Origin of the sequence: Nocardia niigatensis NBRC 100131 (genome assembly GCF_000308655.1) — a bacterium.
GTDB classification, from domain to species: Bacteria; Actinomycetota; Actinomycetes; order Mycobacteriales; family Mycobacteriaceae; genus Nocardia; species Nocardia niigatensis.
Window position 1 is genome coordinate 57,299 of record NZ_BAGC01000109.1, and the last position, 57,671, is coordinate 114,969.

Sequence of the window (57,671 nt, forward strand, 5' to 3'; positions counted from 1 at the left end):
TGACAGCCGTGGAGCTGTCGCTGTACAGCGGGCCGATGGTGGAGCCGGTCACCGAGAAGATCGAGCCGTGCACGAACTGCGGGTGGTAACCATCGGTTTCGTTCTCCGCCAGCAGCTTCCAGTTGGCGTGCGTGCGGTGCTTGAGCCAGCCGTTGTCCAGACGCACCTTGCCGGTGGGCGAGAGCCGGACCAGCCGGTCGATCTCACCCGCGGCGGCGCCGAGATGCTCCAGCAGCGGCGGCACGTCGGCATTGAAGCTGCCGAATACGAAGCCGTGGTAGCTCTCCACCCGCGGCACCACGCCGAGGCCGAGGTTCAGCTTGCCCTTGCCGCCATACCCCTTGTTGTAGGGGTAGCCGAGCATGTCACCGGTGTTGCTGTAGGTCCAGCCGTGATACGGGCACCGGAACGAGCTGGAATTGCCCCGCTGTTCGTCGCACACCAGGTTGCCACGGTGCGCGCACCGGTTGGTGACCAGATGCACCTCGCCGGCGCGGTCGCGGGTCATGATGATGTCCTGCGGACCGATATTCTTGCGCACATAGTCGTTCGGTTCGGGCACTTCGGACTCATGCCCGACGAAAACCCAGCCGCCGTACCAGATCCGCTCGAGCTCGTCGGCGAACACGGCCGGATCGGTGTACAAGGACCCGTGCACCCGCTGCGGGTGGATGAGCCTCGAATAGTCCACTCGCGGTGCCTGATTCGCGACCGGTCCGGTCTCGCAGGCCGCGTCGGGGTCGCAGATCGAATGGTCGCCCGGCTCGCGCACGGCATCCGGAGGGGTCGTGACCGTCATTTCTGTTGCTCCAATCGTGCTTTGGCGTAATTCACCAGGCGGAATTTCTGCACCTTTCCCGTGGGAGTGGTGGGCAGTTCGTCTGCCGTGAGGAATACGACGTGTTTGGGAACTTTGAACCGAGCGAGATTCGCCTTGCAGATCTCGATGACCTCCTCGGCGGAAATCTCCGCATCGGGGGCGCGCACGATGCACGCGCATCCCGCGTCACCCCATCGCTCGTCGGGGACGCCGATCAGGTAGGCCTGACTGATCTCCGGCCGGGCGGTGAGCAGTTCCTCGATCTCCTTGGGCATCACCAGTTCGCCGCCGCTCTTGTAGAGCTCCTTGCTGCGGCCGGTGATCTCGAGATAGCCGTCGGGCCGCACCCGTCCGAGATCGCCGGAGAAGACCCACCCGTCCCGCAGACCCTTGGCGGTTTCCTCCGGCTTTCCCCAGAATCCGAGCATGCTCGTCGGGCCGCGGGAAACCAGTTCGCCTTCTTCACCGTCCGGCAGCGGCGCGGCGGTGACCGGGTCGACGGTGCGGTAGACCACGAGCGCCCCGTCGTCGATTCCGGCCGCCCCAGCGGATTTCGGCCGACCGGCGGTGGTCGCGGTGAGCTCCAAGGAGTCCTCGGGCCGGGTCAGGGTCATCGCTCCGCCGCATTCGGTCATACCGTAGCCGGTGACGATCTCCGAGGCACCCAGCTCTTCGCGGACCCGCTCCCACAGCCAGACGGGCGCGGGCGCGGCTCCGGACAGCACCGCCGACAGCGACGACAGGTCGTAGCGAAGCCGATCCGAATGTTCCAGCAGCGCAACGGTCATGGTGGGGACACACAGGATGTCGTCCGCGCGATGCCGCTCGATTCCCGCGAGGTACTTCCCGGCGTCGAAGGCGGGCAACATGATTACCGCGCCGCCCACCATCGTGGCTGCGATCAAGCCCTCGACATAGCCGAACATGTGGTAGCACGGCAGGGAGAACAGGATCCGGCGGCCGTCGGCGAAGGCCCGGGTGAGCGCGGACGCATATCCGGTCCGCAGGACGGCGTCATGGGTGATGAGCACGCCCTTGGGTGAGCCGGTTGTTCCGGAGGTGTAGAGGATGTCGCCCACCTCGGCCGGGTTCACCTGGATCCCGGCCGTCGCCCCCGAGTACCGGGCCCCGACCAGAGCGAGCTCATCCACGGTAAGCACTCCGGCACGCTCCCGGCCATCCGTCGACAACTGAATCACGGTGTGCAGCTCAGGAAGTCGCGACTTGTCCCGGCCGACCTCTTCCCATTTCGGAGCAATCTCATCGAGCATCGCCAGGTAGTCGAGCCCGGCGAAACCGGTCATAGTGATGAGAACCCTGCACTCGGACTGATCGAGCACGTAGGCGAGTTCGTCGGTGCGGTACAGGAAGTTCAGCGGAACAGCGACCGCGCCGGCGAGAGCCACGGCGAACTTCACCGGCACAAAATCCGGGTAGTTCGCCATGAGCACGCCGACGTGGTCTCCGGGACGCACCCCCAGCGCGACCAGGCCGTCGGCGAGCCGAGTCGCCAGCTCCGCGGTCTCTCGGTAGGTCAGCGTACGTTCGTCGGTGATGACCAGCGGCCGATCACCGAATTCGTCGGCGCACGCGAGCAGCCACTCCCCCAGCGACCGTGGCCGCCACATCGGGAACCGTTCGCCGAGGCGATTTCTCCGAATGTCGAAGTCGTTGTTACTCATGATGTTTCACTTGACCTCGTCGATATCGCCGTCGAGGATCGCCTCGCGCAGCCGGAATTTCTGGACCTTGCCCGACGGGGTGACGGGGAGAGTGTCGGCGACGAACCAGCGGCGCGGTGTCTTGAACGGCGCCAGCGTCGTGCTGAGCCGGTTCTTCACCGAGGCTACGAGATCGTCCGGACGTTCGCCACGCACCACCAGCACAGCGGCCACGGTCTCACCCCACTTCTCGTGTGGGAGGCCGACCACCGCCGCCTGCTGAACCGAATCATGTTCGATCAGTCGCGATTCCACCTCGGCAGGAGCGATGTTCTCGCCACCGCTGATGATCATGTCCTTGAGCCGACCGGTCACAGTGACGTAGCCACGGCTGTCCATCGAGCCGAGATCGCCCGTGTGCACCCAGCCCTCGGCGTCCACAGCCGCCTCGGTCGCCGTCTGATCGCGGTAGTACTCGATCATCTGCTGATACCCACGGGCGCAGATCTCGCCGATAACACCCAACGGAGCGACTCCGGAGCCGTTCGAGCCGGCAATCTTCACCTCGACCTGCGGAATCGGGCGACCCACGGTGCCGAGTTGATCGACGAGCGTGTCGCTTCTGCGGGTGAGGGTGATCACCGGGGCGAGTTCGGTCTGACCGAACAGGTTGTGCACCACCGCACCGAAGACGCGTGCCGCTCCTTCGATCAGCACCTGCGGCACGTTGGCCGCGCCGCCGACGATGCTGGCGAACCTCGGTGCGGCGAATTCGTCTCCGCGCGTGGCCTCGAGCAGCGCTCCGAGGATCGTAGGAACGAAGAACAGCACGTCCGCGTCCTCAGCCGAGGCCCACGCGAGAACCTCATCCGGAATGAAGGTCTCAACCAGTAGGACCGTGCCCGCCGTCCACGCCGGGCCGAGCGTAGCGATCACACAGGCGGCGGTGTGGAACATCGGCAGTGGATTGACGAAGACCGCTCCCTCGGGGATATCGGCGGCCGCCATGGTCATCCTCGCGACGTTCACCAGCGACCGATGCCGCAGCAGAACACCTTTCGGGTTGCCAGTGGTGCCCGAGGTGTACTGCAACATCGCCGGACCGTCCGGATCGACTTCCGGCAGATCGCCGTCCGAAGTGCTCGCTTGCCAAAGCCCGGTTTCCGACAGGCTGATCCGCCTCCGCACGCCAGGAACCTTGTCCAACGCCGCGACCGCGACCGCGGCCATGTCATAGCCTCGATGCTCGTCGGCGTGGATGAGCACGGCAGCACCAGAATGCTCGAGCGTGTAAACCAATTCGCCCTCGCGGAAGGCGGGATTCAACGCCACCAGCACACGTCCTGCGAGTGCAGCACCATATTCGATGATGGGCCACTCGATGACATTCGGCGCCCATAGCGCCACGAACTCGCCGGGTTGAGTGAGCTCGGTCAACGCGATCGCTACGCGCCGTGCCGCGTCGTAGAGTTCCGCATAGGTAAGGCGGCATCGCTCCGATCCCCCGTGTGGGGTGCCGACCAATGCCGTTGTTCCGGAGTGATTTTCGGCGAGCTCGGCCAGGAGCGAGCCGACAGTGTGGTCCGAGAGCGGCAGGCTGTCGTCCGCCGCCCAATAGGACTCACTGAGGTTGCGATCAGCCACGGCTGTCATAGGCATGCGCTTCCGCTATTTCCCGCGAAATACGGGAGTCCTTTTCTCATGGAATGCCGAGACGCCCTCGGCGAAGTCTTCGGAGTCGAACAGTTCGACCTGGTTGTCGACTTCGTTGTCCAGCACCGTCATCGGATCGCGCGGCCAGCGCGCGAACATCTGCTTCAGGGCGGCGACCGCCAGCGGCGGCGCGATGGCCATGCGCTCGGCGTCCGCGAGCGCGGACTCCAATGCCGTGCCCGGAGCAACGACCGCGTCGGCCAGGTGGATCTCGGCCGCCTCGACTCCGGTCAGCCGTGCCGGCAGCAGCATGAGTTCACGCGCCTTGGCCATACCGACCCGGGCCGGGAGCGAGGCGAAAATTCCCATATCCCCAGCCAGACCGACGCCGGTGAACGCGGTGCTGAACACCGCATCGGCAGCGGCGACGACGCGATCACACGCCAGAGCCAGGGACACACCGGCCCCGTATGCCGCACCCTCGACTGCCGCGATGACGGGCTTGCCACCCTGCCAGATGGCGCGGACCACACGCTGCGCGGCCTCGGCGCGCGGCCGTGCTTCCGATTCGTCCATACGCCGCATGGTCGAGATGTCGCCGCCCGCACAGAATCCCGCGCCCGCGCCGGTCAGCACGATCACCCGCACGTTCGCATCGGCCATGGCCTCCTCGAGCCGTTCAGCCAGCGCGTAACGCAGAGGCAAATCGATGGCATTGCGACGCTGCGGCCGATTCAAGGTGACAATCCGAATAGGACCACGGTCTTCGATCAGAACTGGTGATTCATTGGCGGACAAAGTTATTCACCTCGGAACTTCGGCTCACGACGCTCGAGGACTGCGGCCAGACCCTCGCGGGAGTCGGCAGTGCCCGACAGTTCGGAGACCGTGCGCGCCTCTTCCGGCAATCGGTCGGCGAGGGTCGCGCCGACCCCACCCCACAGCAGACGCTTGGTGGCCCCGATCGCCATCGGAGCAGTCGAGGTGAATTGGCGTGCGTAGGCCAGCGATTCGGCTGCAAGGTCGGCGGCGGGCACCACCTTGGTCAGCAAGCCGATGTCGAGCGCCTGCGCGGCGTCGAGGACCGGATTGGTCAACAGAATGTGCATAGCCTTGCGCAGACCGACGAGCTGGGTGAGGGTTACTGAGACGCCCGCGTCGGGCGCCATGCCCACGCGCACCGCACCGGACATGAACTTCGCCGTGTCGGCGGCGATCACAAAATCGGCGGTGCACACCAGCCCGAAACCACCACCACCCGCCGCGAACCCGTGCACCGAGGCGATGACCGGCACGTTCAACTGGGTCAGCGCGGCGACGGTGATCTGCAGCCAGGACGTGGCCTCACGCAGATAGTCGGGCAGCTGTTCGCCCTTGGAGGCGAAGACCTTCACATTGCCGCCGGCGCAGAAGTTCTTGCCCGCGCCGGACAACAGAACCGCACGGATGCTCGGGTCGCCATGGATGCGCATGATCGCCGCGTGCAGTGCCTGCAGGAAGGGCACGTCCAGACCGTTGGATGTCTCCGGGCTGTTGAGTAGTAGGTGGGCGATGCCGTCGTCGTCGACGTCGACACGAACCAGGTCGGTCATCGGTTGCTCCCGGTGGTGAACGATCCGATCCCATCCGCGGCGGATGGGCTGGTCAGGTGGTCGAGAACCGCCTCGAATTCCAGGCTCAGTCCTGCCCCAAGCGGCAGGCCGAGCCCCTGGTTGACGAGCCGCTTGCTCGTGGCCAGTGCGGCGGAATCCTTCGCCGCCAGCTGGGCCGCGAAAGTCCGCACCCCGGACGCGAAGTCGGCGGCGCGATACTTTCGGTACGCCAGCCCCCAGGCGAGTGCGTCATCAGCGTTGAGCCGGTCCCCGGTGAGGATGTGCGCCAGTGCGCGCTGCCGTCCGACCAGGCGCGGCAGCCGCTGCGTGCTGCCGCCACCGGGCACCTGCCCGTATCGCGAGTGGATGTCGGCAAGCACAGCATTCTCGTGCACGAGCACGATGTCGGCGGCCTGCGCGAGTTCGAAACCACCGGCGGTGGCATAGCCTTCGACCGCACAGATCACAGGAACCGGAAGCTCGGCGATGGCATCGCAGGCCGCTCGGAAGTTGCCGAACAACGGCGCCATCGCATCCCGGCCTTCCGCCCGGAGTCGTTCGAGTTCGTGGAAATCGCCGCCCGCGCAGAAATTCCCGCCGCTGCCTCGGATGAGGAGGACATTCGCTTGTGCGGCCGTCTCGATGAGCGCACGACATAAGCGGGAGCCCAGTTCAACAGTGATGGCGTTCATCCGCTCGGGCCGATTCAGGGTAATGATGCCTACGCCGTCGATTACCTCGGCCAGCACAACCTCCGATGACGTCACATCAACCGCCCTCCCCCGACCTCGAGTACGGTCCCGGTCATATAGCTGGACAGGTCTGAGGCCAGGAACAGCGCAACGCCGGCCACTTCACTAGGCTCACCGGCCCGCTTCATCGGAATGGCCGCCTCGCGCTCGGCGAAGACCTCCGACGGCATGGCCTCGGTCATGGGGGTGCGGATGAGACCGGGTTGAATAGCGTTGACACGAACGTTCTTGTGCGCCAGTTCCTTCGCGCCCGCCTTGGTCATACCGACGATGCCGGCCTTGGCGGCACTGTAGTTGGTCTGGCCCGGGTTTCCAGATTTGCCCGACAGCGAGGACATATTGATGATCGAGCCGTGTCCTGCGTCGCGCATGACCGCGGAGGCGGCCCGCAATCCGAGCCACGTCCCGCGCAGATGCACGGCGATCACGGTGTCGAAGTCGGCCACGGTCATCTTGCGCAGCGATGCGTCCCGGGTGACGCCAGCGTTGTTGACGAATACGTCGAGCCCACCGGCCCAGCTCATGGTCTCTTCCACTAGTGTCTGCACCGAATCCTCGTCGGTTACGTTGCAGCCGAGGCCGATCGCGCGTTCGCCCAGCGATTCGGCGGCGGTCCGGGCACCACTTTCGTTCAGATCGGCGAGCACGACCGACGCGCCGTGCGCGTAGAACAGCTCCGCGATGGCCAATCCGATACCCCCCGCGGCGCCGGTAACCACAGCGGTCTTTCCATCCAGAAGGGCGCTGGTCATGCGATGAACCGCGCGATCGACTCGGCGACGCAGACCGGTTTGGCCGAGCCCTCCACCTCGATGGTGGTGATCATCTTCGCCTGGATGCCGCCTGCTACCTCGTCAACGGAGTCGAGGGTGGTGGTGGCCCGTACTCGCGAGTTCACCGGCACCGGCGAAATGAAGCGCACCTTGTCGAAGCCGTAATTGACCGCCATGGCGAGTTTTTCGATCGTGTAGAGCTGGTGGTTGAGCACCGGCAACAGCGACAGGGTCAGCAGCCCGTGTGCGATGGTGCCCTTGAACGGTCCCGCGGCAGCCCGCTCCGCATCGACATGGATCCACTGGTGGTCACCGGTCGCATCGGCGAAGGTGTCGATCCGCTTCTGGTCGACCTCGAGCCATTCGGTGGTTCCCAGGGATGTCCCAGCAGCGGCCGCAAACTCCTCGATGGTGGCGAAAACTCGCACGTCAGCACTCCTCACTAGACTTTGAATTTAATATAGATTTGAATGTTCGATAGGTCAATCCTTCGCTACCCAGCCCCGGCCGTGGCCGAACCGGCCGCAAGCGAAGATCGGAGGCACCGACATGGCACAACCGGTCACCGACGAGAACGCGGAATCGAAGTCCGCCCGGACCCGCAAACGCATACTCGACGCGGCGGCATACATACTCGGCCGCAAAGGCTATGCGGGCACGCGACTGTCCGAGGTCGCCGAACGCGCCCAGCTACAAGCGCCCGCGATCTACTACTACTTCCCCTCGCGCGATGACTTGGTCGAAGAGGTCATGTGGTCGGGCATCGCCGACATGCGCGAGCACGTTTCGGCGATCCTCGACGCACTACCGACGCCGACGCCGGCCATCGAGCGGATCATGGTCGCCGTCGAAGCCCACCTGCGCCACGAACTCGAGATCTCCGACTACACCACCGCGTCCATCCGGAATGCCGCACAGGTACCGGACAGCATTCGCGCCCGACAGCAGGCTGAGGAGACCGCCTACGGCAGGGTCTGGAAAGAGCTGTTCCAAGACGCCGCAGACGCCGGTGAATTGCCCGGTCATCTGGATCTACGCACCGCACGCATGCTGATTCTCGGAGCCCTGAACTGGGCCGCGGAGTGGTGGACGCCCGAAGCAGGCCCGCTGGACACCGTGGTCCAGACTGCGCAGATCATCGTCCGTTGCGGACTCGGAGCTGGAAGCGCCGACTCCGCCCTAGATGTTTAATTGAACGTAAATTAGACTTTGGTTGGTCATAGACGAAGGAGTTGGACCGCATGGATCTGCAGCTGCGCAACGCCCGTGTTCTCGTCACCGGTGGCGGCTCCAATATCGGGCGTGGCATCGTGCACGGCTTCGCCCGCGAGGGTGCCCGCATCGTCATCAGCGACATCGACGCCGAACAAGCGGAGAAGGTCCGCGGCGAAGCACTCGAACTCGGCGCTGCCGCGGTCGAAGTCGCAGCTGGGGACCTCACCGCCGAGGGTGTCGCGCAAGATGCGGTAGATAGGGCCGTCCAGGGTTGGAACGGGCTCGATGTGCTCGTGAACAACGCCGGGTGGAGCGTGCCCGGGTTCATCGCCGAGGACACCGATCGCGCCAAATGGCAGCGCACCGTGGAGGTCAACCTCTACACAGCGATCGCGGCCACCCAGGCCGCTCTTCCGGCGATGCAGGGAGCCGGCAGCGGCTCGATCGTCTTCATCTCCAGTGACGCCGCCTTCGGACAGATCCGGCAAGGCGTCTACGGGGCCACGAAGGCGGCACTCATCGCGTTGGCACGCACCACCGCCCGCGAGCACGGCCGCCACGGCATCCGCTCGAATGTCGTCTGCCCCGGACTGGTCATCCCCGAAGGGCCCGACGCCGTCGGGAAAGACAGCCTCTGGGCCGCAGGTGAGGACTCGGTGTTCAACGAGAAGCAGATCGAGTTCCTCCGCAAGGACATTCCGCTGCGACGCCTGACCAAGGCCGAGGACATCGCCAATGCCGTGGTGTGGGTGTCCTCCGATGCCGCCGCCCGCCAGGTCACCGGCCAGGTGTTCTCGGTCAGCGGCGGCTACACCATGCCCTGACTCCGGCCACACCCCACCCGATCACACCACCACGAGCGGACCTTATATGGATACAACAGCTTTCGACCTGTCCCCCGCCCAAGCCGACATCCAGGCCCGCGCCCGCGCCTTCGGCGAGAAATGGGCGCCGCTGGCCACACAGATCGACCGCGAGGACTGCGCGCCGATCACCGATATGGTGCGCGACACGGTCGACATGGGACTGGCCGGCATCACGATTCCCGTCGAGTACGGCGGTAAGGGCTTGTCCGCCATCGAATTCGCACTCGCGATCGAATCCGCCTGCCGCGCGATGAAGTCCTGGATGGCCGGCGACATCCTCTTCGCCACCACCTGCACCGGACCGTCGGTGATCATGATGTCGGACAACGAGACCGCCCACGCCAAGTATCTCCCGCGTATCGCCACGGGCGAGCTGACCGCTTCGATCGCGCTATCGGAGCCCGCACACGGCTCTGCGGTCACCGACATCGAGACGACCGCGGTGATAGACGGCGACGAGATCGTCATCAACGGCAGCAAGCGATTCATCACCGGAGCACCGGATTACGACCTGTACATCACCTTCGTTCGGTGGAATGACACACCGGGCATGAAGGGCATCGGCGCCGTGATCGTCGAAAAGGGCACGCCCGGCTTCGTCCTCGGCAACGGACCGGAGTACATGGGTTCACGCGGCTCCAAACACGGTGACCTGACCTTCACCGACTGCCGCATCCCCAAAGAGAACCTCCTCATGGGCGAGGGCTCCTTCCCCACCCTCATGCAGGCGTTCAACATGGAACGTCTCTACATCTCCGCGCTGTGTCTGGGCCTCGCCGAAGGCGCGTTCGACGAGGCCGTGGCCTACTCGAACGAGCGGACCCAGTTCGGCCGCCCGGTCAACGAGTTCCAGGCCATCTACCATCTGATCGCCGAGATGTGGACCCAGATCGAGTCGGTCCGCTATCTCACCTACAAGGCCGCAATGACCGCCGAAAAAGGCAAATTCCCGAAGCCCTTGGACGTCTCGGTCGCCAAACTCCACGCCGCGGATATGGCCCGCGACGTCTGCTGGAAAGCGATGCAGATTCTCGGCGGCAACGGCTTGGTCACCGGCTTCCCACCGGAGCGATGCTTCCGCGACGTCATCGTCTCCTCCATCGCGGGAGGCACGATGCAGGTTCTGAAGAACACGATCGCCGCACAGGTCCTGGGAAAGAAGCTCGACCAGCGTCGGTAACGGCCGACGACGAAACATATGGTGCGACATGGGAACATACAATCGTAGGCATTCATGCGGGAGTGCCCATGAAACTGCGCCGGGCGCAGCAGAAGGACGAGCTGCCGGCCGCTGTGACGGCGCTCCTCGCCGACCAAGCTCCACGGGACTAACTTGATACTGCGACGACACCTATGTGAGTCGGTGCTGGTAGATCGGTTGTGTGGCGTTGGATCGTGTTGTGGCCGAGTTGGATTCGTTGATGTCGCGGATCGGGGCCGGTTCGCGCGGTCGGAGCCGCGGGTCCGGGCGCGGGAGTACGTGTCGGGACTGTTGGCGGGTTTGGAACGTAAGAACGGGTGGACCCTGGCCGAGCGGGCCGGCGAGGCGGGTCCGCAGGGGATGCAGCGACTGCCGCGTGCTGCGGACTGGGATATCGACGGGGTTCGTGCGATGTGCGTGACTACGTGATCGAACACCTCGGCGACCCCGATGCCGTGCTGGCCGGGGACGAGACCGGTTTTCTGAAGAAGGGCGTGAAATCGGCTGGCGTGCAACGCCAATGCTCCGGCACGGCCGGGAGTACCGAGAACTGCCAGATCGGAGTGTTCCTGGCGTATGCGTCCCGGCACGGGCACGCCCTGATCGACCGGGAACTCTATGTTCGGCAGTCGTGGACCAGCGATCGGGACCGCTGCCGCGACGCCGGGATCCCCGACGAGGTCGAGTTCGCGACCAAGCCGCGGCGGATGATCGCCATGCTCGAACGCGCGGTCACCGCGCGGGTGCCGTTTCGATGGTTCACCGCCGACGAAGCCTGCGGACAAGCCGGTTACCTGCGGGACTGGTGCGAACACCGGGACGTGTTCTCCGTGCCGACCACCAGCTGCGACCAGCAGGTGCACACCCGCGCCGACCGGATCGCCCGCGCCGACGAACTGGTCGGCGAGTTCGCCGACCGCACCTGGCAGCGACTCTCGGTCGGTGCCGGCGCGCACGGACCCCGCGAATACGACTGGGCACGCCGCCTGGTTTCGACTCCCAACGCACTCGGCTCCTACGCACCGTGCCATGCCAAGCCCTCCCGTTGTGGTCCGCTCCCTTGTGGTCTCCCTTCCTTGTGGTCCTCCCCTCTCCCCTCTCTTCTTGATCTTCTTCTCAACTGTTTGGTGGTGGTTTGTCTCCCGCTCGATCCCCACTATCTTCAGCGAAGCGGGAGATAGTGGGGGTCGAGCGGGAGGCGGGCCGCTGCCAAACACCCCGGGTCAAGGCGATTTCGTATCGCACTTTGATCGCACAACTTGTGTGCATTCATTGTGCATCCAGTGTGCATCCATTCCGCATTCGTTCCGAATCGAAAACCGGTGCCAAGCGCCGTAAAAGGCCCGCCCAGCTCATTGCTGGACGGGCGAGAGAACGTCGAAAGCGTGGCTGTCGTTCGCGGCCGTCAGGGCTGCTGGCCACCCTTGGCGGAACTCTTTGTCTTCCGGGCGGCCTTCCTTCGATCAAGCCGTGCGGGCCCTTGGAGTCTGTTCCGGTCTCGATGATCTGCCCGCCGAATGTGAGGCGGTCGACGATCGCGGCGCAGAGACGTGGTTCGGGAAACGTGTTCGACCAGCCGGAAAACGCTTCGTTCGAGGCGATAGCGTCAGAGTTCTTTACCGATGTCGCGCCCTGCGTTGAGGACCGGGCCGACCGCGGTTTCAGTGCCGGGGTGGGGTCTCGAATCGGTCGTGGCGGGCGATGTAATCGGGCCGTGGCGACTCTCCCGCCGATCATCCGGGAGCGCACGATATTTCGACCGTGCTACGCACCACCGAGCGATATGGACGTCACCGTGCGCGTCGAGCAACCGTCCGGCGCGGCCTGCCCCGCCAAACGCTCGTCGACCCAACGCAGGGCCGCGGGAGTCGCACTGATCGCGAGGCTGACGTGCTCGCTGGTCTGGTCCCGCGTATAGGTGATCCGCGCGCCCGACGCGCACCAATCCGCCACCGCCCGGTCGGTCCTTGCGACGATGACGATCTCGTCGTTCGCGGCGTGATAGATGAACAGCGGCGCGGTCGGCACGGTGCTGAAGTCCAATTCGCCCAACGACGGCTGTATCTGCTCGAACAGTTGCGAGAAGGGGATCGTCAGGTAGTCGTCCATGTTCACGAACGCGTGCTGAGCCACGTTCGGCGTCACGCATTTGCTGTCACCCGCGGCCATCAGAGCGCGCCCGGCGGGCGTCAGATACGTGTCGAAAGCCGCCGCCACCCGCGAATCGCCGCGCGTCATGCCCGGCAGGATCGAGGGCAGGAACCCGGAGAACGGACCGGCGTTCAGCGACTGTAGGTAGGGGCCCCCGGGTGATGTCCAACCGCCGAGGGTGACAGCGACCAGTCGTATTTCGGGGGCGTAGGTCGGTTGGACCTGCGCGGCCCAACTGGTACTGATCGACCCGCCGGAGTAGCCCATCGCGGCAACCGGAGTATCGGTTCCGGGCAGGCCCAGCGGCGCGAAAGCCTCGGCCGCGCGCACTCCGTCGAGCGCGGCGTAACCCGGCTGTTTCGGGGTGAACAGAACCCCCTTCGGGCCCTCCCAGTCGGGGATGGAAATCGCGTGACCGGAGGACAGCATCTGGTCGATCTGAATCAAATCCAGTGAGGCGTCGTATTTGTCCGGCGCTCCTTGCTGGAGCACGTACGAGGGAGCGCACTGGGGGGCCGAGGCGTCCTCGGCAACCTGATAGCTGATCAAACCTTTGACCTGCCCGGTTCGCGGGCGCAGCACCGTCGTCACGGTCACCATGGGCTGGCCGTTGGTATCGGTCGTCCGATACAGCAACTGCCAGGCGTCGGCGTCCTGCGCCTGTGGCGTCATCGAGGCCACCTCGACGGGTCGCGAATTCAGGATCGTGCCCGGCGCTTTCGAAGCCCAGCCCGACGGCGGGGTATAGAACGGGTCGTTCTGCGGAGTCACCAGCGGATCCGCACTACCGACCGCCACGGAACTACCGGTAAAGCACGCCATCGCCGAAACCGCGATCAGAACCGAGCGCAATTGACTGCGCTTGACCACTGAACCCGTTGAACCACAGGCTGATACGACACTACCCATTACTCGGACTTCCCTCCCTGGAGGGGATCGACTCCCGCGAATCCCCCTGAGCGCCGTCAGAATACATTCCTCGATCGGGATGGATGCCCGAATCGGACAATCAAGATCACGCCGATCGATCGTCGTCCCATCGTGTCGGCCGCCGTTGCTGGATTCGACGCGTGAGTGAACATCAGCGAGATGTGACCGAGATCGATACGGCCACAGCGCGATTCCTCCGTTTCCACCATCGGCCGAACGAATATTCCGAGCGGATCCTGAACCTGGTCGACGGTCGCCGGCTGCTCGAGGCGATCCCGCGGCTCGTGGGCGCGAATTTCGGATCGTGGTCGCGCGCGGATATCGACCGGATTCTCGACGGGACAGGTTGGCCTATCCACGAGGATCGGCACGGGATCAAGGCCGTCATGGAAAGGGATTCCCACTGGTCGTATGTCAGTGCGTCGACGACACCCGGCTACATGGATGCCGAACGCTGGGGATTCGGTGAATTCCATGACCTGTCCATGACACAGTATGTCGCTCCGGCACAGTTGGATCGGGCCTACGCGGCGGCACTGGAGGCGTGCATTCGGCCGCTCGGCGCACCGCCACTGGTAGGTGGACCCGACGCGTTCGCGACGTGGTACCGAAATCCACCTCGGCTTCGGCCCCCGGCCGGTGGGTCTGTGGGATAAACACCTGCGGCGGTTCACGACCGGCTTCGATCCTGATCTGCGGCTTGCGGCGATCAACGTAATCACGGACTGTCTGATAGGCGATATTGGTCATGCCGTGCTCGTCGATCAGCCGCTCGAAGATCCTGCGGCGAGCGCCAGCGGGGACGACCACCACCGCTTGCGGGCGATCCTGAACACGCATGGTCACCGGCACGCCGATGTGATCATCAGCGGGCTGTACTTGGTGGCGTTCGAACCCAGCCGCCAGACAGCGTGCTCGACGCCGTGGTCCACGGACTTGCACCGGGTGGCGTCTTCACCCACATTCGCTTACACCTCGACGCAGTGGACGCGCCCGCCCGCAGTCACGGCAATGCTTCATCGGTCATTTCGAGGAAGTCGTGCCCTGCCGGACCATGTGGGCGAATCTGCGTCCGGCATTCGTCTACTTCTGTCGTCGCCCAACTGTCGATCAGCAGGACACCGCGCCGACGACCGCCTTCGAACACAGCGAGCGCTACGCCGCAGGGTTCGGGCGATGACCAGCCGGGGTGTCGCGGCTCGGAGCCGCGCCGAACATCCGGCGGTATTCGCGGCTGAACTGGGACGGACTGTCGTAGCCCACCTGGTGGGCGATAGCGGTGATGTCGTGGGCCTGCGACATCAGCAGCAGCCGCGCTTGCTGGAGCCGTATCTGCTTCTGGAACTGGATAGGGCTCTGCGCGGTAACGATCTGAAAGTGCCGGTGAAACGCCGTCAATCTCTGGTTTCCACCCGCCGCAGCCGCGAGGCATAGACAGCGGCCTCGGTGCGGGTGTGCAGATCGAGCTTGGCCAATATGTTGGAGACGTAATTCTTGACGGTCTTCTCGGCCAGGTACATGCGCTCGCCGATCTGCCTGTTGGTAAGCCCCTCGGTCAGCAGGGCGAGCATCGTGCGTTCCTGAGCCGACAGACCCGACAGTTCGTCGCTGTCCTCGGCACGCACCCGGAGCCGGCGCATCAGTACAGCCGCAGCCCGGTTGTCGAGCAGGGAGCCGCCCGCGCCGACCGTCTTGATCGCCTCGACCAGCGCCAGGCCCTTGATGTCTTTGAGGACATAGCCGCTCGCACCGGCCAGCACCGCACCGAGTATCGCCTGTTCGTCGGTGAACGAGGTCAGCATCAGGCACCGAAGGCCATCGACTCTGGCGAGCAGGTCACGACACAGTTCGATGCCGTTGCCGTCGGGCAGGCTGATGTCGAGCACCGCGACATCGGGGGCGAGAGCGGGAATGCGGGCCAGCGCCTGGGAACAGTTGGCGGCCTCGCCGACAATGGTGAGGTCGGGATCAGTCCCTAGCAGGTCTATCAGTCCGCGGCGGACCATCTCGTGGTCGTCGACCATGAACACCTTGGTCATCGGAACTTCCCCTTACCCATTCGATCCGGGGGCGGTTACCCATCCTCACGATATCCACTCACCGGATCATTCGCGTGATGGGCTGACCACATCCCTGCACGAAGATCCGCGGCCCGCAGTTCAGCCATCTAGGGCCTGAACTGCGAAAAATGCTGGCCGCGAAGATGTCTCGAACAAGCCAATGCCGTGCGCGCCCGCGCCGCCGACGGCGAGCCGAAAGCCAAGCTGGCCAAGAAATTCGACGAGGATCGCTGAGAAGAACAGTGTGACGAGCCCGAGCGGCGGCATCCACCACCGCACGCGGGTCTCCTTGCGCAGGCTCTTCGGCAGGACACCGGAAAAGCACGCAGGGCGCGGATCTCACGCAGGGTCCGTACCTGCCCAGGCGTGCGTGTACCGGAACGGCCCTGGCCCGGCCGCGGCTGGTTCGGTCGCGGCAAGCCCCAGCGATTGCGCGCGACCCAACCACCGCGCTCTGAGAGTGCGGTGGTTAGGTCGGCGCGTTGGACTTGACCACCGGCCAGATTCACTACCGGATCCGAGATCGCAAGCGGTGGAACGAGTTCCTGGCGTTCCTGAAATCGCTGCGAACCCGGTGGCCGGGCGACAGGCTGTACGTAGTCCTGGACAACTTCTCACCGCACCAACGCGCCGAGGTCCGCGACTGGTGCGCCACCAACGACGTCGAGCTGGTGTTCCTGCCGACCTACTCCTCGTGGTCGAACTGGATCGAGTGCGAGTTCGCCGCGCTGCGCTACTTCGCCCTCAACGGCACCGACCACCGCAGCCATGACGAGCAGGACAACGCGATCGGCACCCACATCCGCTGTGGCGCAACCAGCACGCCGAACCCACAACCGAGTTCGCCGTGAACTCCAAGATCCGACTACCCGATTACCTACCCGACGTCGCCTGACACGGCACCAGGCGCTTCCCGATCGGCGGCGAGGACCTGCTCGAGGTACGGCGGATGAACCCAACACCGCTGTCCAAGCAACTCCACCTTATGCCAGAACAGACCAGCTGCCGGCTCGAAGCGGGTTGATCGCGGCATCACGCCGAGCAGCCGGATCGGTCGTGCACCACCCGACGCCCGCGTTCCCTCCATGACATAGATCGCGTCATCGGTCACGGCAACGCACCGGAACCTCACCTTGACGAACACGCCGAACAGATACGCGGGGAGGAAATAGGCGAAATGCGGCGCGGTCTGAGAGACGAACACCTGCCTGATCTCACTGCCTGGAGGGAGGAACGCAATCGCACGGTCGGCGATGTACGCGGGCGGGGTGACACTGGGAGCCATGCTCGATTCCCCCTCAATACCTAGTGCGCGAGTCGCCTTTGTTGCGTACCGCAATGGGTTTACCAGCGTTGATCGGCTTGACCGCTGCATGGGTACGTGACGACCGGTGCCGGATCAGGGTTCGCCCCCTGAATATCGAGACAGAAACCATTCATTCCACTGCGGATCTGCAGGCTGTCAGCCGACGCCGTAGCCGCTACGGCCAATGCGGCAATAGCAATCAGCAATAGAATGACAGATCTACGAATGCCTTTCAGCACGCCCTTCCCCTCCAACTACAGCCCCGCTGGCGGCAGCTCTGGATGGAGAGCTAGCACAGCCACCCCGTGCCGTCTCGGCAGTTTCTCCAAGCCTGCGAGTTGACTAAAATCACTGCTGCGGAACACTTTCCGTTCCTTCGAAGCCCATCGCCAGTGGCCCGCGATCGGCCCTGCGTCATGGTTGTTCGGTGCGATTGATCGGTGATGACGGGTACAGGTTGGTCGAGACCATCGCACCAATTCCCGGCCTCAGCGTCGCCGTTCGGGTGGCGGGCGCGCGCGAACCAACATCCGGCTCGCCGTCACTGCGTCCATGGCGCCCGCGGGGCGGCGGCGTCGCAGCCGCGTTTCGACCCGGGATCCGGCGCGTCTCAAGGCACGTCGGTGCAATGGTCGAATATTCTTGGGCACGATCCCGGAACTGGCTTGAGAAGAACCGTCAAGCGAGAGGCAGTGCGGCGTGACTATTCCAGCTGATGGCTCGATCGAACTTTCCGACATGATCCGCTACCTCAAGTCCGAGTTGACCACGGCTCGAACGGACCCAGGCGACGAAGTCAAGCTGACGCTCGACGAATGCGCCATCGAGCTGAACATCGCTGTGAAACGCGAAGCCAAGGGAGACATCAAGGCGTACGTTGTCACCATCGGCGGCGGGATCTCCTCGGCGCAGACGCATAAGATCAGCGCGAAGTTCAAGCCCACCGCCGAGAGCGATCCGAACGAACACATCTACGAGACCGGCAGCGGTGCATCGCCGTCCAAGCCCACCGCCGGCCCGGCGACGTCCCGGGGAGCCTGACAATGCCCTGAGCGAACCGTCTCCCGGCAGTCGCTGGATCAGTGAGAACTGGGAATCGCTCACCGAGACTCACCGCTTTGAATAGGTCATATCGGACGGCGAAGGTCTGACGGCGGCTTCCTCCAACCTCGCACAAGCTCTGGTCTATTGTGAATCCCGCCGGTTACGCCTTGCCCGATCCCGTCCTCAGCATTGCATTCGTCGACGGACAGGAACGCGAACAGGACTACCCAGGATGACCATCCAGGCGGACTTCGACGACGACGAGCCCATCAAGCCCGGCGTCCCCCGAGCCGAACTCGTGCTCTTCGGGCCGGCCGGCCCGGACAGCTCGCCGCGACGTTCAACAAGGCCCTCGTCGACACGGGCGCGGCGCACACCCAACTCCCCGAAGAACTCGCCCTGCATATCGGGCGCAACCCCCGCGTCGATGGCGCCCAGGTCAAGATATCCGCGGCCGCTGGAACTGCCTCGCACTGGCGGCTCCGCGTGGACCTGGAATTCGAGGGCATTTTCGTGTCGTCCTACCCGTGTATTTCAGTCCCGGCGCAGTCGATCTCGTCGGGCGCAGCACCATCTATGCGGCTTGCCCCACCACGGGATTCGAGCGCGCCCGATGGCTGCGAAAGTACTGACGAACGGACGCCGACCGGGCGAAAACGACGCCGCATTCTCCTGGCCTAAAATCCAAGGCCGCCACCGGAAGTGAGCCAGGGCCGTTGTTCTTACAGTCCCACAACCGGCATTGTGCATTCGATGCGTTCGAAAGATGGAACACCACTGACGGCCAAGATCATTGGCTCCGGTCCGGTTGAAATCGACCCCGAAGAATGTGATTTCGACGCAATCTTCAGCGAACGGTCACGCCGATAGGGCCACCGCTCCAAGATCGGGTTGGTTGCCGGGATGATCGGCAGTTACGAAATCGCGCCCCTGGGCGACAGCACGTTGCCGCCGATGTCCCGCTAGAGATCGACAAGATCATTGACAGGGACCGGCTGCAGGGCAGAAATGGGACCCAAGTCCGATGGAGTACCGCAGGCCGAAGGCCCGTTCCGACCGAGTTCCCTCGGATGGAGCGGGCCTTCGACGATTGACGGGGATGTCGGTCGATATCAATCATGCCTGCGATCGTGTGGCTTTGGACAACCGAAGCCACAGGATCGCAATGACATTCGGTCCGTCCGAGCTCGTTCAGCGATCTCTGCTCAGAATCCGCGCAGGCGGTCGGGGACTATGCGCACCGGAATCGAATAGTCGGCGAAGAACTGTTCCCTGGTCATCCCGATGTCCACCAGCCCCTCGGTGTACTTCTCGACGAAGGCATCGAGCTCAGCGGCGGAGGCACCGTCCGCATCGACCCGGGCCGTGCCGGTGAACACGATGACGTCACCGCCCGTGGCGGTGGAGTTGAGGTTCAGCGAAACACGGGAATTGGCAGCAATATTGCGCAACTTGGGGGTGTCCGGCTGAGTGAACACGAGGAACGCTCCGTCATCCCACTGGAACCAAACCGGATTGGGCTGCGGTGTGCCGCTGGGACTTACGGTGGTCAGCCAGATGATGGTGTCCTGCACCAGATGCTTACTGACCTTTACTCCGAAGTCGGTGTTCGAGTCGATGAGGGACGAGGAACTGGACATTCGATCTCCTTGTGGGATGTCGGTCGAATCGGTTCACAGGCCGTCAACTACGCACTCCCCGTGGATATTCCGACGAGGGGTCGTCGGTATTCGCGGGTGTGCTGGTTTCGAAGTCGGCCACCGCCGCGTCGATGATTCGCCTGACCTCCGGGTCGGTGATCGCGTGGGCGAAATCGGTTACCGACATGCCGTGGCCGACGTCGACCGCCGGCCCGTCGCTCTGAAACTCCGTGGCGAACCGCTGGTCCCCCAGCACGCCGCGCACGAGCGCGGTGACGCGGTCGACATCAATTCGCTCGCCACTGGCCAGGGGTGCGCCGGTCGACGCCCGCGCCCTGGTCGCCGCACCGAGCAGCCGGGCGGCTCGATCGTATTGCCCGGTCAGTGCCGCGGCACCCGCGAACCCCTCGACGGCCAGGGCGACGGCACGGATATCACCGGTCAGTACGGCCGCCGACAGGCTCTCCGTGTGCAGTGCCCACGCGCCTTCGGCATCGCCGCGCAGTTCGGCGATGAATCCGAGTTCGGCCAGCACCAGGGCCTTACCATTGTGTGCCTCGATGGCGGCGAGCCAACCCAGCCATCGATTCAGGTGTTTCTCGGCGTCATCCAAGCGACCCTGCCGTCGCGCGCCTAGCCCCAGACCGATTTCGGCGAAACCCTCGCCGAGGCGGTTGGCGTGGCTGGCAGCCAGCCGCATGGCCCGATGATGCAGTTCGTCCGCTGTCCGGAACTCACCACGCAGGAGCGCGATGCGCCCGAGTAGGGCTAGCTTGTGCGAGGTTTCGGTCCAGAGCCCGAGATCCTCGACGATCTGTAACCCTTCGTAGTGCAGATCGTTCGCCTCATCGTAACGCCCCTCGAACTCCGCGAGCACGGCCAGTGCCTCGATGGCCTTGAGCCTGCCCCAGCGGTCGCCGACCTCATCGAAGATGGCCGCGCTCGTCTGGGCGTGGTCCCTGACCATCGACAGGTCGCTGCGAGCGGTGTTCTGCGCGGCGCGCAAGCTCAGTGACGCGGCGATTCCCCAGTTGTCGTCCAGTGTCCGGAAGGTCGCCAAAGCACGGCCGACGCGGTCCTCGCTCTCGGGCAGCGCACCCGAATACCATTGCGCGTAGCCGAGAAACCATTCGCTGCGTGCGAGTGCGCGCAACTCCGTGGCGGTCTCGTCCCCGGCAAGGGTGGGTGACGGGCTGACGAGTTGGTCGGCTTCCCCGATCAGCATGGCCATGCCAGTCCGCCACCGCAGAATCGTCGCGCGCTCCACCGGGCGCAACTCGCCGGCCATCGCGCCCACCGCAGACAGATAGCGGTGTGCTTCGGTGAGCCTTCCGCGTAGGAATCCGAACCAGATCAGCGAATTGACCAGCCGATTGGCGAGCCGGACGTCGAGACGGCCGATCGCGAAATCGGCCGCCTTGCGAATGTTCGGGGACTCCACGTCGAGCAGTTCGAGCCAGCGTCGCTGATCAGGGCCGTGCAGTCCGGAACTGGCGCGCTCGCCGCGGTCGGCGTAGTACATCGCGTGTCGCAGCCGCATTTCAAGCAGCGCCCCCGTGGTCTCCAGATGCTCGACGCAGTACGCCGCGATCGATTCCAGCAGCCGGTAGCGAGGTCCGTGCCGCGACTCCTGCATGACTACCAGGGACTGGTCGACCAGCCGGGTCAGCGCGGCGAGGATCTCGCGGTCGTCGCCCGGATCACCGACCAGCGATCGCGCCGCCGAAAGCGAACAATCCTCGGCGTGAATCGCCAACCAGCACAACACGTCCCGTTCGATCAGGGAAAGCAGCTCCCAGCTCCAATCGATCGCGGCGCGCAGGGTGCGGTGCCGATCCGGGGAGTCCCGGAACCCACCGTCGAGCACCTGGAAGCGGCGATCGAGCTGAACCAGCAATTCGTGCACACCGAGCACCCGGATCTTCGTCGCGGCCAGCTCCAATGCCAGTGGTATTCCATCCAGTCGGCGACAGATCGCGATGATGTCGTGGACGTTGGATTCGTCGATGCGCAAACCCCGCGCTCTCGCGGCGAAAAGCTGCACCGCGCTCGCCTCGCCGAGCAGTTCGGGGCGCGCAGAGTCCGCCGGCGGCAGCTCCAGCGGCTCGACAGCGCTGATCATCTCCCCTCGCACTGCAAGCGGCGCCCGGCTCGTCGTCAGGATTCGGCAATCGGCCGATTCCGCCAGAATCGATTCCACCAGCTGTGCCGCCGCGTCAACAACATGCTCACAGTTGTCCAGCACCAGCATCGCGCGCCGCGCGCGCAGGAAGGCCACCACCCGGTCCACCGAATTCAGCCGCCCCTGGGGAAGAGACTTTCCGTTGTGGCCGGGTGGGGCGTTGACGTCGATACTCAACACCGAAAGGACCGCATCCGCCAGCACTTCTGGCCCGTGTGAGCGGTCGAGGGCATCGAATTCGACCAGCCAGATACCATCCGCGAAGCTGTCGATCAGGCTGTGCGCCACGGCCAGCGCCAGGCGGGATTTACCAACACCGCCGGGCCCTACGAGGGTGACGAGCCGATCCGCCGCGATTCCCGCGCGTACCTCCTGCACCACCGCTTCCCGGCCGATCAGCGCGTTCGGCGGCTCGGGCAGGTTGTGCCCGAATGTCCTGCCGCCCAACAGTATCGGCTCCGGTTGCAGGTCTACGCTCTGTTCGAGAATGGCCCGGTGCAGGTCGACGAGCTCGCGGCTGGGGTCGGCGCCCCGCGTCTCGGCGAGCAGGGTTCGGAGCTCGTTGAAGCTGTCGAGTGCGTCGGCGGCGCGCCCGGACCGGTACAGCGCGCGCATCTGAATCGACCGCAGCCTCTCGCGCAACGGATACTCGCGGACCAGTTCGTTGATCTCGGCGATCAGCGTGCGATGTTCGCCGAGTTCGAGACGGGCCTCGGCCAGGTCACTACGCGCCGCGATCCGAGCCTCGTTCAGCGAAGCCGAAACTTCCTCGCTGAAAGGCAGATCCACGAAGTCGGCGAAGGCGGGTCCGCGCCACAGCGCCAGGGCCTCGCGAAGCAGGTCCGCTCGCACCCGTAGGTCGGTCGAAACCTGGGCCCGCGCAACGAGATCGAGGAAGCGTGTCGAGTCCAGACGATGGGGTTCGGCGCGAAAAATGTATCCCGCCGGTGTGGTCACGATGTATGCTCGGCCCCCAGGCTCGGCCTCTTCCAGCGCACGACGCAGCTGAGAAACTTTCGTGTGCAACGACCGGGTGGGATGGCTCGGCGCGGACTCGGGCCACAGGTCCTCGATCAGCCGGTCGGCGGAGACTGGGACGCCGGCATGGGCGATGAGGTCGGCGAGCAACGCTCGAACCAGCGACTCCGGTATCGACACCGCATCGCCGAGATCCGTCACGACGTCCAATGGCCCCAATACCCCGATCTGCACGCCCCAATCCTACCCATGTCATTTTCTGATCATGCGATCGGAAACCCAACGGTCGCTTCGTAAGTGAGCCCGAAGCGAACCCGAAGGGACATCCGACACAATGATGGCGAACGACCGGCCACGGCCACCGTAGGAGGGGGAACAGGTCAACCGGCGGTGGCCTGATCGTTCATGTCGCATGTGTCACGGTCTTCGACAACAGGCGCAGATCACGTCTCGCCGACCGGACCTGGGGGAGGACTCCGAATCCGGGATCGACACCACACCAGCGCCCCCGATGCCGTGGGCGCTAGGACAAGGGGTTCAACCAGTGTGTCCCGTGAGCCCCGCCGTCCCGCCGTACGCTCGGCCGACCCACGAATTCGTCGGCGCCGAGAGCGTTCGGAGTTCGGCTGTCCGCGAATCAGCACCGTCAGGGATATCCGTACCAGGGGAAATCGTGTTGTTCAGTGTTCTCGGACCGCTCGAGGTCCGGCATAAAGACAAGCCATTGCGACTCGGTGGCGTGAAACAGCGGGCAACCCTCGCGTACCTACTTCTGCATCCCAATTCCGTCGTCCCGGCCAGCCAACTGCTGGATGCCCTGTGGCCCAACGAAGCAATGCCCACCTCGGCCCGGAAAATCCTGCACAACGCAGTCTGGTCATTGCGCAATCTCTTCCCGGACGACAACAGCGAATCGATCGCCTTGATCAGGCGCCCGCCGGGCTACGTGCTCGAGGTCGATACCGACTGCATCGACCTGCATCGGTTCTACCATCTCGCCGACCTCGGCCGCGCTGCGGCGACCGCCGTCGATCTGGACACAGCCGCTGCCCGGCTGGCCGAATCGCTGTCGCTGTGGCGCGGTTCGCCGCTGTCCGATCTCACCGAGCACGGTGTCGACTGGCCCGAGCTCGCCGCCGCTGAAGACGCGCGAATGTCGGTGTCGGAGGACTATTTCGAGATCGAGCTGGCGCGCGGCAACCACGCCAAGGTGGTCGACGCGCTCAGCGCGCTGGCCGACTCCGGCCAATTGCGCGAACGGTCCTGCGGACAGCTCATGCTCGCGCTGTATCGGGGCCGTCGGCCCTCGGACGCACTGGCCGTCTACACAGCGTGGCGAAATTCACTCATCGAGAACTACGGGCTCGAGCCGGGTTTCGAGCTGCAGCAACTGCAGCAGGCCATTCTGCTGCAGAGCCCGTCGCTGACGCTGCCCGATGTCGAGCCCCCGCGCCACGAACCCATGGTGGTGGTCACGACGACCGACGAGATCACCCGGTCCACCGTGCTGTCGGTCCAGATCGAGCCGGGCGGGACGGAGGATTCGACCACGGACAACCCGACCATGGGTGAACGCTATCTACCGGCCATCCGGGCCACCGCCGAGTCCCTCGGCGGCGTTGTCATCGGCGTCATCGGGACCACCGTGATGACGGCGTTCCCCGAACCGTGCGAGGTATCGGAGGTGGTGTCCGCAGCGATTCAGCCGCCCGAGTGGATCACCACGGTCCCAGCCGAATTCGCCTCACGGGTCAAACCGCGTTTCCGGGCCGCGGTGGTGACCGGGGAGGCGGAGAGGCGAGTCCCCCGGGCCTACGCCGATCTGCGCAACTCGAGCAGGTACGCCGATCTGTTCGACGAATGCGAACGATTGCTGCTCAATGCACCCTACGGCGTGGTGGTGGTGAGCGAACGCACCCGCCGCGAAACCGAGCATCTGATTCGCTATCGGCAGCAACCGACCGGACACTGGCACGCGGAGAGTGCCGGCACCGCGGATGGTCCGGACGCCGAAACAGACCCCGACGTCCGGATGCTGCTCGGGCTGCGGGAGCGGGTCCGGCATCGGAGGGCGTCACATCTGGTCGCGGTGGTCGCGCCCGCCGCTGCGAGCGCCCGACGGGTAGCTCGCATGTTCCGCAATTCCATACGCGGGCAAGGAGACTCCGAACTGGTCCTGTGCGCTCGCTTCGGCGGCGCCGATCACCTCGAGACCCATCGGACGATGCTCGCCGCCGCCTGCGGATTCCGCGTCGACGACGCGCACGGGTGGATCTCGGCGAAACTGGCCGACGCGGTGGGACATCCGCTGCGCCCGCCGGTCTCGGCGCGCAAGCTCGCCGCGGCACTGTATCCGCTCGCCACCTCCACGGGGACCGACGAACCGGTCCAGGTCCGGGAGATGCTCGCCGCCTGGACTGAATTGCTGTGCGCCAAAGCCGGACTGCGGCCCACGACGGTGGTCTTCGAGGACGCCCATCTCGCCGATCAAGTCACTCTGAACTTCCTCGAAACGCTGCTCGACAGCGCCGAACGCGCTCCTCTGCTTGTCGTGCTCACCGGCGAGGGTTCGCTGGCCCACAGCCGGTTCGCGCGCATCGCCAGTACCCGGGAGTCCACGCTCATCACCTCCGATATCCGGCCCGGTCGACGACCGGCCAATCGCCGACGCGCAACCGCCCATCTCACCGCCACGACCGACCTGCACCCGGCGACCATCGCCGCCAGTTGATCCGAACTCTTACCGCGGCAACACAATCGAAGAGGAAACGACCTGATGACCGAACCACTGTCGATCCGTCCGGACGATGGGCGCTATCGCGGGCTGATATCCGGCTCGAATACTCGATGGGTGGGATCACCCGACTACATCCGCCTGGCGTTGTCCACCGAGCACGTGGTCGACGCCCTGCAACAGGCGGTCGACGATGATCTGCGCGTCGTGGTCCGCAGCGGCGGCCACTGCGACGAGGACTTCACCGCGAACGGCAAAGTCCGGGTGGTCATCGACGTATCAGCACTGGACACAGTGCACTTCGACGCGGCGATGGGTGCGTTCGCCGTGGGCCCGGGCGCCATACTCGGGAGGGTCTATGCGACGCTCTACAAGCGCTGGGGCGTGACGCTGCCCGGCGGCACCTGTCCCACGGTCGGCGCGGGCGGTCATGTCGCGGGCGGCGGATACGGCGCGCTGTCACGCCTGCACGGGCTCATCGTCGACCATCTGTACGCCGTCGAGGTGGTCGTGGTCGACGCGGACGGCCGCGCACGAGCGGTCATCGCGACCCGGGAGGCCGATGATCCGCACCGCGACCTGTGGTGGGCGCACACCGGTGCGGGTGGCGGCAATTTCGGCATCGTGACCCGGTATTGGTTCCGATCGCCCGAGGCCGTCGGGGATGACCCCGCGCGGTTGCTGCCCACCCCGCCCGCCGAGCTGATCGTCTCCGATGTCTCGTGGTCCTGGGACGACCTGGACGAGGCCGGATTCGCCCGTCTGGTCGATAATTTCGGGGAATGGCACGAACGCCATGCGAGCCCCGACTCCGCGCACCTGAGCCTGTTCAGCCAGTTGAAGCTCCAGCATCGCTCGGCGGGGTCGTTCCGAATGAGCACCCAGATCGACGCCTCCGAACCGGATGCCGAGCGGACCCTCGACGCCTTTCTGGCAGCGATGGCCGAGGGCACGGGAGCGACCTACACGGTCAACGACCGCAGCCGGGTGCCGTGGTTCTACGCGGTGAAGGAATGGTTCGGCTTCGTCGAGGCCGCGGTCGCGCGCTGGAAGGTGAAGTCCGCGTATATGCGCCGAGCGCTGCCGGAGCCGCAGCTCGACGCGCTGTACCGGCAACTGACCCGCGAGGACTATCCGCACCCGTACGCCATGGTCGCGCTGGTCAGCTACGGCGGCCGGATCAACGCGGTGGCCACCGACGCGACCGCTGCGGCACAACGTGATTCGGTTCTCAAGATGATGTACGTGACGCTGTGGACCGACCCGGCCGAGGACGACCAGCACGATCGCTGGATCCGTGAATGCTATGCCGACGTCTACGCGGCGACGGGTGGCGTGCCGGCGCCCGGCGAGGTGACCGACGGCTGCTTCATCAACTACGCCGACGCCGATCTGGCCGACCCGGCCCACAATGGCTCGGACGTGCCCTGGCACCGTCTGTATTTCAAGGACAACTACCCCGCGCTGCAGGCCGTGAAGGCGAAATGGGATCCGCGCGAGGTGTTCTCGCACGGCCTGTCGATCCGGGCCTGACGCCGAGGTCCCGGTGGGCGGCTGCCGCCCACCGGGACCTCGGGTCAAGGCCACTGTCCCCGATGACGCCACGACGTGGGTGGCTGCCGCGCGGGTGAGGGCAGCGCCCAGGCCGCCGCACGGACCCCCGTGGTATGCCGCGGCGGCCGCGTCAACGTGGTCAAGGCCAGGACCAGGGCGGCGAGTTCGTCATCGCCCGGTCGCCCCGACTCCACCGCCAGCACCGCTGGTCCGCCGCTCATGCGGGCGGATTGCCGTGTTTGCGGGCGGGCAGGGGCGCGTGCTTGGCGCTGAGCATCGCCAGGCTGTCGATGAGCACGGCCCGGGTGTCGGCGGGGTCGATGACATCGTCGACCAGCCCGCGCTCGGCGGCGTAGTACGGATGCATCAGCTCCTGCTGGTATTCCTTGATCCGCTGGGCCCGAACCAGATCCGGGTCCGGCGCGGAACCGATCTCGCGGCGGAAGATCACCTGAGCGGCCCCCTCCGCGCCCATCACGGCGACCTCGTTGGACGGCCAGGCGAACGACAGGTCGGCGCCGATGGATCGGGAATCCATGACGATGTACGCCCCGCCGAACGCCTTGCGCAGGATCACCTGCACCCGCGGGACGGTGGCGTTGCAGTAGGCGTAGAGCAGTTTCGCGCCGTGCCGGATGATGCCCGCGTGCTCCTGATCGGTGCCGGGCAGGAAGCCCGGCACGTCGACCAGGGTCACGATGGGGATATTGAACGCGTCGCAGGTCTGCACGAATCGCGCCGCCTTCTCCGAGGCCTCGATATCGAGCACGCCGGCCAGGACGCAGGGCTGGTTCGCCACGATGCCGACCACCTCACCGCCGAGGCGGGCGAAGACGCAGAGGATATTGCGGGCCCAGTGCGCGTGCACCTCGAAGTACTCGCCGTCGTCGACGATTTCCTCGATGACGGCCCGCATGTCGTAGGCCTGGCTGGAATCGGCGGGCACCAGGTCGGCCAGGGCGTCGTTGCGCCGATCGGGTGCGTCGGCCGGCTCCTCGGCGGGCGGGCGCTCACGATTGTTGGCGGGCAGCAGCGAGATCAGGTAGCGCACCTCGTCGAGGCATTCCTCCTCGGTGTCGTACACGAATCCCGCCACGCCCGAACCGGAGCCGTGCACGTCCGCGCCGCCCAGTTCGTCATGGGACACCTGCTCGCCGGTCACCGTGCGCACCACATCGGGTCCGGTGACGTACATCTGCGAGATGCCGCGCACCATGAAGACGAAGTCGGTCAGGGCCGGCGAGTACGCGGCGCCGCCCGCACAGGGTCCGAGCATCACGCTGATCTGCGGGATCACCCCCGAGGCGCGGACGTGGCGGCGGAAGATGCCGCCGTACCCGGCCAGCGCGGTCACGCCCTCGTGAATCCGAGCGCCCGCACCGTCGTTCAGGCCGACCAGCGGCGCGCCGGCCGACTCGGCCAGGTCCATGAGCTTGTGGATCTTCTCCGCGTGCGCCTCACCGAGCGAGCCGCCGAAGATCCGGAAGTCGTGGCCGTAGGCGAATACCGTGCGCCCGTGGACCTTTCCCCAGCCGGTCACCACGCCGTCGGTGTGCGGCTTGCGGTCGGCCATGCCGAAGGCGGTGGCCCGGTGCCGCCGCAGCTGATCGACCTCGCGGAAGGTGCCCGGGTCGAACAGCAGCTCCAGCCGTTCGCGCACCGTGAGTTTGCCGATCGAGTGCTGGCGTTCGGTGGCACTCGGCGGAATACCGTGTACCGCTTCGTGTTTCACGCCGTGCATTTCGGCGACCCGCGATCGCAGCCGCGGGGGCGCGATGGCGGCGGGCCGTTCGACGAGTTCGGTCATCAGTGCTCACTCCGTTCCGGTGCCGGGAAATGGCCCGACTCGATGAAGAATTGGATGTAGGTGCGGAAGAGGTCGCCGGACACCGGCGGGCACACGATGCCGCTGCCCGCCAGCATCGCCTCGGTCTCGGACACGTCGATGGGCGGATAGAACGCTGCCGTGTCGCCGATCATCGCCTCGAAGGCGTCGAGGAGCGGGACCAGCGCATTGTCCGTGTTCGAGCCGACCTCGGCGAGCCAGTCGATCCGGTCACGGTCGGCGATCGGATAGCCCATCGCCCGCAACCGGTCGACCAGTTCGAGCAGCGCGACTCGGAAGGGATTGTGCAGGTGGAAGATTCGCTCGGCGGCTGCGGGACGGGCGGCCAGGGCGACGATCGCGGCGCTGACGTAGTCCACCGGCGCCAGGTGGAAGTAGCCGTCGCCGACCGGCGGGACCGCTTTCGCCTGGATGATGCCCTTGAGCGTGAGCCAGACGAAGTCGCGGGTCTGGCAGGCGCCGTGCCGCTGATCGCCGGAGATCACGTCGACCCGGTACACCGAGACCGGCAGTCCACGCTCCCGCGCCAGCGCGATGTTCTGCTCGGCAACCCATTTCGTGCGCAGGTACCCGCTGGGCAGCACCTCGGGCGGCCCGGTCGGGTCGTCCACCGCCAGCGGAGCGCCGTCGGCGGATGCGCCGGGGAAGACGCCCACAGTCGACACGTAGTGGACCGGCACCGTCCGATGCCGGGCGGCCAGGCGCAGAATCTCCTCCGTGCCAACGACATTCGCCTCGCGCAGCAGCTGGTACGGCTGCAACCAATGCACCGTCGCGCCCGCGTGGAACACCACGTCGACCAGGGCGGCCAGCTCGTCGAAAGCGGCCTCGGACAGGCCGAGCCGCGCGGCCGCGAGATCGCCGACGATAACGCGGACACGGTTCAGGTCCACCTCGCCCGACACCCGGTAGAACTCCAGGTTCGAGATCAGCCGCTGCGTCGCGGCCGCCTCGTCCGCCCCCCGGACCACGCAGTGCACCACGGCATTCGTGGTCGTCATGAGATCGCGCAGCAGGAACGCGCCAAGGAAGCCGGAAGCGCCGGTGAGCAGAACGTGGCCGGGATCGGTCGCCACCCGGACCACCGTCTCCGCGGGGCGGATGTCGTCGGCCAGATGCACCTCGGCGCCGAAGTCGATCGCGCCGGTTGCCTCATCGTCGCCTGATGCGGCGAGGATGAACGCCGCCAAGGCCTCCGGGGTGGGATGGTCGTAGGCGACGGTGGCAGGCAGCCGGGTGCCGAACGCGGCCTGGAGCCGATTGCGGTATTCCACCGTGGCCAGCGAGTCGAAGCCCGCCTCGCTGAATTCCCTTGTGCTGTCGAGTGCTTCGGTGCCCTGATGCCCGAGGACGGCGGCAGCCTCCCGCAGCACGATCTCGAGCACGATGGCGTACTGCTCGGCGGGCGACCGGCCGTGCAGGAGCTCGGCGACCGAGACGGTCGCCTCCGCATTGCCCGCCACCGCACGCTGGGTGGGCAGCAGGCCCGAGAGCAATCGGGTCGGCCGGGCACGCACCGCCGACAGTTCGAGCGGGGTGGCAACGAGCAGCGCCCGACCCGACCCGACGGCTGCGTCGAGCAGTGCGAGACCGGAATCGGCGGGCAACGGCGGAAAGCCGCCGCGCGCGATCCGCTGCTTGTCGGCCTCGTCGAGATGTCCGCTGATGCCGCCCTCCTGCTCCCACAGACTCCAGGCGATCGAGGTCGCGGGCAGTCCCAGCTCGGCACGGTGGGCGGCGAGCGCATCGAGGAAGACGTTAGCCGTGGCGTAGTTCGCCTGACCCGGGCCGCCGATGATCCCGGCCACCGAGGAGAACAGCACGAACGCGGTGAGTTCACGGTCCAGGGTGAGCTCATGCAACAGCCAGGCGGCGTCCGCCTTCGGGCGCAGGACCGCGGCCAGCCGGTCCGGGTCGAGGTCGCGCAGCAGGCCGTCGTCGGTGGCGCCCGCGGTGTGGACGACCGCGGTCACCGGGTGCGCGGCCAGCACGGCGGTCAGAGCGGCGCGGTCGGCGGCATCGCAGGCGACGATGTCGACCCGCGCCCCGGCGGCCGTCAGTTCGTCCCGAAGCGCTTCCGCCCCGGGGCTTTCCGGTCCGCGGCGGCTGAGCAGCACCAGGCGGTCGACCCCGCGCTCGGTGACCAGGTGGCGGGCCAGCATCGCACCCAGCGAGCCGGTGCCACCGGTGATCAGCACGCACTCCCCCGCCCAGCGGGCCGGGGTGGGCAGGGCGACGCGATGCAGTCGCGGCACGAAGACGCGGCCCTCGCGAATCACGACCTGGGGTTCCCCGGCCGTGACGACCGCGGCCAGGGCGGCGGTCGAGGCCGGGTCGTCGTCGATGTCGGCCAGCACGATGCGGCCGGGCAGCTCCGACTGGGCCGAGCGCAGCAGACCCCAGACGCTCGCGGCGGCGACGTCGGTGGCCCCGGCCCCCATGGCCCGCTCGGTCACCACGACCAGCGGTGCGGCGGTGCGGTCCTCGACGGCGATCCACTGCTGCGCGAGAGTCAGTGCGCGGCGGGCGAGTTCGTGCGCGCCGAGCACCGGGTCACCGGTCGGCGCGGAGCCGATCGGGGCCAGGATGGCGTCGACCGGCTTGTCCGCGCCGGCGGCCTCGGCCAGGTCCGCGAACAGCGTGGTCTCCCCCACCTCGGGCAGGGGCTCGGTGCCGGAGACCGCGCCCCAGCGGATCGCGCGCCCGCTGACGGCGGCGGGCATCCAGTCGACGGTGAAGGACATCTCGTCGATATCCGGCCGTGCCGCAACCGATTCCGCCGGTGCCGTCATCACGCGCAGGGTGGCCACGGCCACGCCCGCCCGGTCGGCGAGCAGCAGCGTGGTCGAGCCGTCGCCGCCGGTGTGGGCCAGCACCCGCAGGGCCGTGGCACCGGTGGAGAACAGCCGGACGTCCCGCAGTTCGCGTACGGTCCCGGGGGCGACGGCGGCCAGCGCGGCGTGCAGCAGCACCGGGTGCACGCCGAAAGCGGCTGCCTCGGCGGCGAATTCGTCCGGTAGCGCGACCTCGGCGTGGGTCTGGTCGTCGGCCGCCGCCGGAGGCCATTCGGTGAGTTCGAAATCCGGTGCGCCGATCCGCAGTCGGACGGTGCCGCGGGCGTGCAGGATCCAGGGTCCCGAGGACCCGGAGGCCCGGGAGTGGATCGACACGGTGCGGTCGCCGTTGTCCAGCAGGCCGCCGACCCGGGCCTGGATGTGCAGGTCGGCTCCGGCGGGCATGGTCAGCGGGGTGCGAACGGTCAAGGCGGACAGTTCGGTACAGCCGAGTTCGTCGGCGGCGCGGGTGGCCAGTTCCACCAGCACGGCGGCGGGGACGGGCGCGCTCTGTTCGATCCAGCGCTGCCGCCGGGACAGGCGGCCGGTGGCGACCACGCCGTCGGCGGCGCTGTCGGCCATGTCGACCGCCACCTCGAGGACGGGGTGGCCGAGGGCGGATCCGGTGCCCGCGGCCCCGATGACGGTGTCGCCCGCCCAGTGCCGGGAACGCTGGAAGGCGTAGGTGGGCAGGCTGATTCGGCGTGCGCCGGTGCCCGCGAACACCTGTTCCCAGTCGACGCGCACGCCATGGGTGTGCAGGGCGGCGACGGCGGCGAGCGCGGTCTCGTCGTCCTCGGCGGTGCGGCGCAGGACGGGGATGGAGACGTGCGGGCGGTCCTGGAGGGTTTCGTCGACCAGGGCGCTGAGGATGGCGTCGGGCCCGATCTCCACGAACTTGGTCACCCCGGCGGCGGCCAGGGCTTCCACACCGTCGGAGAACCGGACGGTGCCGCGAATGTGGCGCGGCCAGTAGGCGGGATCGGCGTGGTCGCCGGGGGCGGCGAGCGCGCCGGTCACATTGGACACGATGGGCATGCGGGCGGGCTGGAAGGCGAGCCCGCGGGCCACCGCCTCGAACTCGTCCAGGATCGGGTCCATGTGGTGAGAGTGGAAGGCGTGGCTGACGGCCAGGCGGCGGGAGCGGGTCCCGCGCTGTCCCAGGGTTTCCGCGATGGCTTCCAGGTCCTCGGCCGATCCGGCGAGCACCACCGACGCGGGTCCGTTGACGCCCGCGAGGCTCACCCGGTCGGAGAGCTGGTCGCGGACGGCGTCCTCGCCCGCGCGCACCGCGAGCATCGCGCCGCGCGGCAGCGAGTTCATGAGGCGGGCCCGCGCGGTGACCAGGGTAGCGGCGTCGGCCAACGAAAGCACGCCCGCCTGCTGGGCGGCGACGAGTTCGCCGACCGAGTGGCCGGTGAGGTAGTCGGCGCGAATGCCCCAGGACGCCACCAGCCGCGCCAGCGCGTATTCGACGGCGAAGAGGGCGGGCTGGGTGACGGCGGTTTCGTCGAGCCGCTCGCCGGAGGTGATCTCGTCGCGCAGCGGTCGTTCCAGCAGCGGGTCCAGGTGGCCGCAGACCTCGTCGAACGCGGCGGCGAAGGCCGGGAAGGCGTCGTAGAGACGCAGGCCCATGCCGGGGCGCTGGGCGCCCTGGCCGGTGAAGACGAACGCCGTCTTGCCGGTTCGGGTGGAGGTGGGGTCGGCGGTCAGACCGGCGAGCAGTTCCGCGCGGTCGCGACCGACGGCGACGGTGCGGTACTCCAACTGGGTGCGGGTGGTCGCGAGCGAGTACGCGATGTCGAGATCCCGCACGTCGGTGCCGGCGGCGAACTCGGCCAGCACCGCCGCCTGCGCCCGGGCCGCGGCCGCGGATTTGCCGGACACCGGCCAGGGCAGGACCGGCAGCCGAACCGGTTGCGGTGCAGCGTATTCCGAATGGTCAGCTGAATCCTGCTGCGCCTCTGCGGTTTCCGGTGCAGGGGCCTGTTCGATGACGACGTGGGCGTTGGTGCCGCTGACGCCGAATGAGGACACCGCGGCCCGGCGCGGAGCCCCGGTCTCGGGCCAGGGCTGGGTTTCGTTCAGCAGGCGCACCGTGCCCGACGACCAATCCACGTCCGGGTTGGGTGTTTCCGAGTGCAGGGTCTTGGGCAGTACGCCGTGGCGGATGGCTTCGATCATCTTGATGACGCCGCCGACGCCCGCCGCCGCGACCGAGTGACCGATATTGGATTTCATCGACCCCAGCCACAGCGGCCGCGCCGAGGTGCGTTCCCGCCCGTAGGTGGCCAGCAGCGCCTGGGCCTCGATCGGGTCGCCCAGCCGGGTGCCGGTGCCGTGGCCCTCGACGGCGTCCACCTCGGCGGCGGAGAGTCCGGCGTCGGCCAGGGCCGCGCGGATCACGCGTTCCTGGGACGGCCCGTTGGGCGCGGTGAGCCCGTTGGACGCGCCGTCCTGGTTGATCGCGGACCCGCGGAGTACGGCGAGTACCTCGCGACCGGAGGCGACGGCGTCCGAGAGGCGTTGCAGCGCGAGCAGACCCACGCCCTCCGACCAGCCGGTGCCGTCCGCGCCCGCGCCGTAGGACTTGCAGCGGCCGTCGGCGGACAGGCCGCGCTGCCGCGAGAATTCGATGTAGCCGCCGGGGTGTCCGTAGACGGTGACACCGCCGGCCACCGCGAGGTCGCATTCGCCGCGGCGCAGCGCCTGCGCCGCGAGGTGCACGGCGACCAGCGAGGACGAGCACGCCGTGTCGACGGTGAGGGCGGGGCCCTCGAATCCGAAGGTGTAGGCCAGCCGGCCCGAGACCACGCTGCCCAGTCGCCCGGTCATGGCGTAGCCCTCGAGTTCCGGCGGTGCGGCCAGGTCGAGGTAGCTCTGCTCGCCAGCGCCGACGAAGACGCCGGTGCCGCTGCCGCGCAGCGACATCGGGTCGATGCCCGCGGATTCGAAGAGTTCCCAGGCGGTTTCGAGCACGACCCGCTGCTGGGGGTCCATGCCGAGGGCCTCGCGCGGGGAGATGCCGAACAGTCCGGCGTCGAAATCGGTGGCGTGGTCGATGAATCCGCCGTGGCGTGTGGTCGAGGTGCCGATGTGCTCGGGGTCCGGGTCGTACAGGGCCGCGACGTCCCAGCCGCGGTCGGCGGGCCATTCGGTGATGGCGTCGGTGCCGGTGGCGACCAGGTCCCACAGCTGGGCGGCGGAGGTGACGCCGCCCGGGTAGCGGCAGGCCTGCGCCACCACCGCGATGGGTTCGGCCGACGCGGATTCGAGTTCGGTGATACGGCCCTTGGCCTTGGTGAGTTCGGCTGTGGCCCAGCGCAGGTACTCGACCAGTTTCTTGTCTTCAGGCATTGCCGGTGTCCTCTTTCTCAGCCCAGCTCGTGGTCGGAAATGCGGCCGAGTTCGCCGTCGATGAAGCTCAGGAGTTCCTCGGCCGAGGCGGTGGCGAGGCGTGCGTCGACGGCCTCGGTCGCGGGGCTCTCGGGGGCCGGGTTCGCCGCCCAGCGGCCGGCCAGCTCGCGCAGGCGCTCGGCGATCCGGTCGCGGTCGGCCGCGCCCAGGTCGTCGGCGACGCGTTCCCAGCGGTCCAGTTCCCCCCACAGCACGTCGACGGGGGCGGGCGGGCGCAGGGCGTCGAGGACGAACGCGGCCAGGTCGGCCGGGGTGGGCCGGTCGAAGACGGCGGTGGCGGGCAGCGTGGTTCCGGTCGCCAGGGACAGGCGGTTGCGCAGCTGCACCGCGGTCATGGAGTCCATGCCGAGTTCCTGGAACGGGCGGTCGGCTTCGATGCTCAGGGGCTCGGCGATGCCGAGCACCGCGGCCAGCTGGGCGCGCACGGTATCCACCACCGCGTCGAGCTGTCGCGTCTCGTCGAGATCGGCGAGCCGGGCCCGCAGGACCTCGGCGGTGTCGGCCGTGACCGCGGCAGGGCGGACCGGCGCGGATCGCGGTGTGTCACCGGCGGTTTCGCTGTCGGCGCCCAGTCCCAGGGTCCGAAACTCGACGGCCTCGGCGCTGAATACCGGGTTCCCGGCCGGATCGGTCAGGTACGCGGCGACCGCGTCCCCGTCCACCGGCCGCACGTGGGCCCGGACGGCGTCCGCGCCCGTGGCGTACAGCCGCACGTTCCGCCAGCTGACCGGCGCCAGCAGCGAATCCGTGCCGAGGGTGCTCGGCAGCGCCGCGTCCAGCAGTTCCGGGTGCAGGGCGAATCCGGTGGCCTGCGGCGCCGATTCGGCGGGCAGATGGTGCTCGGCGGGTTGGTCGGAGAGCACCGGCGTCCCCGGATCGCCGCCGCGGGCGAGCGTGCCGGTGGCGATCGCGGCCCAGCTGCCGCCCGCGGACCTGGCCCGGATTCCCGCAGTGCGGCGGCCGGTGTCGTCGGCCGCGCCGATGACCACGTGCAGCTGAGCCTCCTGGCCCGCGGGGACGGTGAGCGGCCGGGTCAGCTCCAGCTGCTCGATGTGGTCCGCGCCGACTTCGTCGCCGGCCCGCAGCATCAGGTCGATGAGGACAGCGGGCGGGACCAGGGTGGCCGCGGGTGTGGTGTGGGCAGCCAGCCAGGGCATCGCGTTCGGGTTCAGGCCACCGGTGAGTAGCACGCTGTCGGCGTCGGGCAGGTGCAGGACGCCGGTCAGCACGGGGTGCTCGATCGGGTCGAAACCCGAGGTGGCGGTGGTAGCGGTCGGGTGCAGCCAGTACCGATCGCGCTGGAACGCGTAGGTGGGCAGGGCGACCCGGCGCGCGCCGGTCCCGGCGAAGAACGCCGCCCAGTCGACGGTCGCGCCGAGGCAGTGCAGCTGCGCCACACCGGCGATGAGGGTCCGGGCCTCATCGGTGTCGCGCCGTTGCAGGGCGATGGCGGCGGTGTCGGTGACCTGGTCGGCCAGCGGCGTGAGGACCGCGTCGGGTCCGACCTCGGCCAGCACGGTCACATCGAGGGCGGCCAAGGTGGTTGCCGCGTCGGCGAATCGGACGGGACAGCGAATCTGGTCGACCCAGTACTGCGCGGTGGTGGGCTCGGCGATCCGACCGGTGACGGTCGAGACGAACGGGATGGCGGGTGTGGAGTAGGTGACGGATTCCGCGACGGCGCGGAACTCGTCGAGCATGGGGTCCATCAGCGCCGAGTGGAAGGCGTGGCTCACGGTCAATCGCTTGTGCCGGCAATCCAACTGGGCTACGACCGCCAGCACGGCGTCCTCCGGGCCCGAGAGGACCACCGACTCCGGACCGTTCACCGCCGCGATCGACACCGACGCACCGAGCAGCGGCAGCACCGTTGCCTCCGGCACCGACACGGCGACCATCGCGCCACCCGTGGGCAGCGCCTGCATCAACGCGCCACGGGCCGCCACCAGACGGGCGGCGTCGGCCAGCGAGAGCACCCCGGCCACGTGCGCGGCCGCGAACTCACCCACCGAATGCCCGGCGACGTAGTCGCAGCGAATCCCCCAGTGCGCCAGCAGTCGCGCCAGGGCGACCTCGACGGCGAACAGTGCGGGCTGGGCCAGCCCGGTGCCGTCGAGACCGTCACCGGTGGTGATCAGTTCGCGCAGGGAACGGCCCAGCAGCGGGTCGAGGTGCGCGGCCGTCTCGTCGAACGCGGCGGCGAAGACCGGGAAGCGTTCGTACAGGCCCATTCCCATGCCGAGGCGCTGCGCGCCCTGGCCGGTGAAGACGAAGGCCGTGCCGCCCGAGCGCGCCGCGACCGGCCGGGTGTCGGCCAGCGCCGCGCCCAGTTCCGCGGTGTCGCGGCCGACCACGGCGGCCCGGTGTTCGAAGGCGGTGCGTGCGGTGGCCAGCGAGTACGCGATATCCAGTTCCCGCGCTGCCGAATTCGCGACGAACTCCCGCAGCCGGGCCGCCTGGGCGTCGACGGCGGCCGGGGTTCGGCCGGAGATCAGCCACGGCAGCACGGGCAGTACCAGCGAGACCGGCTGCGGCTCGGCCACGTCCGGCTCCGGGGCCTGTTCGACGATGACGTGCGCGTTGGTGCCGCCGAAGCCGAACGACGACACACCGGCCCGGCGCGGCTGCCCGGTCTCGGGCCAGTCCCGCGCCTCGTTCAGCAGTTCCACAGACCCGGCGGACCAATCCACCTCGGGCGACGGGGTTTCCGCGTGCAGGGTGCGCGGCAGGACGCCCCGCCGCATGGCCTGGATCATCTTGATCACGCCGCCCACGCCCGCCGCCGCCTGCGAGTGCCCGACGTTGGACTTCAGCGAGCCCAGCAGCAGGGGACGGTCCCCCGCCCGATCGCTGCCGTAGGTGGCCAGCAGGGCCTGGGCCTCGATCGGGTCGCCGAGCCGGGTGCCGGTGCCGTGTCCCTCGACCGCGTCGACCTCGGAGGCGAGCAGGGCGGCGTCGGCGAGCGCGTCGCGGATGACGCGTTCCTGGGACGGGCCGTTGGGCGCGGTCAGTCCATTGGACGCGCCGTCCTGGTTGACGGCCGAGCCGCGCAACACCGCCAGCACCTCGCGACCCTCGCGGCGCGCGTCGGAGAGTCGTTGCAGCGCCAGCAGTCCCGCGCCTTCGGCCCAGCCGGTGCCGTCGGCGCCCGCGCCGAAGGATCGGCAGCGGCCGTCCACCGACAGTCCGCGCAGGCGGGAGAACTCCACGAACGCCTGCGGCGTCGACATCACGGTCACGCCACCGGCCAAGGCCAGGTCGCATTCGCCGCGGCGCAGGGATTGCGCGGCCAGGTGCAGCGCCACCAGGGAGGACGAGCAGGCCGTGTCGACCGAGATCGCGGGTCCTTCCAGACCCAGCGAGTAGGCCAGGCGGCCCACCGCGATGCTGCCCGCGCTACCGGCGAACAAGTAGCCCTCGTGTTCGCCGCCCACGCCGGGGCGAGCGCCGTAGTCGGAGTACATCACGCCCGCGAACACGCCGGTCCGGGAGCCGCGCAGGCTGCGGGGCACGATGCCCGCGGCTTCCAGCGCCTCCCAGCCGGTTTCGAGCAGCAGGCGCTGCTGCGGGTCGACGGCCAGAGCTTCGCGCGGCGACAGCCCGAAGAAGCCCGCGTCGAACAGGTCCGCGTCCATCAGGAATCCGCCGCCGCGACTGTAGGACCGCCCGGCCTGTTCGGCGTTGCTGTCGAACAGCGAGCCCAGGTCCCAGCCGCGGTTGGTCGGGAATTCCGAGACCGCATCGACGCCCCGGAACACGAGGTCCCACAACTGTTCCGGATCGGTGACGCCGCCGGGATAGCGGCAGCCGACGCCGACGATGGCGATGGGTTCGTCGTCGCGGGCGGTCACCATGGCCGTCGTGAGGGCCTGCGGCTTCGCGCCGACCAGTTCACCGGACAACCGCTCCGACAGCGTGGCGGGCGTCGGGTAGTCGAAGACCAGGGTGGCGGGCAGGCGCACGCCGGTGGCCTCGGCCAGCCGGTTGCGCAGTTCGACCGCGGTCAGCGAATCGAACCCGAGATCCTGGAAGGACCGGTCCGCGCCGACCGCGCTCGAGCCCGAATGCCCCAGGACCGCGGCGGCATTGGTGCGGACCAGGTCCAGCAGGGCCGCGGCGCGCTCGGCTTCGGTCAGCTGGGCCAGGCGGGCGGCGAACCCGTCGCGCGGAGCCTTGCGGGCGCGCGCCGCCGGGGCCAGGCGGCGGAACACCGCCGGAACGTCGCCGGAGGACCGCAGGGCGGCGGTGTCGAGGCCGGTGACCGCGAGCAACGGGACGTCGAGGGCGGCGGCCACATCGAAGGCGTGCAGCCCGGCGGCGGTCGGCAGCGGCAGCACGCCGATGCGGCGGATGCGCTCGCGATCGACGGCGCTCATCTCGTCGGTGATGCCGCTGGCCTGCTCCCACAGGCCGTAGGCGATGGACACCGCGGGCAGGCCGAGCGCGCGGCGGTGCTCGGCGAGCGCGTCGAGGAAGGTGTTGGCGGCGGCGTAGTTCGCCTGGCCCGCCGTGCCGACCAGACCGGCCAGCGACGAGAACAGTACGAACGCACCGAGATCCAGGTCGCGGGTGGCCTGGTGCAGCGCCCAGGCCGCGTCGACCTTGGGCCGCAGCACACTGGTGACCTGGTCGGCGGTCAGCGATTCCACGATGCCGTCGGCGAGCACGCCGGCGGTGTGCACGACCGCGCGCACCGGGTGCGCGGCGATGACGGCGGCCAGCTCGGCCGGATCGGTGACGTCGCAGGCCAGAACCGCGACGTCCGCGCCGCGCTCGGTCAATTCGGCCCGCAGTTCGGTCGCGCCGGGCGCGTCGAGGCCGCGGCGGCTCAGCAGCAGCAACGAGCGGGTGCCGTGGGTGTGGACCAGGTGCCGGGCGAGGGTTGCGCCGAGGGTGCCGGTACCGCCGGTGATCAGCACGGCGCCCTGCGCCCACGGATCGGTGTCGACGGTGGCGGCGCGGGCGCGGATCAGGCGCGGGACATGCAGTGCCCCACCGCGAATCGCCACCTGCGGCTCACCGCTCGCGACGGCGGCGTCGAGACTGTCCCACGAGCCGGACTCGGCATCGAGGTCGATGAGGCTGAAGCGGTCCGGGTGTTCGGTCTGGGCCGCGCGGATCAGACCCCAGGCCCCGGCCTGCGGCAGATTCGCCGCGGCGGGACCGGCCGCGGACTCGGTGATGATCACCAGCCGGGAACTCGCGAACCGCTCGTCGAGGATGGCGGTGCGCACGACCGCGAGGGCGCGGTGAACGACATCGCGTGCGGCGGAAGGGATCTCCGCGTCATGGTCGGCGGCAGGCAGCTTGACCACGACTACGGCCGGTGTGCCGGTGACCTCGTCCAGCGCGGCGTATCGGGTCGCTACGCCCGGCACATCGCCGACCGCCACCCACCCGGTGCGATCGGATGTCGCAGCAGGAGTGTGGATTTCGCTCCATTCCAGCTCGAACAGCGTCTGGTCCGCACCGGCCGCGGCCTGCGGACGCAAGGCCAGGGCGTCCACGGCGAGGAGGGTCGCGCCGGAGTCGTCGGCGATGAGCATGGCCACCGCGTCTCGCCCGGCCGGGGTGATCCGGACCCGCAGCGTCGTCGCCGGGAATTCGGGGATCGTGACCCCGGACCACGAGAACGGCAACAGCGCGGGCCGATCGGTGTCGGAAATGCCCGGGACGAGGGCGTGGGCCGCGGCGTCGAGCAGCGCGGGGTGCATGGTGAACCGGTCGGCCCCGGCGGCGTACTCGTCGTCGAAGGCGAGTTCGGCGAACAGGTCCTCGCCGCGACGCCACAACCGGCGCAGGCCGTTGAACACCGGGCCGTACTCGTAACCGTGGTCGGCCGCGCGGTCGTAGGCCCCGGTGAGGTCGACCTCCTGCGCGCCGCGGGGCGGCCACTCCCCGATGGCGCCGGGGTCGGTGCTCGCGTCGGCCCCGCTCAGCAGGCCGGTGGCGTGCAGTCGCCAGTCCTGGCCGCCCGCCAGGCGGGAGCGGATCTCCAACTGTCGCTTGCCGCTGTCGTCGGCGGCGGCGATGCTGACCCGGATCGTCACCGGTTGATCGGTGAGTTCCAGGGCCGCGGCGATGGTGAATTCCTCTACCCGGGAGGGTTCTTCCGCGACTTCGGCGGCGGCCCGGAAGGCCAGTTCGAGCAACAGGGTGCCGGGCACGATGGTGGCGCCGTCGATGGTGTGCTGGGTCAGCCAGGGCTGGGTATTGGGGTCGAGCACACCGGTGAGCAGCGTGCTGTCGAAGTCGGACAGGTGCAGCACGCCGGTGAGGATGGGGTGGTCGACCGGGTCGAAACCCGAGGCGGCCGCGGCCGTGGTGGGGTGCAGCCAGTACCGCTCGCGCTGGAACGCGTAGGTGGGCAGGGCGACCCGGCGCGCACCGGTTCCGGCGAAGAACGCCTCCCAGTCGATGCCGATTCCGTGCGTGTGCAGGCCCGCGAGGCCGCGCACGAGGGTGTCGGCTTCGGCGCTGTCGCGGCGCTGCATCGCGATCGAGGGCGTGTCGGTCACGGCTTCCAGCAGCGGCGTGAGGACGGCATCGGGGCCGATCTCGGCGATGGCGCTGACGCCGAGTCCGGCGAGAGTCGTCGCGGCGTCGGCGAAGCGGACGGCCCCGCGCACCTGGTCCACCCAGTAGTCCGCGCCCGCCGGCTCGGTGACCTGGCCGGTGAGGGTGGAGACGAACGGGATGGTGGACGGCGAATAGGTGATGGTCTCCGCGGCCGCGCGGAACTGCGCGAGCATGGGGTCCATCAGGGCCGAGTGGAAGGCGTGACTGACCGTCAATCGCTTGTGCCGGCAATCCAACTGGGCTACGACCGCCAGGACCGCATCCTCGGGACCGGACAGGACGACCGACTCCGGACCGTTCACCGCCGCGATCGACACCGATTCACCCAGCAGCGGCAGTACCGTCGCCTCCGACACCGACACGGCGACCATCGCGCCACCCGTGGGCAGCGCCTGCATCAACGCGCCCCGGGCCGCCACCAGACGTGCCGCATCGGCCAGCGAGAGCACCCCGGCCACGTGCGCGGCCGCGAACTCACCCACCGAGTGGCCCGCCACCGCACGGATATGCACGCCCCAGGAGCGCAGCAGCCGCCACTGGGCGACCTCGACGGCGAACAGGGCGGGCTGGGCCATTCCGGTGCCGTCGAGTCCCTCGCCGCTGGTGATCAGCTCCCGCAGCGAGCGGCCGAGCAGCGGATCCAGCAGTGCCGCAATCTCATCCAGGGCCTCGGCGTAGATCGGGAAGCGGGCCGCCAGTTCCGCGCCCATACCGATCCGCTGCGCGCCCTGACCGGTGAACACCACGCCCAGCCCGCCCTCTCCGGCGACGATGGGCGCGGCGTCGGCGACGTCCGCGCCGGGCCACAGCACGGTGCGGTGCTCGAAGGCGGTGCGCGCGGTGGCCAGCGAATAGGCGATATCCAGTTCGCGGGCAGGCGAACCCGCCACATACTCGAGCAATCTGGCGGTCTGCGCTTCGACGGCTTCGGGTGTCCGGCCCGAGACGAGCCACGGCACCACGGGCAGTTCCACCGTGACCGGCTGCGGCTCGGCGGTTTCCGGCACCGGGGCCTGCTCGACGATCACGTGCGCGTTGGTCCCGCCGAAACCGAACGACGACACGCCGGCCCGGCGCGGCTGCCCGGTCTCGGGCCAGGCGCGGGGCTCGACGAGCAGCTCCACCGCGCCCGAGGACCAATCCACCTCGGGGGTGGGGGTTTCCGCGTGCAGGGTGCGGGGCAGCACGCCGTGCCGCATGGCCTCGATCATCTTGATCACGCCGCCCACGCCCGCGGCCGCCTGGGAATGCCCGAAGTTGGATTTCAGCGAGCCCAGCAGCAGCGGTTGCCGGCCGGCCCGGTCACTGCCGTAGGTGGCCAGCAGGGCCCGCGCCTCGATCGGGTCGCCGAGCCGGGTGCCGGTGCCGTGGCCTTCCACGGCGTCGACCTCGGCGGCCGACAGGCGGCTGTCGGCCAGGGCCGCCCGGATGACGCGCTCCTGCGCGGGGCCCGACGGCGCGGTCAGGCCGTTGGAGGCCCCGTCCTGATTGATCGCGCTGCCGCGGATGACCGCCAGGACTTCCCGCCCCGCGGCCACCGCATCCGACAAACGTTGCAGCACAAGCAAACCAGCGCCCTCGGCCCAGCCGGTGCCGTCGGCGCCCGCGCCGTAGGAGCGGCAGCGGCCGTCCTCCGACAGACCGCGCAGCCGGGAGAACTCCACGAATGCCTGCGGCGTCGACATCACCGTGACGCCACCGGCCAACGCCAGGTCGCACTCCCCGCGCCGCAGGGACTGCGCCGCCAGATGCAGCGCCACCAGCGAGGACGAGCACGCGGTGTCGACCGAGATCGCCGGGCCCTCCAGGCCCAGCAGATAGGCCAGGCGGCCCACCGCGATGCTGCCCGCGCTACCGGCGAACAGGTACCCCTCGAACTCCCCGCCCACACCCGGCCGCGCACCGTAGTCGGAGTACATCAGTCCGGCGAACACACCGGTCTGGGTGCCGCGCAGCGCGCGCGGCACCAGTCCCGCCGATTCCAGGGCCTCCCAACCGGTTTCGAGCAGCAACCGCTGCTGCGGGTCCATGGCCAGCGCCTCGCGCGGCGACAGGCCGAAGAAGCCCGCGTCGAACAGGTCCGCGTCGAGCAGGAATCCGCCGCCGCGGCTGTAGGACCGGCCCGCCTGCGCGGCGTCGCTGTCGAACAGCGAGCCCAGGTCCCAGCCGCGGTTGGTCGGGAATTCCGTCACCGCGTCCGCGCCCCGGGTGACCAGGTCCCACAGTCCGGCCGGGTTCACGACCCCGCCCGGGTAGCGACATCCCAGTCCCACCACGGCGATCGGCTCGCGCATCGATTCCTCGACGGCAGCCAACTGCTTGCGGGCCTGGTGGGAATCCGCGATCGCACGCTTGAGGTATTCACGCAGCTTCGCCTGGTCGGACATCGGCCGTCGCCTTTCGGTTGAGGTCGGAAAAGGTAGGGAGGTAGGGGAATTCAGTCGAGCTCGTCGATGAGCGCGTAGAGCTCGTCGTCGGTCGCCGCGTCGAGATCGCCCTCGAAGCCGGTGTCGGCGGTGACCAGGCTCAGCAGTTCCCGCAGCCGGGCCGCGATGGCCGCGGCCTGGCCGGTGGCGGTGTCGGTCAGCGCGGCCGTGATGGACGGGCGCAGGCCGTCGATCAGTTCGAGCACCGGCACTTCGGTGGCGCCGGTGTCGAATCCGAGCTGCCCGGCCAGGTGTTCGGCCAGGACCGCCGGGTTGGCGTGATCGAAGATCAGCGTGGCGGGCAGCGTCAGGCCGAGTGCCTTGCCGAGGTCGTTGCGCAGCTCGACCGCCATGAGCGAGTCGAACCCGAGCTCCTGGAAGGACCGGTCCCGGCTGACGGCCGAATCGTCGTCGTGGCCGAGGGCCGCGGCGGCGCGGGCCCGGACCAGATCGGCGAGCGCCTGGATGCGCGCGTCGGGTTCGAGTCCGGCCAGCCGGGCCGTCAGATCCGGCTCGGCCGAGGCCGCCGCGGCGGCGCGCCGCGCCCGGGTGCGGACCAGTTCCCGCAGCGGTGCGGGCACCCCGGATTCGTTGGCGCGCAGGGCTTCCTGGTCGATCCGGGTGATCGCAAGCACCGGTTCCCCGGTGCGGACGGCGGCGTCGAACAGGTCCAGCGCCTCGGCCGGGTCGAGGGGCAGCAGACCCGAGCGGGCGAGCCGACGCAGGTCCACGTCCTCGAGGTGGCCGCTGAGTTCGCTGCTCCCGGCCCACAGGCCCCACGCCAGCGAGGTCGCGGGCAGGCCCTGGGCGTGCCGGTGTTCGGCGAGACCGTCGAGATAGGTGTTGGCGGCCGCGTAGTTCGCCTGCCCGGCGGTGCCGAGCAGGCCAGCCACCGAGGAGTACAGCACGAAGGCCGCGGGCTCGTGTGCGAGGGTGAGTTCGTGCAGGTGCCAGGCCGCGTCGAGCTTGGGCCGCAGCACCCGGTCGAGCTGTCCGCGGGTGAGGGCGGTGACGACACCGTCCTCGGTGAGGCCCGCGGTGTGCACGACCGCGCCGATGGCGCGGTCGCCGATGGCGGCCGCGAGCGCGTCGCGGTCGGTCACGTCGGCGGCCACGATGGCGACCCGCGCGCCGAATTCGGCCAGCTCCGAACTCAATTCGGCCGCGCCGGGAGCGGCGGGGCCGCGGCGGCTGATGAGCAGCAGGTCCCGGGCACCGTGCTCGGCCACCAGGTGGCGGGCCAGCAGTGCGCCCAGGGTGCCGGTGCCGCCGGTGATCAGGACCGTGCCCCGCGACCAGTCCGGGGTCTCCCCCGACACCTGCCGCATCCGTTCGAGCCGGGGTGCGAACAGCTCGCCGTCGCGCACCACGACGTGCGGTTCACCCGTCGCGGCGGCCCGGTCCAGGACGTCGCGCGAGCGCTCGGACTCGTCGATCTCGACGACGGTGACCCGGCCCGGGTTCTCCGCCTCCGCCGACCGGACCAGCCCGCGGATGCCCGCGTGGCCGAGTTCGCCCGCGGCGGTGACGATCGCGAGCCGCTCGCCCTCGGACTGCGCGAGCCAGTCCCGGACGGTCTCCAGGGTGGCGTGCAGCACGGCCTTGGGCGAGCCGGTGGGCGCTTCGATGATCTGCACGCCAGCACCGTCGCCCTCGGTCCGCACGGGCCGCAGCCGCGGCACGAGCAACCCGTCCACCTCGGTGGCGGCCGTGACGGCCGGGCGGGCCCGCAGGACCAGCGAATCGACGGTGGCCACCGGCGCTCCGGCCGGGTCGTCGGCGTGCAGCGACACCCGCAGCGCGTCGGTTCCGGCGTCCTCGAGGTCGATGCGCACCCGCAGCGCGGTCGCGCCGGTGGCGTGGATACGCACTCCGCCCCAGGCGAAGGGCAGCCACGACCGGGCCGACTCGTCGGTGACGCTTGGTAGCAGCGCATGCAGCGCGGCGTCGAGCAGGGCCGGGTGCAAGTCGACGGTATCGCCGTGCCGCGCCTCCGGGAGTTCGACGGCGACGAAGAGGGATTCACCGGTCCGGCGCACCCGCTTCAGTCCCTGGAACGCGGGCCCGTACTGGTAGCCGAGCTCGTGCAGCCGTTCGTAGACGCCGGTGAGATCGAACTCGGAGTCGTCGATCGTCCCGACCGTGCCCGCGGTGCGGTCCTCGGAGCGGGCGATCACGAATCCGCTGGCGTGTGTGACCCATTCGCCGTCGTCGGTGCGGCGCGAGTGGACTTCCGCAGCGCGGCGGCCGAGTTCATCGGGCAGTCCGATGCCGACCTGCACGGTGGCGCCGCCCGGGGGCAGGACCAGCGGCGCGCCGATGGTGAGTTCGGCCAGCTCGTCGCAGCCGACCCGGCGCGCCGCGTGCAGGACCATGTCGACCAGCGCGGTGCCCGCCACGACCGGCAGGCCGTCGAGGGCGTGGTCGGCCAGCCACGGCACGGATTCGACACCCAGGCGCGTGGTGAACCGGACCTCGTCGCGATTCGCGATCGGGACGGCCGCGCCCAGCAGCTCGTGGTCGGCGGCGTCCAAGCCCAGACCGGAGAGATTCAGTGTCCGGCCGGCTGGTTCGAGCCAGTACCGCTTGTGCTGGAAGGGATAGGTGGGCGCGGCGACCCGGCGCGCGCCGGTGTACAGGCTGTCCCAGTCCACGCGGTGGCCATGCATGCCCGCGATCGCCACCGCGGCGGTCAGCGTCTGCCGCTCCGAACGGCCGCGGCGCAGCACGGGTGCGGCGAAACCATCGGTGGCGGTGAGGGTCTGCTGCGCCAGCGCGGAGAGCACCCCGTCGGGGCCGATCTCGACGAAGTCGGTGACGCCGGCGTTTTCGAGGTAGCGGATGCCGTCGAGGAAGCGCACCGCGAGGCGGATGTGGCGGACCCAGTACCCGGGGTCGGTCACCTCTTCCACCGTCGCCAGGGTTCCGGTGACATTGGAAACCAAGGGGATCGTCGGCGGCCTGAAGTCCAGATGTGCGATGGCACTGTGGAATTCGTCGAGCACGTCGTCCATGTGCGGGGAGTGGAAAGCGTGGCTGACCGGCAGCTGCCGGATTCTGCGGCCGCGTTCGCGCCACAGCTCGGCCACGGCGGCGGCCGCGTCGGCGTCACCGGAGATGACGGTCGAACGGGGGCCGTTGATGGCGGCGATCACCACGGCCTCGCCGTACCCCGCCAGGTCCGGTGCCAACTCGGCCTCGGTGGCCTCGACGGCGATCATCACGCCGTGCGAGCGGGCCGCCTGCATGAGTCGTCCGCGCGCCGAGACCAGCGTCGCGGCGTCAGCCAGGTCGAGCACCCCGGCGGCGTGCGCGGCGGCGACCTCGCCGATCGAGTGGCCGGTCAGGTAATCCGGTCGCAGACCGTGACTTTCGATGGTCCGGTACAGTGCCGTCTCGACAGCGAACAGCGCGGCCTGGGCGAAATGCGTCTGGTCGAGCAGCGCCGAGTCGGCGGAGTCCTCCGGAGCGAACAGCACCTCGCGCAGCGGGCGCGCCAGACCGGGGTCCAGCAGCGCGCAGATCTCGTCGAAGACTCCCGCGAAAAGTGTTGAGGTCTCGTACAGTTCGCGGCCCATCCCGAGGCGCTGACTGCCCTGACCGGTGAACAGCATGCCCAGTTTGCCGCGTGAGCCCCGCTGCGCCCGGGCGACGGCGGTGTTCGGCCGGTCCTGAGCGATGTCGTCCAGGGCCCGGGCCAGCTCGGCGGGCTCACCGGTGATGGCGGCGCGCACATCGTGCCGCGCGCGACCGGTCGCCAGGGTGAGTCCGATATCGGCCGGGCGGGCATCGATTTCGGCCAGGTGGTCGCGCAGCCGGGCCGCGACCTCCCGCAGTCCGGCGTCGTCCTTCGCGGACAGGATCCACGGCACCGGTTGCTCCGGCGCGACCGCGACGGCGGTCCGCGGGGCGGGCTGTTCGAGGATGACGTGCGCGTTGGTGCCGCTGACACCGAACGACGACACACCGGCCCGGCGCGGTTGCCCGGTCTCCGGCCACGGCCGGGCCTCGGTCAGCAGGCGCACAGCCCCCGACGACCAGTCCACGTGCGGGCTGGGCGTTTCAGCGTGCAGGGTGCGCGGCAGCACGCCCCGGCGCATCGCCTCGATCATCTTGATCACGCCGCCCACGCCCGAAGCCGCCTGCGAGTGACCGATATTCGACTTCAACGACCCCAGCCACAGCGGGCGGTCGGCCGCGCGGTCGCTGCCGTAGGTGGCCAGCAGCGCCTGCGCCTCGATCGGGTCGCCCAGGCGGGTTCCGGTGCCGTGCGCCTCCACCGCGTCCACCTCGGCGGCGGACAGTCCGGCGTCGGCCAGCGCCGCGCGGATCACCCGCTCCTGGGCCGGGCCCGAGGGCGCGGTCAGGCCGTTGGACGCGCCGTCCTGGTTGACGGCGGTGCCGCGCAGTACCGCCAGCACCTCGTGCCCGGCGGCGCGGGCGTCGGAGAGTCGTTGCAGCACGACCAGTCCCACGCCCTCGGACCAGCCGGTGCCGTCGGCGTCGGCGCTGAAGGCCTTGCAGCGGCCGTCTGCGGACAGGCCGCGCTGTCGGGAGAACTCGACGAACGTGTTCGGAGTGGACATCACGGTGACGCCGCCGGCGACGGCGAGATCGCATTCACCGCTGCGCAGCGACTGCGCCGCCAGGTGCATGGCCACCAGCGAGGACGAGCAGGCGGTGTCGACCGTGATCGCGGGACCCTCGAAGCCGAAGGTGTAGGCCAGGCGGCCGGAGATAACGCTGGACAGGTTGCCCGCCAGCAGCAGGCCCTCGAATTCGCCCGCCGCGCCCTGCACCCGGATGGCGTAGTCGTCGTACATGGCGCCGGTGAAGACACCGGTGCGGCTGCCGCGCAGGCTCGCCGGATCTATGGCCGCGTATTCCATGGCCTCCCAGGCAGTTTCGAGCAGCAGGCGCTGCTGCGGGTCGGTGGCCGTGGCCTCGCGCGGGGAAATGCCGAAGAAGTCCGCGTCGAACAGGTCGGCGTCGTAGAGGAAGCCACCGTGCTTGGTCGAGGAGGTGCCCGGCCGTTCGGAGCGTGGGTCGTAGAGCTCGTCCACGTTCCAGCCGCGGTTGACGGGGAACTCACCGATGGCGTCGACGCCGTCGGCCACGAGCCGCCACAGGTGGCCGGGAGTGCGGACGTCGCCGGGATAGCGGCAGGCCATCCCGACGATGACGATCGGATCGTCCTGGGCGGACCGGACTTTCACCGCCACCGTGGCCGCGGCGGGCTGCTTCGGCCGCAGCAGTTCCCCGAGGTAGGTGGCCAGCGCGGTCGGCGACGGGTGGTCGAAGACGACCGTCGCGCCCAGGGTGAAGCCGGTCTCGGCGCCGATCCGGTTGCGCAGTTCGAGCCCGGCCAGCGAGTCGAAGCCCAGTTCCCGGAAGGCGCTGTCGGCGTCGAGGCCGGAAGCCGAATCATGGCCCAGCACCGCGGCGCTCACGCCCAGCACGTACTCCAGCAGCGCGTCGGCGCGCTGGTCGTCGGCGATGGCGGTCATGCGGTCGGCCCAGGTGCCGCCCGCGCTCCGGTTCCCCCGGCGCACGGGTGTGCGCAGGATGGCCGGGGCGGCCGCGGCGGGCACACCGTAGTCGATGGCCGCCGCGACGACGACCGGCTCGGGGCTGCCGAGCGCGGCGTCGAAGAGCGCCAGGCCCGCCTCGACGGTCAGCGGCGGCGCACCCAGGCGCTTCCAGCGCTCGATATCGGCCGCGGACAGACCCGTCCCCATGCCGACCGAGGTGTCCCACAGACCCCACGCCAGGGAGCGCGCGGGCAGACCCGCGGCGGCGCGATGGGCGGCAAGGCCGTCGAGATAGGCGTTGGCGGCGGCGTAATTGCCCTGCCCGGCCGTGCCGATAGTGCCCGACAGCGACGAGAACAGGATGAACGCGTCGAGATCCAATGCGGCCGTGGCCCGGTGCAACTGCCAGGCGGCGTCGACTTTCGGGCGCAGTACGGTGTGGATCTGGTCGGCGGTCAACGCGTCGATCATGGCGTCGGCGAGCGTGCCCGCGGCATGCACCACCACGCGCAGCGGACGGTCGGCCGGGATCGCGGTGAGCACCCCGGCGACGGCGTTCGGGTCGGCCATATCGGCGGCGAGCACCTCGACGGTGGCACCGGCGGCACGCAGGTCGGCGGTCAGGTCGTCGGCGCCGGGCGTAGCCGGGCCGCGGCGGCTGACCAGCAGCAGGTGGCGCACGCCGTGTTCGGCGACCAGGTGCCGGGCGAACAGCGCGCCGAGTCCGCCGGTGCCACCGGTGATCAGCGCGGTGCCGTCGGTCCGGATCGGAGTGCCGGTGAATTCGGTGGTGCGCGTGGTGACCCGGGGGATGTACAGCGCACCATCTCGGACGGCGAGCTGGGATTCCCCGGAGGCAGCTGCTCGGCCCGGCCACTCCCCGATCTCGTCCTGCACGGGAATGTCGAGCACCAGCACCCGTCCGGGGTGTTCGCCGGCGGCGACGCGGGCGAGGCCCCACACCGCGGCACCGGTGAGGTCGTCGACCCGCTCGCCCGCGGTGGTGGCCACCGCGCCACGGGTGACGAGGACGAGCGGCGAATCGGCTGCGGCGAGGTGCCGCTGGATCGATTCGGTGGCCAGGATCGTGGCCGCGTGCACCAGCTCGGGAGTGTCGCCGGGTTCGAGGACGAGGGTCTCGACTTCGGTTCCGGTGGTCTCGGATTCGAGCAGCGGCTGCCAGGCCAGGGCGTACAGCGGCGGCCTGGTGACGAAACCCTCGACGGCGGTGGGCCGGAAGTCCAGCGCCCCGATGACGGCGACCGGGGTGCCGTCGTCGGTGGTGACGGTGATCTCGGCCGAGGTGCGGCCGGTCCGGATCAGCCGGGCGCGCAGGGCGCTCGCTCCCGGCAGACTCACGCGCACAGCGGAAAACGCGTACGGCAGCAGCATCTCCCGGGGCCCGGCGGCGTCGGCCAGGTCCAGCACCAGCGGGTGCAGGACGGCGTCGAGCAGCGCGGGGTGGAGGCCGTAGCGACCGGCCTCGTCGACGCGGGCGGCGGGCAGCCGCACCTCCGCGAACAGCTCGTCGTCGGTGCGCCACCAGCGGGTCAGGCCGCGGAAGGCGGCGCCGTACTGGTAGCCGAGGCCCGCGAGCCGGTCGTAGGCGTGCTCGATCGGCTGCTCGACGGCATCCGGTGCGGGCCACTCGTTGCTGAGGCCGGGGGTGGGCGGGGCAGCGAGGTCGAAGAAGCCGGAGGCGTGCCGCGACCAGGGCGCGTCCTCGGCGCTCCGGGCGTGGATCGTGAAGGGCCGCCGCTCGTTCGCTCCGGCGACGCCGGCGATCAGCTGGACTTCCACCGAACCGTGCAGCGGCAGCGCGGCTTCCACCACGACTTCGGAAACCTGTTCGGCGCCCAGCAGATTCGCTGCCGCGACGGCGAAGTCCACGAAGGCGGCGGCGGGCAGGATGGGCGCACCGGCGATGACGTGATCGCGCAGCCAGCCGTGTTCGGCATTGGTCAGGGTGCCGCTGAAGAGCACCTCGTCCCGGTCGGCGCGGTCCACCCGGGTGGTGAGGATCGGGTGCCCGGAGGTGGGCCGCTCGGTGCCCCCGCGCAGCCAGTAGCTGCCGCGCTGGAACGCGTAGGTCGGCAATTCCACCGTAGCCGAGGGAGATTCGACCAGGGCGGTCAAGTCGGCGGGCGCGCCGTGGACATGCGCGGCGGCCAGAGCGGTCACGAAGGTGTCGTCCTCGGGGCGGCCGCGGCGCAGCAGGGGCACCGCGATCGACGCCGGGGCCGCGAAGGACTCGCGGGCCATGGCGGTGAGCACGGCGTCCGGGCCGATCTCCACGAACAGTCGAATGTCGTCGTTCTCGAGCGTGCGCACGGCGTCCAGGAAGCGCACGGTACCGCGCAGCTGACGCACCCAGTAGTCGGGCGAGGTGAGGTCGGCGTGCTCGGGTGAGAGCGCGGACACCACGGGAATCACAGGCTCGGTGAAGGACACCGACTCGGCTACGGCGCGGAACTCCTCCAGCGCGGAATCCATGTGCGCGGAGTGGAAGGCGTGGCTGACCCGTAGCGTGTGCGTGCGATGACCCGCGGCCCGCCACCGCTCGGCGACGGCCTCGGCGGCGTCGGTGTCGCCGGAGATCACCACCGAAGCGGGTCCGTTCACCGCCGCGATATCCACCGCGTACCCGTCGAGGGAGGCGGCCACCTCGTCGGCGGGCGCGCCGATGGCGATCATCGCCCCGCCCGCCCGCGCCGCCTGCATGAGACGGCCGCGCGCCGCGACCAGTTTCGCGGCGTCGGCCAATCCGATGCCACCGGCGACGTGCAGCGCCGCCAGCTCGCCGATCGAATGACCGGCCACCGCATCCGGAATCAGGCCCAGCTCACGGCACAGCGCGGCGAGCGCGACCTCCACCGCGAACACGGCGGGCTGGGTGTACTCGGTCCGGTCCAGGGCCTCGGCCCGGTCGCGGACGACCTCGCGCAGCGGCAGCGCCAGCCACGGGCCGAAAGCCGCGCACACCTCGTCGAAGGCCACGGCGAACGCCGGGAATGCGGCATACAGCTCCTGGCCCATACCGATGCGCTGCGCACCCTGGCCGGTGAACAGGAACGCGGTGCGCACGGCCCGCACGGACCGGCCCGAAACCAGCTGCGGCGCATCGGTTCCGTCGCGCAGGGCGGCCAGACCGGCTCGGAAATCCGCGTGGGTGCGGCCGACCACAACCGCGCGTTCGGGCAGCAGCGCCCGGGTCCGCACCAGCGAGTACGCGACTGCGCCGACCGACGCGTCCGGCCGCGCGGCGAGGAACTCATCCAGCTTGCCCGCCTGGCCGCGCAGGGCCTGGCGGTCGCGCCCGGACACCAGCCACGCCACCGGCCGCGCGACCGCGCCCGCCGCGGATGCGGCTGCCCCGGACGGGTCTACCGAGGATGCGGCCTCGGATCCAGCGGACATGGATGCCGTGGGTGCGGATCCGGTCGGCTCGGATGCATTCGAGGGGAATGCGGTTGTCGCGGAATCGGACTCGGCCTCTTCGAGGACCACATGGGCGTTGGTGCCGCTGATGCCGAAGGAGGACACGCCGACCCGGCGCGGGTGCTCCCCGCGCGGCCAGTCGCGGCGCTGGGCCAGCAGTTCGATGCTGCCCGCCGACCAGTCGACGTGTGGGGTGGGCGCGTCGAGGTGCAGGGTGCCGGGCAGCACGCCGTGCCGCATGGCCTGCACCATCTTGATCACACCGGCCACACCGGCGGCCGCCTGCGCGTGGCCGATGTTGGATTTCAGCGAACCCAGGTAGAGGGGCCGGCCCGAATCACGGTGTGCGCCATACGTCGCGAGCAGGGCGTCGGCCTCGATGGGGTCGCCCAGCGCGGTGCCGGTGCCGTGCGCCTCCACCGCGTCGACCGCCCCGGCGGTCAGCCCGGCGTCGGCCAGCGCCGCGCCGATGACACGCCGCTGCGCGGGGCCGTTGGGCGCGGTCAATCCGTTGGACGCGCCGTCCTGGTTGATGGCGGTTCCGCGGATGACACCCAGCACCCGGTGGCCATTGCGGCGCGCGTCGGAGAGCCGTTCCAGCAGCAGCACGCCCGCGCCCTCGGCCCACGCGGTGCCGTCCGCGGCGGCCGCGAACGGCTTGCAGCGGCCGTCGGGTGCGAGGCCGCGCTGCCGCGAAAACTCCACGAACATCCCGGGATTGGCCATCACGGCCGCGCCACCGGCGAGCGCCAGTGCGGATTCGCCCGCGCGCAGCGAGCGCACCGCGAGGTGAATGGCGACCAATGACGACGAGCAGGCGGTGTCCACGGTCAACGCGGGGCCGAGCAGGCCCAGCTGATAGGCGATGCGACCCGACATCACACTGTTGGCGGTGCCGGTCAGCACGTAACCCTCGGTGCCCGCGGCAGGCGTGTGCATGCGCGGGCCGTAGTCGGAGACGGTCGCGCCGACGAACACGCCCGTGCGGGAACCCGCGAGGGACTGCGGGTCGATGCTTGCGTGTTCGATAGCCTCCCAGGAGGTTTCGAGCAGCAGTCGTTGCTGCGGGTCCATGGCCAGCGCCTCGCGCGGCGAGATGCCGAACAGGCCCGCGTCGAACTCGTCGGCGTGCTCGAGGAAGCCGCCGAGCCGCACGTAGCTGCCGCCGGGCCGGTCCCCGTCGAACAATGCCTCGTCCCAGCCCCGGTTGGCCGGGAATTCGGTGATGGCGTCGATGCCGTCCGCCACCACCCGCCACAGGTCGTCGGGTCCGGCGATGCCGCCCGGATACCGGCAGGCCATGCCCACGATGGCGATGGGTTCGTCACCGGCGGCCGTGAACGCCTCGGCCGCAACGTCGTTCGCGGTGCCGGTGAGCGCGGCGTTCAGGTAGTCGATCAGTGCCGCGGGCGTCGGGTAGTCGAACAGCAGCCCGCCGGGCAGGCTCAGGCCGGTGGCGCGGGCGAGGGCCTTGCGCAGCTCCACCCCGAGCAGGGAATCGAAGCCGAGGTCACGGAAGCGGGCGTGGGTGTCGACGCGTTCGGTGGCGTCGAAGCCGAGGACGGCCAGGATATGGCCGGTGACCAGCGAATTCACATCGATATCCGCCACCGCCGGAGCGGCGACCGCCACCTCCGCCGGGGCGCTCGTCGCCGGCGCCGGGGCGACGGCGGGCACGGCCGCACCGCCCAGCAGCGGATACCGGCGGCGCTGGAACGGATAGGTCGGCAGGTCCACGACCCGCGCGCCGGTACCGGAGAACAGTGCGGGCCAGTCGATCCGCGCACCCCGGGTGAACAGCTGCGCCGCCGCGGTCACGATGGTGGCGGGTTCGTCACGGTCCGGGCGCAGGGCCGGGACCGCGGTGATCCGCTCCGGGTCGACGGCCGCGTCGGCGATCATGGCCGAGCACACACCGTCGGGACCGAGCTCGAATGTCTTTGTCACGCCATGGGCTTCGATGGCTCGAACCGCGTCCAGGAAGCGGACAGGTTGCCGGATGTGCTCCACCCAGTAGTCCGCCGAAGCCCACTCCTGCGCGGGTCCGCCGGTCACCGAGGACACCGCCCGCAGGGTCGGCTGCGCGAATGTCAGGGTCCGGACCAGCGCGGCGAACTCGTCGAGCATCGGCTCCATGAGCGGCGAGTGGAACGCGTGGGAGACATTGAGCCGCTTGGTCTTCCGGCCCATCGCGGCAACCAGGGCGGCAACCTCGACCGCACCGCGCTCCTGCCCGGCGATGACGACCGCGCGCGGCCCGTTGACAGCCGCGATACCCAGCTCGGGCAGTCCGGCCAGCAGTGGCGCGACTTCGGCCTCGGTGGCCTCCAACGCGATCATGGCTCCGCCGCTCGGCAACGCCTGCATGAGCCGTCCGCGCGCCGTGACCAGGGTGGCCGCGTCGGCGCGCGACAGCACTCCCGCCACGTGCGCCGCGCCGATCTCACCGATGGAATGTCCGGCGACGAAATCCGGTGCGATACCCCAGGATTGGACCAGTCGATACAGCGCCACCTGCACCGCGAACAGCGCGGGCTGCGCGTAGCCGGTCCGATCCAGGTCCTCCCCGGTGGCGATGATGTCGTGCAGCGGGCGGTCCAGGACCGGATCCAGATGCGCGGCGATGGCGTCGAATTCCGCGGCGAAGACTGGGAATTCGCGGTAGAGCTCGAGGCCCATCCCGATCCGCTGACCGCCCTGGCCGGAGAACACCACCGCCAGCTCGCCAGGCTCGACCGAGCCGGTGGCCAGTTGTGGCGCGGGCAGCCCCGCGGCGAGCGCCTCGAGCGCGCGCTGCCGGGCCGGACCGTCGCCCGCGGCGACCACGGCACGGTGGTCGAAAGTCGTTCGGTTGGTGGACAGCGACCAGCCCACATCGACGGGATCCTGCGAGGTGAGTTCCGCGAGCTGCTTCGCCTGACTCGCGAGCGCTTCGGGCGTCCGCGCTGAGAGCACCCACGGCGCGACCGCGAGCGGACGGCCCGTTGCGGCCACCGGCTCGGTCTCCGGTGCTTCACCGAGCACCACATGGCAGTTGGTGCCGCCCAAGCCGAACGAGCTCACGCCCGCGATCAGCGGCACCGTGGGTTCGGGCCACGCCGAAAGCTCGTTCTGTACCGCGAGATTCAGTTCGCCGAACGGGATCGAGGGGTTCGGGGTCGCGAAGTTCAGGCTCGGCGGCAGCTGCCGATGCCGCAGGCACAGCAGCACTTTGAGCAGTCCGGCCAGCCCGGCCGCGCCCTCCAGGTGCCCGATATTGGTCTTCACCGATCCGATCGGCAGCGGCCGGGTCCGCCCCGACCCCAGCACCGCGCCGAGCGCGGCCGCCTCGATCGGATCGCCGACCGGCGTCCCGGTGCCGTGCGTTTCGACGTACTGGACCTGCGCGGCGGACACCCCGGCACGCCGGTACGCCTCCCGCAGGACCTGCTCCTGGGCGGCCTGCCCGGGGACCGTGAGTCCCTCGGTCGCGCCGTCGTTGTTGACCGCGCTGCCGTGAATCACCCCGTGGATGCGGTCACCGGCCGCGATGGCGTCGGCCAGCGGCTTGAGCAGCAGCGCGACCGCGCCCTCACCACGCACGAAACCGTCGGCGCCGGCGTCGAAGGCGGCCGACGTGCCGGTGGGCGAGAGCCCGCCGAAGCGCTCGGTCGCGACCGCGGTCGCCGCGGACAGGTTCAGGTTGACTCCCGCCACCAGAGCCGTGGACGCCTCACCGGTGCGCAGGCTCTGGCAGGCCAGGTGCACGGCCACCAGAGCCGAGGACTGCACCGAGTCCACGGTCAGGCTGGGCCCGTGCACGCCGAGGAAGTAGGAGACCCGATTGGCGATCACGCCGCGGCTGGCGCCGGTCAGGCTGTGGTGGGTGATGGCGTTCTCGGGCAGGGTGCCCAGCAGGGCGGCGTAGTCGTCACGGTGGGCGCCGACCAGCACCGCGGTGTCGCCGCCGCGCAGCTGCTCGGGCCGGGTGCCGGCGTCTTCCAGGGCCTCCCAGGCGAGTTCGAGCACCAGCCGCTGCCGCGGATCCATCGCGGCCGCCTCGCGCGGGGAGATCCCGAAGAACGGCGCGTCGAAGCCCTCGACATCGGCCAGGAAAGCGCCGCGCCGCTCCGGACGGTCCCCCGCCCCGGCGTACGCCGCGCGGTCTTCGGGCCAGGAGGAGATGGCGCTGGCACCCGAGCTCAGCAGTTCCCAGAACTCGGCGGGGTTGCCCGCGCCGGGTAGGCGGCACGCGAATCCGATGACGGCGATCCCGGCATTATCGGTGGCGTTGTTGGAACTCAAAACGGCTCTCCCCCTTGCCCATTCGGCACGTGGTGTGGAACTGACGCCATCGGAGGGCGCGATTTCAACGTAGCCGCGCGGTCGGAACAGGTTGGTAATCCGTTGGTAATTAGGTTATTTCGACCACACCGCGGTGCCGGTGGCTCGTTCCCGGATCTCCGTGTGCAGCGCGGCGGCGTGCTCGTTGAGGAAGAAATGGCCGCC

At 69.1% G+C, this 57,671-nt stretch carries 29 protein-coding genes and 3 pseudogenes (2 of these 32 running past the window's edge); 9 read left to right on the top strand and 23 right to left on the bottom strand.

The annotated features are described in order from the left end of the window. From ON33_RS33330 to ON33_RS33365, 8 genes are all read right to left on the bottom strand, one after another. Positions 1–691, bottom strand: partial view of an aromatic ring-hydroxylating oxygenase subunit alpha gene (locus tag ON33_RS33330; protein ID WP_040863169.1) — the 5' portion only. The gene continues 542 nt to the left of window position 1, outside the view; only the first 691 of its 1,233 coding nucleotides appear in the window; the start codon lies at positions 689–691; its stop codon lies off the left edge, out of view. 104 nt (positions 692–795) lie between these two features. Continuing rightward, a complete protein-coding gene (locus ON33_RS33335; RefSeq protein ID WP_373281079.1) occupies positions 796–2,505 on the bottom strand; it encodes a class I adenylate-forming enzyme family protein in 1,710 nt (569 codons plus the stop codon). 3 nt (positions 2,506–2,508) lie between these two features. Further along, positions 2,509–4,134, bottom strand: coding sequence for a class I adenylate-forming enzyme family protein (locus ON33_RS33340; RefSeq protein ID WP_040863133.1), 1,626 nt, complete (start codon positions 4,132–4,134; stop codon positions 2,509–2,511). A 15-nt stretch (positions 4,135–4,149) separates the two neighbouring features. Continuing rightward, a complete protein-coding gene (locus ON33_RS33345; protein ID WP_373281080.1) occupies positions 4,150–4,938 on the bottom strand; it encodes an enoyl-CoA hydratase/isomerase family protein in 789 nt (262 codons plus the stop codon). Then, positions 4,935–5,726, bottom strand: a complete 792-nt coding sequence (locus ON33_RS33350) for an enoyl-CoA hydratase/isomerase family protein (protein WP_040863135.1) — start codon at positions 5,724–5,726, stop codon at positions 4,935–4,937. Before ON33_RS33350 ends, ON33_RS33345 begins: the two co-directional genes overlap by 4 nt. Next, positions 5,723–6,475, bottom strand: coding sequence for an enoyl-CoA hydratase/isomerase family protein (locus ON33_RS33355; RefSeq protein ID WP_281033262.1), 753 nt, complete (start codon positions 6,473–6,475; stop codon positions 5,723–5,725). Before ON33_RS33355 ends, ON33_RS33350 begins: the two co-directional genes overlap by 4 nt. Positions 6,476–6,489: 14 nt before the next feature. Further along, positions 6,490–7,230: a 3-oxoacyl-ACP reductase FabG gene (gene fabG, locus ON33_RS33360; RefSeq protein WP_040863137.1), complete on the bottom strand. Its 741-nt coding sequence runs from the start codon at positions 7,228–7,230 to the stop codon at positions 6,490–6,492. Then, positions 7,227–7,679: a MaoC family dehydratase gene (locus ON33_RS33365; protein ID WP_040863138.1), complete on the bottom strand. Its 453-nt coding sequence runs from the start codon at positions 7,677–7,679 to the stop codon at positions 7,227–7,229. Before ON33_RS33365 ends, fabG begins: the two co-directional genes overlap by 4 nt. A gap of 121 nt (positions 7,680–7,800) precedes the next feature. On the opposite strand from ON33_RS33365, the gene ON33_RS33370 reads away from it, so the two are divergent. From ON33_RS33370 to ON33_RS33385, 4 genes and pseudogenes are all read left to right on the top strand, one after another. Further along, the gene (locus tag ON33_RS33370) at positions 7,801–8,442 is read left to right on the top strand and encodes a TetR/AcrR family transcriptional regulator (RefSeq protein ID WP_051153286.1); all 642 of its coding nucleotides are present in this window, start codon (positions 7,801–7,803) and stop codon (positions 8,440–8,442) included. A 50-nt stretch (positions 8,443–8,492) separates the two neighbouring features. After that, on the top strand, positions 8,493–9,290 hold the full coding sequence (locus ON33_RS33375; RefSeq protein ID WP_040863139.1) for an SDR family NAD(P)-dependent oxidoreductase: 798 nt from the start codon (positions 8,493–8,495) through the stop codon (positions 9,288–9,290). 46 nt (positions 9,291–9,336) lie between these two features. After that, a complete protein-coding gene (locus ON33_RS33380) occupies positions 9,337–10,512 on the top strand; it encodes an acyl-CoA dehydrogenase family protein (protein ID WP_040863140.1) in 1,176 nt (391 codons plus the stop codon). Positions 10,513–10,714: 202 nt separating this feature from the next. Then, positions 10,715–11,516, top strand: a pseudogene (locus ON33_RS33385) (IS701 family transposase); the annotation flags it as partial. Between the two features lie 499 nt (positions 11,517–12,015). On the opposite strand, the pseudogene ON33_RS42940 reads toward ON33_RS33385, so the two are convergent. The 6 genes and pseudogenes from ON33_RS42940 to ON33_RS41920 all read right to left on the bottom strand — a co-directional run. Then, positions 12,016–12,150 (bottom strand): annotated as a pseudogene (locus ON33_RS42940) (ATP-binding protein); the annotation flags it as partial. A 147-nt stretch (positions 12,151–12,297) separates the two neighbouring features. Beyond that, a complete protein-coding gene (locus ON33_RS33390) occupies positions 12,298–13,593 on the bottom strand; it encodes a lipase family protein (protein WP_245550994.1) in 1,296 nt (431 codons plus the stop codon). A gap of 56 nt (positions 13,594–13,649) precedes the next feature. Then, positions 13,650–14,090, bottom strand: coding sequence for a hypothetical protein (locus ON33_RS40255; protein WP_157184852.1), 441 nt, complete (start codon positions 14,088–14,090; stop codon positions 13,650–13,652). Positions 14,091–14,769: 679 nt separating this feature from the next. After that, the gene (locus tag ON33_RS42590) at positions 14,770–15,012 is read right to left on the bottom strand and encodes a helix-turn-helix transcriptional regulator (protein WP_040863142.1); all 243 of its coding nucleotides are present in this window, start codon (positions 15,010–15,012) and stop codon (positions 14,770–14,772) included. Beyond that, complete coding sequence (locus tag ON33_RS42595; protein WP_040863143.1) at positions 15,009–15,653, bottom strand: response regulator; 645 nt, start codon at positions 15,651–15,653, stop codon at positions 15,009–15,011. The genes ON33_RS42590 and ON33_RS42595 overlap by 4 nt, the downstream gene beginning before the upstream one ends. Positions 15,654–15,773: 120 nt before the next feature. Then, positions 15,774–15,953 (bottom strand): hypothetical protein, encoded by a 180-nt coding sequence (locus tag ON33_RS41920; RefSeq protein ID WP_157184853.1) that lies wholly within the window; start codon positions 15,951–15,953, stop codon positions 15,774–15,776. Between the two features lie 203 nt (positions 15,954–16,156). Here ON33_RS41920 and ON33_RS33410 point away from each other — a divergent pair, with 203 nt between their 5' ends. Beyond that, positions 16,157–16,525: a transposase gene (locus ON33_RS33410; protein ID WP_051153288.1), complete on the top strand. Its 369-nt coding sequence runs from the start codon at positions 16,157–16,159 to the stop codon at positions 16,523–16,525. Between the two features lie 26 nt (positions 16,526–16,551). Here the strand turns inward: ON33_RS33410 and ON33_RS33415 are convergent, their stop codons facing one another. Further along, positions 16,552–16,959, bottom strand: coding sequence for a hypothetical protein (locus ON33_RS33415; protein ID WP_040863144.1), 408 nt, complete (start codon positions 16,957–16,959; stop codon positions 16,552–16,554). Positions 16,960–17,679: 720 nt separating this feature from the next. On the opposite strand from ON33_RS33415, the gene ON33_RS33420 reads away from it, so the two are divergent. Then, positions 17,680–18,021 carry a trypco2 family protein gene (locus ON33_RS33420; RefSeq protein WP_157184854.1) on the top strand — a complete coding sequence of 114 codons (342 nt, stop codon included), beginning with the start codon at positions 17,680–17,682 and terminating at the stop codon, positions 18,019–18,021. A 192-nt stretch (positions 18,022–18,213) separates the two neighbouring features. Continuing rightward, the gene (locus ON33_RS44560) at positions 18,214–18,705 is read left to right on the top strand and encodes a retropepsin-like aspartic protease (RefSeq protein ID WP_157184855.1); all 492 of its coding nucleotides are present in this window, start codon (positions 18,214–18,216) and stop codon (positions 18,703–18,705) included. 524 nt (positions 18,706–19,229) lie between these two features. Here the strand turns inward: ON33_RS44560 and ON33_RS33425 are convergent. Together ON33_RS33425 and ON33_RS33430 are read right to left on the bottom strand one after the other, a co-directional pair. Then, on the bottom strand, positions 19,230–19,664 hold the full coding sequence (locus ON33_RS33425) for a TIGR03667 family PPOX class F420-dependent oxidoreductase (RefSeq protein ID WP_040863146.1): 435 nt from the start codon (positions 19,662–19,664) through the stop codon (positions 19,230–19,232). Positions 19,665–19,707: 43 nt separating this feature from the next. Then, positions 19,708–23,058, bottom strand: coding sequence for an AfsR/SARP family transcriptional regulator (locus ON33_RS33430; RefSeq protein WP_083869490.1), 3,351 nt, complete (start codon positions 23,056–23,058; stop codon positions 19,708–19,710). Positions 23,059–23,563: 505 nt separating this feature from the next. Here ON33_RS33430 and ON33_RS40710 point away from each other — a divergent pair. Then, positions 23,564–25,555 carry an AfsR/SARP family transcriptional regulator gene (locus tag ON33_RS40710; protein WP_051153289.1) on the top strand — a complete coding sequence of 664 codons (1,992 nt, stop codon included), beginning with the start codon at positions 23,564–23,566 and terminating at the stop codon, positions 25,553–25,555. Between the two features lie 45 nt (positions 25,556–25,600). Beyond that, positions 25,601–27,091 (top strand): FAD-binding oxidoreductase, encoded by a 1,491-nt coding sequence (locus ON33_RS40715; RefSeq protein WP_051153290.1) that lies wholly within the window; start codon positions 25,601–25,603, stop codon positions 27,089–27,091. Between the two features lie 44 nt (positions 27,092–27,135). Here the strand turns inward: ON33_RS40715 and ON33_RS41930 are convergent, their stop codons facing one another. The 6 genes and pseudogenes from ON33_RS41930 to ON33_RS33465 form a co-directional block, all read right to left on the bottom strand. After that, positions 27,136–27,333, bottom strand: a complete 198-nt coding sequence (locus tag ON33_RS41930) for an acyl-CoA carboxylase epsilon subunit (protein ID WP_157184856.1) — start codon at positions 27,331–27,333, stop codon at positions 27,136–27,138. Continuing rightward, complete coding sequence (locus ON33_RS33445; RefSeq protein WP_040863147.1) at positions 27,330–28,919, bottom strand: acyl-CoA carboxylase subunit beta; 1,590 nt, start codon at positions 28,917–28,919, stop codon at positions 27,330–27,332. Before ON33_RS33445 ends, ON33_RS41930 begins: the two co-directional genes overlap by 4 nt. Continuing rightward, a pseudogene (locus ON33_RS44175) lies at positions 28,919–35,146 on the bottom strand (type I polyketide synthase); the annotation flags it as partial. The pseudogene ON33_RS44175 and the gene ON33_RS33445, both read right to left, overlap by 1 nt. A gap of 20 nt (positions 35,147–35,166) precedes the next feature. Continuing rightward, on the bottom strand, positions 35,167–44,175 hold the full coding sequence (locus tag ON33_RS42945) for a type I polyketide synthase (protein WP_051153291.1): 9,009 nt from the start codon (positions 44,173–44,175) through the stop codon (positions 35,167–35,169). Positions 44,176–44,225: 50 nt separating this feature from the next. After that, entirely contained in the window at positions 44,226–57,467 is a 13,242-nt protein-coding gene (locus tag ON33_RS33460; RefSeq protein ID WP_040863149.1) for a type I polyketide synthase, read from the bottom strand. 114 nt (positions 57,468–57,581) lie between these two features. Next, positions 57,582–57,671, bottom strand: the 3' portion of a protein-coding gene (locus ON33_RS33465; protein ID WP_051153292.1) for a thioesterase II family protein. It continues 687 nt past the right edge of the window; only the last 90 of its 777 coding nucleotides appear in the window; its start codon lies off the right edge, out of view; the stop codon is at positions 57,582–57,584.

Coding starts and splice junctions, on each gene's coding strand:
- ON33_RS33340 (WP_040863133.1), bottom strand. CDS start 4,134: ATGACAGCCGTGGCTGATCGCAACCTCAGTGAGTCCTATTGGGCGGCG.
- ON33_RS33350 (WP_040863135.1), bottom strand. CDS start 5,726: ATGACCGACCTGGTTCGTGTCGACGTCGACGACGACGGCATCGCCCAC.
- fabG (WP_040863137.1), bottom strand. CDS start 7,230: ATGACCAGCGCCCTTCTGGATGGAAAGACCGCTGTGGTTACCGGCGCC.
- ON33_RS33370 (WP_051153286.1), top strand. CDS start 7,801: ATGGCACAACCGGTCACCGACGAGAACGCGGAATCGAAGTCCGCCCGG.
- ON33_RS33375 (WP_040863139.1), top strand. CDS start 8,493: ATGGATCTGCAGCTGCGCAACGCCCGTGTTCTCGTCACCGGTGGCGGC.
- ON33_RS33380 (WP_040863140.1), top strand. CDS start 9,337: ATGGATACAACAGCTTTCGACCTGTCCCCCGCCCAAGCCGACATCCAG.
- ON33_RS33390 (WP_245550994.1), bottom strand. CDS start 13,593: ATGGGTAGTGTCGTATCAGCCTGTGGTTCAACGGGTTCAGTGGTCAAG.
- ON33_RS40255 (WP_157184852.1), bottom strand. CDS start 14,090: ATGGAATTCACCGAATCCCCAGCGTTCGGCATCCATGTAGCCGGGTGT.
- ON33_RS42595 (WP_040863143.1), bottom strand. CDS start 15,653: ATGACCAAGGTGTTCATGGTCGACGACCACGAGATGGTCCGCCGCGGA.
- ON33_RS33415 (WP_040863144.1), bottom strand. CDS start 16,959: ATGGCTCCCAGTGTCACCCCGCCCGCGTACATCGCCGACCGTGCGATT.
- ON33_RS33425 (WP_040863146.1), bottom strand. CDS start 19,664: ATGTCCAGTTCCTCGTCCCTCATCGACTCGAACACCGACTTCGGAGTA.
- ON33_RS40715 (WP_051153290.1), top strand. CDS start 25,601: ATGACCGAACCACTGTCGATCCGTCCGGACGATGGGCGCTATCGCGGG.
- ON33_RS41930 (WP_157184856.1), bottom strand. CDS start 27,333: ATGAGCGGCGGACCAGCGGTGCTGGCGGTGGAGTCGGGGCGACCGGGC.
- ON33_RS33445 (WP_040863147.1), bottom strand. CDS start 28,919: ATGACCGAACTCGTCGAACGGCCCGCCGCCATCGCGCCCCCGCGGCTG.
- ON33_RS42945 (WP_051153291.1), bottom strand. CDS start 44,175: ATGTCCGACCAGGCGAAGCTGCGTGAATACCTCAAGCGTGCGATCGCG.